At 35.9% G+C, this 57,671-nt stretch carries 46 protein-coding genes and 1 riboswitch (2 of these 47 running past the window's edge); of the genes, 28 read left to right on the top strand and 18 right to left on the bottom strand.

All coding sequences use genetic code 11. The features are described from left to right. The 4 genes from dnaK to BC781_RS10385 form a co-directional block, all read left to right on the top strand. Positions 1 to 1,744, top strand: partial view of a molecular chaperone DnaK gene (dnaK, locus tag BC781_RS10400; RefSeq protein ID WP_109617297.1) — the 3' portion only. It extends 188 nt beyond the left edge of the window; the window shows 1,744 of its 1,932 coding nt (coding positions 189–1,932); its start codon lies beyond the left edge, outside the window; it ends in the stop codon at positions 1,742 to 1,744. Positions 1,745 to 2,116: 372 nt separating this feature from the next. Further along, a complete protein-coding gene (locus BC781_RS10395) occupies positions 2,117 to 4,699 on the top strand; it encodes a TonB-dependent receptor (RefSeq protein WP_109617294.1) in 2,583 nt (860 codons plus the stop codon). 33 nt (positions 4,700 to 4,732) lie between these two features. After that, a complete protein-coding gene (locus tag BC781_RS10390; protein WP_146201668.1) occupies positions 4,733 to 5,881 on the top strand; it encodes a hypothetical protein in 1,149 nt (382 codons plus the stop codon). 302 nt (positions 5,882 to 6,183) lie between these two features. Further along, positions 6,184 to 8,325, top strand: a complete 2,142-nt coding sequence (locus BC781_RS10385; protein WP_109617290.1) for an endonuclease/exonuclease/phosphatase family protein — start codon at positions 6,184 to 6,186, stop codon at positions 8,323 to 8,325. 59 nt (positions 8,326 to 8,384) lie between these two features. Here BC781_RS10385 and BC781_RS10380 read toward each other — a convergent pair whose 3' ends face one another. The 3 genes from BC781_RS10380 to BC781_RS10370 all read right to left on the bottom strand — a co-directional run bounded on the left by BC781_RS10380 (position 8,385) and on the right by BC781_RS10370 (position 11,819). After that, on the bottom strand, positions 8,385 to 9,779 hold the full coding sequence (locus BC781_RS10380; RefSeq protein WP_211323721.1) for a hypothetical protein: 1,395 nt from the start codon (positions 9,777 to 9,779) through the stop codon (positions 8,385 to 8,387). Between the two features lie 246 nt (positions 9,780 to 10,025). Further along, entirely contained in the window at positions 10,026 to 11,348 is a 1,323-nt protein-coding gene (locus BC781_RS10375) for an alpha/beta hydrolase (protein WP_109617285.1), read from the bottom strand. Positions 11,349 to 11,423: 75 nt separating this feature from the next. After that, complete coding sequence (locus BC781_RS10370; protein ID WP_109617283.1) at positions 11,424 to 11,819, bottom strand: hypothetical protein; 396 nt, start codon at positions 11,817 to 11,819, stop codon at positions 11,424 to 11,426. Between the two features lie 499 nt (positions 11,820 to 12,318). Here BC781_RS10370 and BC781_RS10365 point away from each other — a divergent pair, with 499 nt between their 5' ends. The 10 genes from BC781_RS10365 to BC781_RS10320 all read left to right on the top strand — a co-directional run bounded on the left by BC781_RS10365 (position 12,319) and on the right by BC781_RS10320 (position 24,912). Then, a complete protein-coding gene (locus BC781_RS10365; RefSeq protein ID WP_109617281.1) occupies positions 12,319 to 15,096 on the top strand; it encodes a bifunctional aconitate hydratase 2/2-methylisocitrate dehydratase in 2,778 nt (925 codons plus the stop codon). A gap of 260 nt (positions 15,097 to 15,356) precedes the next feature. After that, the gene (locus BC781_RS10360; RefSeq protein ID WP_109617279.1) at positions 15,357 to 15,788 is read left to right on the top strand and encodes an RrF2 family transcriptional regulator; all 432 of its coding nucleotides are present in this window, start codon (positions 15,357 to 15,359) and stop codon (positions 15,786 to 15,788) included. Positions 15,789 to 16,203: 415 nt separating this feature from the next. Then, positions 16,204 to 16,803 (top strand): cytochrome c nitrite reductase small subunit, encoded by a 600-nt coding sequence (nrfH, locus tag BC781_RS10355; RefSeq protein WP_109617276.1) that lies wholly within the window; start codon positions 16,204 to 16,206, stop codon positions 16,801 to 16,803. A gap of 34 nt (positions 16,804 to 16,837) precedes the next feature. Further along, positions 16,838 to 18,358 carry an ammonia-forming cytochrome c nitrite reductase gene (nrfA, locus tag BC781_RS10350; protein WP_109617274.1) on the top strand — a complete coding sequence of 507 codons (1,521 nt, stop codon included), beginning with the start codon at positions 16,838 to 16,840 and terminating at the stop codon, positions 18,356 to 18,358. 94 nt (positions 18,359 to 18,452) lie between these two features. Continuing rightward, positions 18,453 to 19,712, top strand: a complete 1,260-nt coding sequence (locus BC781_RS10345) for an alginate export family protein (RefSeq protein ID WP_109617272.1) — start codon at positions 18,453 to 18,455, stop codon at positions 19,710 to 19,712. 72 nt (positions 19,713 to 19,784) lie between these two features. Then, a complete protein-coding gene (locus BC781_RS10340; RefSeq protein ID WP_109617270.1) occupies positions 19,785 to 21,056 on the top strand; it encodes a cytochrome c biogenesis protein ResB in 1,272 nt (423 codons plus the stop codon). 6 nt (positions 21,057 to 21,062) lie between these two features. Next, positions 21,063 to 21,860, top strand: a complete 798-nt coding sequence (gene ccsA / locus BC781_RS10335; RefSeq protein ID WP_109617268.1) for a cytochrome c biogenesis protein CcsA — start codon at positions 21,063 to 21,065, stop codon at positions 21,858 to 21,860. Positions 21,861 to 21,896: 36 nt separating this feature from the next. Beyond that, complete coding sequence (locus BC781_RS10330) at positions 21,897 to 22,178, top strand: hypothetical protein (protein ID WP_109617266.1); 282 nt, start codon at positions 21,897 to 21,899, stop codon at positions 22,176 to 22,178. 253 nt (positions 22,179 to 22,431) lie between these two features. Continuing rightward, positions 22,432 to 23,457, top strand: coding sequence for an energy transducer TonB (locus tag BC781_RS10325; protein WP_245935607.1), 1,026 nt, complete (start codon positions 22,432 to 22,434; stop codon positions 23,455 to 23,457). Between the two features lie 438 nt (positions 23,458 to 23,895). Beyond that, on the top strand, positions 23,896 to 24,912 hold the full coding sequence (locus tag BC781_RS10320) for an energy transducer TonB (protein WP_245935606.1): 1,017 nt from the start codon (positions 23,896 to 23,898) through the stop codon (positions 24,910 to 24,912). 93 nt (positions 24,913 to 25,005) lie between these two features. Here BC781_RS10320 and BC781_RS10315 read toward each other — a convergent pair whose 3' ends face one another. Next, positions 25,006 to 25,665, bottom strand: a complete 660-nt coding sequence (locus BC781_RS10315) for a hypothetical protein (protein WP_109617264.1) — start codon at positions 25,663 to 25,665, stop codon at positions 25,006 to 25,008. Between the two features lie 347 nt (positions 25,666 to 26,012). On the opposite strand from BC781_RS10315, the gene BC781_RS10310 reads away from it, so the two are divergent. From BC781_RS10310 to BC781_RS10300, 3 genes are all read left to right on the top strand, one after another. Further along, on the top strand, positions 26,013 to 27,881 hold the full coding sequence (locus tag BC781_RS10310) for a M23 family metallopeptidase (RefSeq protein ID WP_109617262.1): 1,869 nt from the start codon (positions 26,013 to 26,015) through the stop codon (positions 27,879 to 27,881). 250 nt (positions 27,882 to 28,131) lie between these two features. Further along, positions 28,132 to 29,514, top strand: a complete 1,383-nt coding sequence (locus BC781_RS10305; protein ID WP_109617260.1) for a sugar MFS transporter — start codon at positions 28,132 to 28,134, stop codon at positions 29,512 to 29,514. Between the two features lie 112 nt (positions 29,515 to 29,626). Next, a complete protein-coding gene (locus BC781_RS10300; RefSeq protein WP_109617257.1) occupies positions 29,627 to 29,986 on the top strand; it encodes a YkvA family protein in 360 nt (119 codons plus the stop codon). 6 nt (positions 29,987 to 29,992) lie between these two features. Here BC781_RS10300 and BC781_RS10295 read toward each other — a convergent pair whose 3' ends face one another. After that, a complete protein-coding gene (locus BC781_RS10295; protein ID WP_109617255.1) occupies positions 29,993 to 30,793 on the bottom strand; it encodes an SDR family NAD(P)-dependent oxidoreductase in 801 nt (266 codons plus the stop codon). A gap of 110 nt (positions 30,794 to 30,903) precedes the next feature. After that, entirely contained in the window at positions 30,904 to 31,776 is an 873-nt protein-coding gene (locus BC781_RS10290) for a B12-binding domain-containing radical SAM protein (RefSeq protein WP_109617253.1), read from the bottom strand. A 192-nt stretch (positions 31,777 to 31,968) separates the two neighbouring features. On the opposite strand from BC781_RS10290, the gene BC781_RS10285 reads away from it, so the two are divergent. After that, positions 31,969 to 32,817, top strand: coding sequence for an AraC family transcriptional regulator (locus tag BC781_RS10285; protein WP_109617251.1), 849 nt, complete (start codon positions 31,969 to 31,971; stop codon positions 32,815 to 32,817). A 262-nt stretch (positions 32,818 to 33,079) separates the two neighbouring features. On the opposite strand, the gene BC781_RS10280 is transcribed toward BC781_RS10285, so the two are convergent. The 5 genes from BC781_RS10280 to BC781_RS10260 all read right to left on the bottom strand — a co-directional run bounded on the left by BC781_RS10280 (position 33,080) and on the right by BC781_RS10260 (position 37,817). Then, on the bottom strand, positions 33,080 to 33,724 hold the full coding sequence (locus BC781_RS10280; protein WP_109617249.1) for a Dph6-related ATP pyrophosphatase: 645 nt from the start codon (positions 33,722 to 33,724) through the stop codon (positions 33,080 to 33,082). Next, complete coding sequence (locus BC781_RS10275) at positions 33,724 to 34,467, bottom strand: Dph6-related ATP pyrophosphatase (RefSeq protein WP_109617247.1); 744 nt, start codon at positions 34,465 to 34,467, stop codon at positions 33,724 to 33,726. Before BC781_RS10275 ends, BC781_RS10280 begins: the two co-directional genes overlap by 1 nt. Before the next feature lie 5 nt (positions 34,468 to 34,472). Further along, on the bottom strand, positions 34,473 to 34,976 hold the full coding sequence (locus BC781_RS10270) for a bifunctional adenosylcobinamide kinase/adenosylcobinamide-phosphate guanylyltransferase (RefSeq protein WP_109617245.1): 504 nt from the start codon (positions 34,974 to 34,976) through the stop codon (positions 34,473 to 34,475). Next, complete coding sequence (locus BC781_RS10265) at positions 34,973 to 35,569, bottom strand: DUF6580 family putative transport protein (RefSeq protein WP_109617243.1); 597 nt, start codon at positions 35,567 to 35,569, stop codon at positions 34,973 to 34,975. Before BC781_RS10265 ends, BC781_RS10270 begins: the two co-directional genes overlap by 4 nt. Positions 35,570 to 35,642: 73 nt before the next feature. Next, positions 35,643 to 37,817: a TonB-dependent receptor plug domain-containing protein gene (locus BC781_RS10260; protein WP_109617242.1), complete on the bottom strand. Its 2,175-nt coding sequence runs from the start codon at positions 37,815 to 37,817 to the stop codon at positions 35,643 to 35,645. A gap of 122 nt (positions 37,818 to 37,939) precedes the next feature. Beyond that, positions 37,940 to 38,137, bottom strand: a riboswitch (cobalamin riboswitch). Positions 38,138 to 38,315: 178 nt separating this feature from the next. Between BC781_RS10260 and BC781_RS10255 the strand changes: the two genes are divergently transcribed. Next, a complete protein-coding gene (locus BC781_RS10255) occupies positions 38,316 to 38,822 on the top strand; it encodes a TlpA family protein disulfide reductase (protein ID WP_109617240.1) in 507 nt (168 codons plus the stop codon). A gap of 18 nt (positions 38,823 to 38,840) precedes the next feature. Continuing rightward, the gene (locus BC781_RS10250) at positions 38,841 to 39,518 is read left to right on the top strand and encodes a thioredoxin family protein (protein ID WP_109617238.1); all 678 of its coding nucleotides are present in this window, start codon (positions 38,841 to 38,843) and stop codon (positions 39,516 to 39,518) included. 134 nt (positions 39,519 to 39,652) lie between these two features. On the opposite strand, the gene BC781_RS10245 is transcribed toward BC781_RS10250, so the two are convergent. Continuing rightward, positions 39,653 to 40,966: an anaerobic sulfatase maturase gene (locus BC781_RS10245; protein WP_109617236.1), complete on the bottom strand. Its 1,314-nt coding sequence runs from the start codon at positions 40,964 to 40,966 to the stop codon at positions 39,653 to 39,655. A gap of 225 nt (positions 40,967 to 41,191) precedes the next feature. Beyond that, entirely contained in the window at positions 41,192 to 42,556 is a 1,365-nt protein-coding gene (locus tag BC781_RS10240; protein WP_109617234.1) for an NAD-dependent succinate-semialdehyde dehydrogenase, read from the bottom strand. A 415-nt stretch (positions 42,557 to 42,971) separates the two neighbouring features. Between BC781_RS10240 and BC781_RS10235 the strand changes: the two genes are divergently transcribed. Next, positions 42,972 to 44,417 (top strand): nicotinate-nucleotide adenylyltransferase, encoded by a 1,446-nt coding sequence (locus BC781_RS10235; protein WP_109617232.1) that lies wholly within the window; start codon positions 42,972 to 42,974, stop codon positions 44,415 to 44,417. A 73-nt stretch (positions 44,418 to 44,490) separates the two neighbouring features. On the opposite strand, the gene BC781_RS10230 is transcribed toward BC781_RS10235, so the two are convergent. From BC781_RS10230 to BC781_RS10220, 3 genes are all read right to left on the bottom strand, one after another. Then, on the bottom strand, positions 44,491 to 45,759 hold the full coding sequence (locus BC781_RS10230; RefSeq protein ID WP_109617230.1) for a DUF937 domain-containing protein: 1,269 nt from the start codon (positions 45,757 to 45,759) through the stop codon (positions 44,491 to 44,493). Positions 45,760 to 45,996: 237 nt separating this feature from the next. Continuing rightward, positions 45,997 to 46,944 (bottom strand): bifunctional methionine sulfoxide reductase B/A protein, encoded by a 948-nt coding sequence (locus BC781_RS10225; protein WP_109617998.1) that lies wholly within the window; start codon positions 46,942 to 46,944, stop codon positions 45,997 to 45,999. 107 nt (positions 46,945 to 47,051) lie between these two features. Then, the gene (locus tag BC781_RS10220) at positions 47,052 to 47,648 is read right to left on the bottom strand and encodes a precorrin-2 dehydrogenase/sirohydrochlorin ferrochelatase family protein (RefSeq protein WP_109617228.1); all 597 of its coding nucleotides are present in this window, start codon (positions 47,646 to 47,648) and stop codon (positions 47,052 to 47,054) included. Positions 47,649 to 47,698: 50 nt separating this feature from the next. Here BC781_RS10220 and BC781_RS10215 point away from each other — a divergent pair, with 50 nt between their 5' ends. The 7 genes from BC781_RS10215 to BC781_RS10185 all read left to right on the top strand — a co-directional run bounded on the left by BC781_RS10215 (position 47,699) and on the right by BC781_RS10185 (position 56,022). Continuing rightward, positions 47,699 to 48,157 carry a GreA/GreB family elongation factor gene (locus BC781_RS10215; protein ID WP_109617227.1) on the top strand — a complete coding sequence of 153 codons (459 nt, stop codon included), beginning with the start codon at positions 47,699 to 47,701 and terminating at the stop codon, positions 48,155 to 48,157. Between the two features lie 229 nt (positions 48,158 to 48,386). Further along, on the top strand, positions 48,387 to 49,718 hold the full coding sequence (locus tag BC781_RS10210; RefSeq protein ID WP_109617225.1) for a sensor histidine kinase: 1,332 nt from the start codon (positions 48,387 to 48,389) through the stop codon (positions 49,716 to 49,718). A 12-nt stretch (positions 49,719 to 49,730) separates the two neighbouring features. After that, positions 49,731 to 51,080, top strand: a complete 1,350-nt coding sequence (locus BC781_RS10205) for a sensor histidine kinase (RefSeq protein WP_109617223.1) — start codon at positions 49,731 to 49,733, stop codon at positions 51,078 to 51,080. A 17-nt stretch (positions 51,081 to 51,097) separates the two neighbouring features. After that, positions 51,098 to 52,462 (top strand): sensor histidine kinase, encoded by a 1,365-nt coding sequence (locus tag BC781_RS10200; RefSeq protein ID WP_109617221.1) that lies wholly within the window; start codon positions 51,098 to 51,100, stop codon positions 52,460 to 52,462. Beyond that, positions 52,459 to 53,826: a sensor histidine kinase gene (locus BC781_RS10195; RefSeq protein ID WP_109617218.1), complete on the top strand. Its 1,368-nt coding sequence runs from the start codon at positions 52,459 to 52,461 to the stop codon at positions 53,824 to 53,826. Before BC781_RS10200 ends, BC781_RS10195 begins: the two co-directional genes overlap by 4 nt. After that, positions 53,813 to 55,132 (top strand): sensor histidine kinase, encoded by a 1,320-nt coding sequence (locus BC781_RS10190; RefSeq protein WP_109617216.1) that lies wholly within the window; start codon positions 53,813 to 53,815, stop codon positions 55,130 to 55,132. Before BC781_RS10195 ends, BC781_RS10190 begins: the two co-directional genes overlap by 14 nt. A gap of 59 nt (positions 55,133 to 55,191) precedes the next feature. Further along, entirely contained in the window at positions 55,192 to 56,022 is an 831-nt protein-coding gene (locus BC781_RS10185; RefSeq protein ID WP_109617214.1) for an aminotransferase class IV, read from the top strand. Between the two features lie 21 nt (positions 56,023 to 56,043). On the opposite strand, the gene BC781_RS10180 is transcribed toward BC781_RS10185, so the two are convergent. Together BC781_RS10180 and BC781_RS10175 are read right to left on the bottom strand one after the other, a co-directional pair. Further along, the gene (locus BC781_RS10180) at positions 56,044 to 56,748 is read right to left on the bottom strand and encodes a SanA/YdcF family protein (RefSeq protein ID WP_109617212.1); all 705 of its coding nucleotides are present in this window, start codon (positions 56,746 to 56,748) and stop codon (positions 56,044 to 56,046) included. A gap of 160 nt (positions 56,749 to 56,908) precedes the next feature. Continuing rightward, positions 56,909 to 57,671 carry the 3' portion of an endonuclease/exonuclease/phosphatase family protein gene (locus tag BC781_RS10175; RefSeq protein WP_109617210.1) on the bottom strand. Its footprint extends 296 nt past the window's final position, so the window shows 763 of its 1,059 coding nt (coding positions 297–1,059); its start codon lies beyond the right edge, outside the window; it ends in the stop codon at positions 56,909 to 56,911.

Genomic DNA, 57,671 nt, shown 5'->3' with positions numbered 1-57,671 from the left:
AAAAACGGTTGCTTCAGTAAAACGTTTTATGGGTAAAAAATATTCTGAAGCAAACAACGAGATTGGACAAGTTGCTTATGGCGTTGAAGCAGGTCCAAACGATACTCCACGTGTAAAGATTGACGACAAATTATATACTCCACAAGAGATTTCTGCAATCATTCTTCAAAAAATGAAGAAAACTGCTGAAGACTACTTGGGAACTGAAGTTACAGAAGCAGTAGTAACTGTACCAGCTTACTTTAACGATGCTGAAAGACAAGCAACAAAAGAAGCAGGTGAGATTGCTGGTTTGACAGTAAAACGTATCATCAACGAGCCAACAGCAGCAGCTTTGGCATACGGAATGGATAAAGCGGATTCTGACAAGAAAATCGCAGTATTTGACCTTGGTGGTGGTACTTTCGATATTTCAGTATTGGAATTAGGTGATGGTGTATTTGAAGTACTTTCTACAAATGGTGATACTCACCTTGGTGGAGATGACTTCGATAAAGTAATCATCGACTGGTTGGCAGAGGAGTTCCAAAAAGACTTCCCAACAATCGACCTAAGAAAAGACCCAATGGCATTGCAACGTTTGAAAGAAGCAGCTGAAAAAGCTAAAATTGAGCTTTCTTCAGGTTCTAATGCTGAAATCAACTTGCCTTATATTATGCCAGTTGACGGTGTGCCTCAACACTTAGTAAAATCACTTTCAAGAGCAATGTTCGAGCAACTATCTGACTCATTGATCAGAAGATCAATGGAGCCATGTAGAAAAGCCTTGAGCGATGCAGGTCTTTCTGCTTCAGATATCGATGAAGTAATCTTGGTAGGTGGTTCTACTCGTATCCCTAAAGTACAAGAGGAAGTAGAGAAGTTCTTCGGTAAGAAGCCTTCTAAAGGTGTTAACCCTGATGAAGTAGTTGCAATTGGTGCTTCTATCCAAGGTGGTGTATTGACAGGTGAAGTAAAAGACGTATTGCTTCTTGATGTTACTCCACTTTCATTGGGTATCGAAACAATGGGTGGTGTATTCACTAAATTGATCGAGGCAAACACTACAATTCCTTCGAAGAAGTCACAAACATTCTCAACTGCAGCTGATAACCAGCCTTCAGTAGAGATTCACGTTCTTCAAGGTGAGCGTCCGATGGCTAACGATAACAAAACAATTGGTCGTTTCCACTTAGATGGAATTCCACCAGCACCAAGAGGTGTGCCTCAAATTGAAGTAACGTTCGATATTGATGCTAACGGTATTTTGCATGTACTTGCTAAAGACAAAGCAACAAACAAAGAGCAAAAAATCCGTATCGAAGCTTCTTCAGGTTTGACTGACGAGGAAATCGAGAAAATGAAGCAAGAAGCGAAAGCTAACGAAGAGGCTGATAAAACAGCTAAAGAAAGAGTTGAGAAAATCAACGAAGCTGATGCTTTGATTTTCCAAACAGAGAAGCAATTGAAAGAATTTGGTGACAAACTTTCAGAAGGTAACAAAACAGCTATTGAGTCTGCTTTGAACGAATTGAAAGAAGCACACAAATCTCAAGATCTTGCTAAAATTGATACTGCTATGGAATCATTGAATGCAGCATGGCAAGCAGCTTCTCAAGAGATGTACCAAGCTAGTGGTGCTGAAGGTGCTCCTGGTGCTGATCCAAATGCAGCAGCAGGTGGTGCAGGTGCTAATGGCGCAGGTGCTTCTTCTGACAAAGATGATGATGTAACTGATGTAGATTTTGAAGAGGTGAAAAACTAATTCGAATTTTCATAAAGTTTACTTATAAAAGTAATAAGCAGCTAGTATGTATATACTAGCTGCTTTTTTTATTGTATTATTTCTGTTTTTTCGCAGAATAGTTAATTCAGTTAACAAAAAATTTATATTCATTAATACTTTTTAGATTTTACTATTGACGTAAAACTGTTACTGCATAACATTGAATACACTTGTTTTTTTGTGCTTGAATAGATTGTTTGAGATGAGGTTTAGTGTCAATCTTATTGTTTTTTGTTGTTTTACTATTGGTGAGTAAGTGTTATTGAATCAGCGTTAAAGGCTGTTTAGTTTTGCAATGTTTTCAAATGAAATTCAATTTATTCTTAAAGACTAAATAACTTTTTCTAACTGATGAAAAGATTTATCACACTTTTTCTAATCTTTTTGACGCATAATCTATTTGCGCAAAATGCAAGTATCACAGGCTTGGTATTGGAAGAAGGAACTGGCGAAGCAATTATTGGTGCTTCAGTAGTAATTAAAGGAACTACAATTGGAGCGTCAACAGATCTTGAAGGAAGATTTACGCTTCAAACTAGTCAATCTGGACAGATAACAATTCAAATTTCTTCTGTGGGAATGACAAAACAGGAGAAGACTGTAAGTGTTAATCCTGCAGAATTAAGTAAAATAGATTTAGGGGAGATTTATTTGAAGACTGATGTCATTGGTCTAGCAGAGGTAGAAGTACTCGCATCTGTAGCAATTGATCGTAAAACACCAGTTGCTGTTTCTACTATTAAACCAGAGTTGATTGAAGAAAAACTTGGTACTCAAGAGTTTCCTGAAATCTTAAAATCTACTCCTGGTATCTACGCTACCAAATCTGGTGGTGGATGGGGTGATGCACGTGTGAACATTCGTGGTTTCAACTCAGAAAATGTAGCTGTAATGATTAATGGTGTACCAGTAAACGATATGGAAAATGGTCGTGTATACTGGTCAAACTGGGCTGGTCTTTCAGATGTAACTCGTACTATGCAAGTACAAAGAGGACTTGGAGCAGCTAAAGTAGCTGTACCTTCTATTGGTGGTACAATTAACATCCTAACAAAAACTACGGATGCTGAGCAAGGAGGAAAGGTATTCTACGGTGTTGGTAATAATGGATATCAGAAAAAAGCATTTACAGCTTCTACAGGATTAAATGAGAATGGCTGGGCAATGACTGTATCAGGATCTCACACTACTGGTGATGGATACATCGATGCTACGGCTTTTGAAGGATGGTCATACTTTGTAAATATCTCTAAGAGAATCAATATGAACCACCAATTGTCATTTACTGCTTTTGGTGCGCCTCAAGAGCATGATCAAAGATCAACTCAACAATCAATTTCTGTTTTTGAAGATCCAAACTTTGGAACGAGATATAACTCAGACTGGGGATACAAGAATGGTGAAGAGTTTAGCTTAAGAAGAAATTTTTATCATAAGCCTCAAATTTCATTGAATCACTACTGGACTGTTTCAGACAGAACAGATATTTCAACATCAGCTTATGTATCTTTTGCACAAGGTGGTGGTACAGGAGCATTTGGATCAGGAAGTAGTAAATTCTACTCAGATGAGTACAAGATCAATGGACAAATTGACTTTGATAAAATTGTTCAAGAAAATATTGCAAATGGAGCAAAAGGTTCTGATGCTGTCATTAGAGCTTCAAGAAATAACCACAATTGGTATGGAATCCTTTCATCTTTAAATACTGAACTAGCATCAAACTTGACAATCACAGGAGGTCTTGATTTGAGATATTATAAAGGTGAGCACTACAGAGAAGTTGTTGATCTATTAGGTGGTCAGTATGTAGCAGATGATAACGATATCAATAACCCAACAAAACTTGCTAAAGTAGGTGATATTATTGACTACAATAACGATGGTGAAGTAAGCTGGTTAGGACTATTCGGACAAGCTGAGTATGAGTTGGATGCATTATCTGCATTTTTTGCAGCATCAGTATCTCAAACAGGATATAGAAGAACTGATTACTTCAGATATGAAGATTCAGATCCTATTCAACAGTCTGACTGGGTTCAATACTTAGGTTATATGGCAAAAGGTGGTGCAAACTACAACTTGACTGAAAATCATAATGTATTTATGAACTTAGGTTATTTTGAAAAAGCGCCAATTTTTGATGTTGCATTCTCTGGATTCCAAAATAACGCGTTTGTTGATGCTGAGAATGAAAAGATCTTTTCAGCTGAATTAGGTTATGGTTTCAAGTCACCATACTTGAATGCAAATGTGAATGTTTATAGAACGCATTGGATGGATAAAGCTCAAGCTGAGAGAATCCAATCTCAAGAAATTGATGAGTTTGTAAATATCACTGGTGTAAATGCAATTCACCAAGGGGTTGAATTAGAATTGACTGCTAAGCCAGTTCAAAAAATGAACGTAACTGGTATGGTATCTCTTGGTGATTGGAGATGGGGAAATAACATCGAGAACAGAGAAGTTATTTTATCTAATGGAGAATCAGCAGGATTTGTAAACATCTTTAGAGAGGGTACTAGAGTGGGTAATGCTGCTCAAACAACAGCTGCCTTAGGTGTGAGCTATGAATTGATGAAAGGATTTAAAGTAGGATTTGATTACAACTACTTTGGTCAAAACTACGCTGACTTTGATGTCGCAGCAAACTTGACTTCAAATCCACTATCTGAGGCTGAATTAGCGGAGAAAAGAGCTGAAGGTACTGCAGAAGCTTGGCAAATGCCAGATGTAAACTTGTTCGACTTGAGTATGAGCTACAAGTTTAAAATTGGTGGATTAGATGCGAAACTTTTAGGAAAGGTAAATAACCTGTTCGATACAGAGTATGTTGCTGATGCTCAAAACGGTTCTGGAAATGACTGGCAATCGGCAAGAGTATACTATGGTTTCGGAAGAACTTGGTCTACTTCTCTTTCTATCAGATTCTAATCTAAATTGTAACCTTTTATAAATTCAGAAATAATGAAAACTAAATATATAAGCCTAGTTGCTTTCTTCGCGATGTCCGCATTATTTGGATGTGATCCAATGGAGGATATTAAAGATGAACTAGATATTCAATCTGAGGAAAATACTAAAGCAACTGAGTATAAATATGCTCGTGATTTAGCTCCTGATTCTTATACACTTACTGATGAAGATTATGCATTATCTTCTAATGAAAATGTTCAAAAATATAAGAACTTTTCTTCTTCAGCTTTACCAGAAGAGTTTTTGCCAGAGATCTTAAATAAAAGATTCTATGGTAATGCAGATCAAGAATTGTCTGTTACTTATGACTTCTATTCATCAGTATCTAAAGACAAGGAGAATGCTTATGAGTTAAGCCCTGATGATTATTCAAGAATGGGTGAGTCATATTCAAACTTTAGCTCTATTGATGAGGCTGAGTTTAAACTGCCTGTTTTCTTGACGGATAAAGCTGCGTATGAAGACTGGTGGGAAACTGGTTCTGAGCAAACAGTAATGTACACAGTATACGGTAACAGAGATGTTCGTTTCTTCAGTGTAACAGCTGAAGGAGAAACAGAATTGTTAGATTACGCTCCAAGTGATACAGTAACATTTACAGACGAGATGTATGATCTTTTACCAGTGTCTGAAAAGTATAACAACTTCTCTAATTTGGACGATGCTCACGAAGGTATTTCTTCTCTAGTATTGGATCATGGTTATGCGGCTGGAAATTATGCTTGTATCGTCTTTACTAATGATTATTACTTTGTAGCTCGTTTTGATGGACAAGCTTGGGGGGAGGCAACTTCAGTAGGTGCTGTTACAGAAGTTTTGAGTTTCATTGAAAATAAAGAAGACTTTACTGCAAGTACTTGGGAGGCTGATAACGCAATCAAGTTAACTTTGGGAAGTGCTGATTACGATCTTTCTGATGCTACATCTCAATATCAAAACTTTGATACTAGAGCAAACGATGTATCTCCTAAGAATGAGGCAGAGCTTGTTGAAATGATTGGTTATATCTTGGATACTAATTATGACGCAACAGACGATCAGCCATACATTGTTACTTATGCTTACTACAACGGTTCTAACGGAATTGATAAAATCCGTGTGATCAGAGTAGGTGGAGTTTGGCAAGAAGATGTAAAATAAAAGCCTTTTAAAATCCTTCAATGGAGACCTCTTCATTGAAGGATTAGAAGCAACAATAGATTACACATTAAGTCCAAATACAACCTGAAGATAGGAATGTATTATTGCTTAATGATTTAAGCAGGGCGAGCTGAGTAAGGAGATTTTTTGAGTGTTGTTCACTCATTATATAGGTGTTAGTAGATAGGTATCTCCCCAAAAGCTAGCCCTGCTCAATAATTTTTATTCGCAGCAGATTAAGAATTGAATTATCTAAGTGCCAGTAATTTTTACTGGCATTTTTTATCTAAACCAGTACGACAATGAAGAAGCTATTACACTTTTATATTCCATTTTTATTATTCATTACTTCGATTTCATGTATTCAAGCGAGTACTCCAGTGTCTTACACACTCGTTGAGGCTGATTACGAAATGGTAGGTGACGGATATTATGATAACTTTTCTTTTAATTCAGAATTAGATAGTATCTGGGTTCGTCAGAAAATCGCTTTTATTTTAGATGCTCGTTTTGACTCTGCTCAAGATGGTGATCGAGTAGAAGTATCTTACAAATATTATGAGGGAGGAGTAAAGCAAAAGAATGAGATTTTCCAGTATTCGGATACCGAATGGACATCTGAACAAGGATCACATGAAATTCCGATGCTAGGGGAAGGTGAAGATGTGGGTGTAAAAGTCGTGACTTGGAATGTTGAATGGTTAGGTGCTGAAGATAAGTCTAGAAGCACTGATTCTAAAGAGTGGCAGTTGAGAGCTACAGCTTCCCAAATCTTGAGAATGGATGCGGATATTTATGCGCTTCAAGAAGTAGTTGTAGATGGTATTAGAGGAGATAATTTACAACTTTTATTAGATCGTTTGAATGATAAAAGTGAAATTCAATGGGCAGGATTTTATAGTGCAAGACATTCATTTAGCTGGAAAGGTGATGATGAGGATTTTCCTGCGCAGAAAACAGCCTTTGTTTATAAAACTGAAAATGTTAGCCTAAAAAAGAGTTATAACCTATTTGAAGAAAACTTTATTTCAGATTCTGAATATGAACTGCCAAACTATGATGGGAGTGGACATTCTTTCATGTCATCAGGAAGGCTGCCTTTAGTCATGGAGGCCGATGTGACAGTTGACGGTGTTACCAAAGAATTGGTCTTGGTAAATCTACATTTCAAATGTTGTAGTAATGGAACTGAGCGAAGACAAGCTGATGCAAATTACCTATACAATAAACTTCAAGAAAAATACCCAACAAATAATGTAATTATACTAGGTGATTATAATAATGCTACCTACAATGGCGCTGAAGGACCAAAGAGATGGGGATGGTATGAGGAGCAAGCGTATTTTTATGCTGGAGGACAAAATGATGGAATTGACCATTTCTCAATTTCTGATGAACTTTTAGACGAGTTTGTGAGTGTAGAATCACCTTATTTTACAGAAAGTGAAGTTGGAAATATATCTGATCATGACCCGCAATTGTTGCTACTTTCTATGAATGAAACAGTTCAAAAGATTGGATATTTTTCTTCTTCTACTAAAGCTGGAAATGAAACGGAGGAAACAGAAGTAGCATATGTCGTACGACTTCATTCTGTACAGGATGAGAATGTATCAGTCCCTTTAGAAATTACAGGTGAAGGACTAGCAGACGCTGATTATACACTTTCGAAAGAAAGTTTTGAAATCACACAAGGAGTTTTGTCAGATACGATTTTCTTGACAATTCAAAGAGATGATGAGGTAGAAGGAACTGAAAAATGGACTGCTTCAGTGAGTAGTGAAGATGTATTATTTTACGGTGAAAACTCACAAGTCTTAACCGTTGAAGATTTACCTCAGATAAAAGTAAGCCTTTCATCTTTAGAATTAGAAGAAGGGAAGGATGATCAATTAAAATTATTGTTGGAATCTACTCAATATGTTCGAACAGAGATTGGTTTTACATTTGAAATTCCATTTAAAGAAGATTTTGGTTTGAGTTTGAGTCAAGATTCTGTCTTCATCAAAAAGAATAATAAAAAAGCAGAAGTGATCATTACTCTCACTGATGATAATGAAATAGAAGAAGAGGCAACTGCTGAAATTACTGTGAGAGCAATAAGTGATCTTCAATACATGGAAGGAGACTTGACTTTCGAGCTTGTGCTAAAGGATAATGATAAAGAAGAAGATAAAATAACAGGAATTGATTTAAGAGATGCTGATGAGTTTACTTTTTCAATCTCAAATAATCAGCTTTTTGTCGAATCTTTATCAAAAACAAGAGGGCTGATGAATGTAGTTTTATACTACCTCAATGCTCAGAAGGTATTAGAAAGAGAATTGGATTTAGCTCCAAAACAAAGGGTTCTAGTTTCTGAAAAAGAACTTCAGAATGACCAAGTTTATATCATAAAATATGAGCTAAATGGAGAAGTAAGAAGCCTAAAAATAAAGGCATAAAATAAAATTGAGGAAGATGAGTAAAGTGCTGCACGCCGTTTGGTGTGTCAGCACTTTTTTTATGTGGTTAGTAAGTTTTCTTTTTCTTTAGGGAAAAGAAGGTAGTCAAAAAGATATTCATATGGGAAAAGTTCTACGATTGAATAGCCATTTGGCATTTCTCTCTCGAACTGTTCTTGCATAAATAGAAGACTATCTTTGTCTGATTTTTTACGTTGGAAGTATTTGATTACATAGCGTAAAAAAACTAAACTCCTTTGGTCGGAGCTTTGCTTAAGGTAACGCTGTATATACATTTTTAAACTATTACCATCCAACTCTTCCTCTGTGAAAATACTTCTTACCAAATAAGATATGATGGTTAACTGAAGGTTGTAGCCTCTTTTATCTTTATTGTTTGGCTTGCAATTTTCAGTAAGCTGATCAATGTTAATTGCATTTTGAATTTCTTCATCAGAAAATTCAAGATCAGAAAATATGTGTAGATAAGTTTTTCTTAACCCCCATGCACTTTGATCTTTAGGACTAAGCATACTGAAATGGTCTGTTGCATAAACCTCATTAAGTACTTCTAGCGCCTTCTCATAGTCACCTGTTTTGAGTAGCAGTTCAAAGTGTAGGTCTTGAACTTCATATTTATTAAATGCATCATAATCGGTAAGTTCAAGGCATTGTTCTAATAATAAAAATGCATTAGAAATATCTCCCTTCATCAAACTGCATCTTAAGCTAAACAGGTAATAGATCAATTGATGTTCTGGAATTGCCATGAAATGGTTTTCCTCAAAAATGGTCTTGATATTCTTAAGGTGTTGCTCTAAAGCATCAATATCTGTTTGGTGATAGGCTGCATAAACATTGATACTCTCGTAGTAATACGTACAGTGAATTGAAGATTTTACTTCACAGCTTTTCTTAATGGATTTTGTAAAAGACATGGCTTGTGAGGCCAACTCAAAAGAATACCCTTTATTCCATTTATTCATAGCCTGAAGCAATTCCAAATGACGAAGGTATTTTTGCTCACAGTTATGTTTGTGTTGATAATGTTCAACTTTTTCTTGTGCCTGTTCTAACTGTGAAACCTCTCCTTGTATGGAATAAATTCGGGTTAAGCATTGGTAGCAGTCTAAAAGAATATTGTTTAGTTCAAACTTCTCAGCTTTCCGAATAACTCTCCATAATACCTTTTCTGCATTGTGGTATATATTGTTATTTAGGAGCAATTTGACGACGACAATCTCTTGTTGACATTCGAATGAAATATTGGTGTATAATTCGGTGTCAAATTCGATAGGCGTAGAGGTCAGAATAAATCGAGTTAATCTTTTATTGAGATTCTTCTTGAGCATTAAATAACGCTTATCACTCTTATCAGTATCATAAATTAATTTGGCGGCTTCTTCATCTGTTTTTATGGTATTGTCTAAAATCCCTTTAAAAAGTAAGTACATTTTTGATCCTTTTGGGACAAAGGGATCAATAGTTTTAGTCTTCGACTGTTGGTAAAGGTAGACCAACTCGTTTAGTTGATTCATCAGAGTTTAAGAATTGAATTGTATTCTGATTATAGTGATGTCAGGTTATAGTAATATGAAAATTTAAACAATAAATTATAAAATTGCCAAATATTTAATATTTACGATAAAAAAAAGAGCTTGAAATTACTTCAAGCTCTTTGAGTTTAATTGGTATTCTGTTTACCTATTTATTATCCAATCGCTGATGTCATCTATTACATATTGAGCAACTTCTCCTTTTATTTTATACTCTTCTGGGTAACTTATTCCTTCCCCTTCCATAAGGAGATGGTTGAGTTTTGGGTATGATTTAAATTTAACGTTTTCGCCATCTTGTAATTGATTTTTCCAAATGGAATAATCTTCCATAGTGACTTGATAGTCTCTCTCTCCTTGAAGGATCAGAATAGGTAGTTTAAGCTTTTTTGCTGTTTCCACTTGATCGTATTTAACTAAGTATTTCCAATAACTAGAGGAAAGTCCCAAAGGAAGTTGCTGACGAGTAAATTCGTTATCATCTAGCTTTTCCAGATTTGCAATTTGCTTTTTCAAGTCTTTGACAAAAATTTGTTCTCCTTCATCTATTGTGCCATCAGCTCCTAAAATATGCTCATATTGTTCAACGAGTAAATCTTGAAGTGGTCTAGCATTTCCTGCAAGCATTACTATTCCCGATACTTTATCTGTAGATGTTGCAATTTTAGGCGCAGCCATAGCCCCTAAACTATGACCAACTACATAAACTTGATTTGGATCAATTGATTGGTTGGATTTTGCTAATTCTACTGCAGATAAAGCATCTTCAATGGTTTCTTCTTCAAGAGTTAATTCATCAAGCTTTAGCTTTGGACTACTGCCATAAACTTTAGTTCTTTTATCGTACCTCAGCGTTGCAATCCCATGTTGAGCGAAGCCGTATGCCAAATCTTTGAAGACGGTATTCTGACCAATGGTTTCATCCATATCATTCGGACCAGAGCCATGAACCAAAATTACAACGGGCACTTTACTTTGCTTTTTGGGCAAACTAAGAATTCCTCTAAGCGAAAATTCACCTGTTTTAACTTCAATTTCTTGTTCACTGAAAGTTTCGTTGTTGACAAGTTCAAGCTCTTTTTTAGTATGAGGAACAAAGAATAAGCCTTGTATTTTATTTTCATTATCGAATGCCAGTTTCAGGTCTAAAGTAGCATTTTCAAAAAATAAGGGTTCAAATGTAGAAGTGAAATCACCTTCTTTTTTATCCCAAATGTCTCCTCTATTTTTTAGTTTTCCCACTTGCATTTGTAATTGTTGTGCTACCATTCCTAGTTTTTCGGCAGGCATTTGGGCTAAAATAGTTGGCGAAAAGTCTTCGGTCGCTTTCTCGAAATTCTGATTGAAATAAGCGTCTGAAAAAGCTTTGGCTTTCTGTAGGTGAATATCTTGTGAAAAGGCGCTGTTTCCAAGTCCAAATGTAAAGGCAATAAGCATTACTAATTTTAGGGTTTTTATTGAGTTCATGATAAAAAATTTGAATACATATTTAGAAGTTTATCTAAATATCTAATATTTGAACCAAACAAAAAAACGAATTCCCTATTTTTCAATATGCATTTCTTTCTGATTTATAAATAATAAGTGGAGTTTTTGATTTGAGATTGAGTCAGAGTCAAAGTTTAGAAGTAAAGTATTGGGTAAAATGATGGTCCAAGTACCTTTTTCTTTCACTTCATTGCTGTCTTTTAGGTATTGGTAGGCTGTAAACTCGTTAGCTTCCAATATTTCTATAGCATTCAAATAATGAGCCTTTCTGTAAGAATAAGGTCGAGGTTGGTAAATCGTATAACTTTGTGAATTAGGAGAAGGTGTTTCTACCCAATGATTATATAACAGGTTTTCAGTTTGAGGTTGATTTAGATAAACGAAGTCTGTTTTACAAGAATAGAGAGTTGATACGAGAATGAGAGTGATGAGAAATAAAATGTCTTTCATTGGATAAAAGGGGATTTTAAAAGTATAAACCTTTTAAAACAAAAGAACTCATCTCGAATCGAGTGAGCTCTCATTGTAACAATTAAACCAAATAATCCTTAAATATCCTGCTTAATATCTTGATAGGTGAATTAAGCTATAAATCTAATGTAGAGAAGATATCCTAGAGATGCTGTTGTATTAGGTGAACGCAATCTTATTTTCGATAAGTGAATTAAAAGGCGAGATAAACATTGGCTATGAAGAGATGAAACGGGTAGTAGAAATAAATAGAATTATAACAATTCTCAATTAAATCCTGTTATATAAGGTGGAATAAGAATAATAGGATAGATTTAGAGGCTATCACATTTGAAGATTTATCAAGAAAAATTATTTAGAATTATTCTTTTTTTTGAAAATCAATACTGAAATGTTAATATTTTTATATAAATAGCGAAAATAATAGAGATTTAATTGATTAACTATCAAGAACAGCATATACAACCATAAGCTTTTTATGAACACTTATAACGATTACATCAAGGAGATCGAAGAGCGTAAAGCACAAGGTCTTCACCCGAAGCCGATCGATGGAGCAGAATTACTTAGCGAGATTATAGCGCAGATCAAAGATTCAGCAAACGAACACCGTAAAGATTCTCTCAATTTCTTTATTTACAATACCTTACCTGGTACTACAAGTGCTGCTGGTGTAAAGGCAAAATTCTTAAAAGAAATTATTCTTGGTGAGTCTGTTGTAGAAGAGATCACTCCTACGTTCGCTTTTGAATTGTTGTCACACATGAAAGGTGGACCTTCTATTGAGGTTCTACTTGATTTGGCTTTAGGAACTGATGCCGCAATAGCAGCAGAGGCAGCTAAAGTATTGAAAACTCAAGTATTCCTTTACGATGCAGATACAAATCGTTTAAAAGAAGCATACGAAGCTGGAAATACAGTAGCAAAAGACTTATTAGAAAGTTATGCTAAGGCAGAGTTCTTCACTGAACTTCCAGAAGTAGATGAAGAAATCAAAATTGTTACGTTTATAGCTGGTGAGGGAGATATCTCTACAGATTTACTTTCGCCAGGTGCAGATGCTCACTCAAGATCAGACCGTGAACTACACGGACAATGTATCTTTGAGCACAACAAAGAAATGCAACAAGCACTTTCTGACTTGAAAGCACAACACCCAGACAAGCGTGTGATGTTGATCGCTGAGAAAGGTACAATGGGTGTGGGATCATCAAGAATGTCAGGTGTAAATAACGTGGCATTATGGACAGGTATTCAAGCAAGTCCTTATGTGCCGTTTATTAATATTGCTCCAATCATTGCGGGTACAAACGGTATTTCTCCAATCTTCTTGACTACAGTAGGTGTAACAGGAGGTATTGGGATTGACCTTAAAAACTGGGTGAAGAAAAAAGATGCTGAAGGGAACACAGTTCTTGACGAAGCAGGCGAGCCAGTTTTAGAACAAGCTTATTCAGTTGAAACAGGTACTGTTTTAACCATCAATACAAAAGAGAAAAAACTATACAACGGAGATAAAGAGTTGATGGACATTTCAGCTTCATTGACACCACAAAAAGTGGAGTTCATTAAAGCTGGAGGTTCTTACGCTGTTGTATTTGGTAAGAAACTTCAAACTTTTGCTGCCGAAACATTGGGCGTTGAAGCTCCTGTAGTTTTTGCTCCTTCAAAAGAGATTTCTCATGAAGGTCAAGGTTTGACGGCTGTAGAAAAGATCTTCAACAGAAATGTTGTAGGTGCTACTCCAGGTAAAACACTACATACAGGTTCTGATGTTCGTGTAAAAGTTGACATTGTAGGTTCTCAAGATACTACAGGTCTGATGACTGCTCAAGAATTGGAGTCAATGGCTGCTACAGTTATTTCTCCAGTGGTAGATGGTGCTTACCAATCAGGATGTCACACAGCTTCAGTTTGGGATTCAAAAGCGCAAGCGAACATTCCTAAGTTGATGAAGTTCATGAACGACTTCGGTTTGATCACTGCTCGTGACCCTAAACATGTGTATCATTCAATGACTGACGTTATTCATAAAGTATTGAATGACATTACGGTAAGTGATTGGGATATCACGATTGGAGGTGACTCTCACACAAGAATGTCTAAAGGTGTTGCCTTTGGTGCTGACTCTGGTACAGTTGCTTTGGCACTTGCTACAGGTGAAGCTACAATGCCAATTCCTGAGTCTGTGAAAGTTACTTTCAAAGGAAGTATGAAGCCTTACATGGATTTCCGTGATGTAGTTCATGCCACGCAACAACAAATGTTGAAGCAATTTGGTGGAGACAATGTATTCCAAGGTAGAGTTATCGAGGTACACATTGGAACACTAACGGCTGACCAAGCATTTACATTCACTGACTGGACTGCAGAAATGAAAGCGAAAGCTTCTATCTGTATTTCAGAAGATGAGACACTAATCGAATCTTTAGAGATTGCTAAGTCTAGAATCCAGATCATGATTGAGAAGGGAATGGACAACGAAAAGCAAGTTCTTCAAGGATTAGTTGATAAAGCGAACAAGAGAATTGAAGAGATCAAGACAGGTGCTAAACCTGCATTGACTCCAGATGCTGACGCAAAATACTATGCTGAAGTTGAGGTAGATCTAGATCAAATTGTTGAGCCAATGATCGCCGATCCAGATGTTTATAACGAAGATGTTTCTAAGCGTTATACACACGATACAATCAGACCTCTTTCTTACTACGGTGGAGACAGAAAAGTTGATTTAGGATTCGTAGGATCTTGTATGGTTCATAAAGGAGATATGAAGATTCTTGCTCAAATGTTGAAAAACATTGAAGCACAACAAGGAAAAGTAGAGTTTAAAGCTCCGCTAGTAGTTGCTCCTCCGACTTATAATATCGTAGATGAGTTGAAAGAAGAAGGCGATTGGGAAGTATTGCAAAAATACTCAGGTTTCGAATTTGATGATGATGCACCTAAAAATGCAGCTCGTACGAAATACGAAAACATGTTGTATCTAGAGCGTCCTGGTTGTAACCTTTGTATGGGTAACCAAGAAAAAGCTGAACCAGGTGACACTGTGATGGCTACTTCTACGCGTCTATTCCAAGGTAGAGTTGTAAAAGATTCATCTGAGAAAAAAGGAGAGTCTTTACTTTCATCTACTCCAGTAGTAGTGCTTTCTACAATCTTGGGTAGAACTCCTAACCTAGAAGAGTATGAAGCAGCAGTTGAAGGTATTAACTTGACTAAGTTTAAGCCGTCAAGCAAATTGCTAATGAAGTAATCATTTCGATGAGCTAAAATATATTTGAAGCCCGAATCACTCGATTCGGGCTTCTTTCTTTTTTGTGACATATGTCATATTAATGTAAATGAAATATGGATAATCAATCATACTTAACAAATGATGAGCAACATCTTTAGAAAAACTAAAAGTCTGTAACTTTTCAAAAAAATAATTCTATCAATTTTATATTGTAACTTTATAGTTCAGTATTAACTATTCTATTGGGGTAAAGCCTATCATTTAACCTTACAAGCGTGATGTTATCTAAGACTTGCACATATGCCATCAGGGCTATGATATATGTGTGCATTGAGAGTATTCAAAATCATAAAGTAGGGGTGAAAGCAATTGCAGAAGAAATTCAAAGTCCTGAAGCCTTTACTGGGAAAATACTCCAAAATTTAAGCAGACGGGGGTTGATCAATTCGACCAAAGGACCGAAGGGGGGATTTTATTTAGACGAGTCTCAACAGCAAGTAAAACTTTTAGAGATTGTAACTTCATTGGAAGGAGATCATATTTTAACCAGTTGTGGTCTGGGCTTTGATTTTTGCTCAGATGAACATCCTTGTCCATTGCATTCTCACTTTAAAACTATCAAAGAAGATTATATCCGAATGTTAAATACGACTTCTATTTCAGACCTTAGTCAAGGAATTGGTACTGGAGCGTCTTATTTGCATTTATAAGCTGTGTGAAACGAATACTTTAGAAAAGTATCGAAATAATATATCACCTCTTTTAACTTTATCTATCAACTTTTTCAAAACATTTATTTATAATCTAACCACCACAGATTTACATTAAATGTTTTAATTGTTAGAAAGAATTAACATTTATGGAGCGAAAAATATACAATGTGTAAGTTGTTAAACTTCGATTGTATAGCTGGGATTCTATGTCCTTAACTAAAGTAATGTTCTGTAAATCAAGTGTTAATAAGCGTAGTTGTTACGTCTTTATTTTTTTTCAATCCTCTCAATTATTTACCCGTGACTTTTGTCATTGAAGACTGGTGATGGAAGTTGCGGTTTATTTGGCTCTCATTATTAACATTTGTCTAATAAAAGATAATCGCATCTTTTAATCGCTAATCGAAAAGTTATGAGCCGAATAATTTTATTTTTCATTCCACCTCCGAGATGGAGGCTGCCAGTAATCTTAGCGTTAGGGTGTATTGCAGGTTTAGGAGGCTACACCTTCTATATCTCTAGAGCTTGGTCTTATATCTCAGATGATCCGAAAGCGTGTATCAACTGTCACCTAATGGCTCCAGAGTATGCTACTTGGCAACATAGTTCGCACAAAAATGCAGCTACATGTAACGACTGTCACGTTCCGCAAGACAATGTATTTTCTAAATACTTCTTCAAGGCAAAAGATGGTCTCTATCACTCTTCTATGTTTACACTGGGTTTAGAACCACAGGTGATTCGCATGCATGAAGCAGGTCAAGATGTTGTTCAAGCCAATTGCCAACGCTGCCATACACATCAGAACGAGGCTGTTTCTACAATGGGAGTTGATGTAGCCAAAAGAGCACATGGCGAAGGAAAACTATGTTGGGAGTGCCACAGAGAAGTTCCTCACGGTCGTGTAAAAAGTAAATCGTCAACGCCTGCAGGAGTGAGTGCTCCTTTATTGGATAGCCCGACTCCAAAATGGTTAAAGGCTGCTATGAAGCCATCAACATCAAACGAATAGCAGTGATTTCCTACCAGACTAAACACATTAAAAAATGAAGAACTTAAACGAATCTATCACAAAAAAGCCTATCCTAGGTTGGCTTTTATTTTTCCTAACGCTAGGAGGCGTCTTTGCTTTGGGAATGTTAGCCTCTTCTGTTTCTGAAAAAAGAGTAGAAGCAGCTTTGGCTGGAAATATTCACAAGCATGAAATCAATTCTTTAGAACCAAGGAATGAAAAATGGGGTGCAAATTACCCAAGAGAATATGAAACGTATTACGAGACTTTAGATACTACTTTCCGTTCAAAATACGGTGGAGGTGCTATGGTTGATATGTTGGAAGAAGACCCTCGTATGGTTATTCTTTGGGCAGGGTACGGATTCTCTAAAGACTATAACCAAGGGCGTGGACACACTTACGCTGTAGAAGATATTCATAATACATTGAGAACAGGTGGACCAGAGCACGAGCATGACGGACCAATGCCTGCTACTTGTTGGACATGTAAATCTCCAGATGTTCCAAGATTGATGAACGAGCTTGGTGTTGAGGAGTATTATAAAGGAAAATGGGCAAGACACGGTGAAGAAATCGTAAACCCTATTGGTTGTGCCGATTGTCATGATGAGAAGACAATGGCATTGAAAATCACTCGTCCTGCTTTGGTTGAAGCATTTGAACGTCAAGGAAAAGACATTTCAAAAGCTTCACATAACGAAATGCGTTCATTGGTTTGTGCGCAGTGTCACGTTGAGTACTACTTCGATAAAAACCTTCCAGGTAAAGAAGGAACTCCATACCTGACTTTCCCTTGGGACAACGGCACGTCTGTCGAAGATATGGAAGCATACTTCGATGAAAGAGAGTTTTCGGATTGGACACATAAATTGAGCCGTACACCAATGATCAAAACACAACACCCAGACTACGAACTTCACCTTACAGGTATTCATGGTCAGAAAGGTGTTTCTTGTGCAGACTGTCACATGCCTTACAAAACAGAAGGTGGTCAGAAGTTCACAGACCACAAAATTCAATCTCCACTTAACAACGTTGCAAACTCTTGTCAAGTTTGTCACAGAGATTCAGAAGGAGACTTGATCAAGCAAGTTTATGAGCGTCAAGACAAGATCAAAGAAACAAGAGATGAGTTAGAAATTCTTTTGGTTCGTGCACACATTGAGGCTAAAAAAGCTTGGGATTTAGGTGCTTCTGAAGCTCAAATGAAAGCTATCCTTAAAGACATTCGTCACGCACAATGGAGATGGGATTTCTCGGCTGCTTCTCACGGCGGTTCATTCCACGCACCAGTTGAGGTAGGTAGAATTGTAAGCACAGGTTTGGTAAAAGCTGCTGATGCTCGTCTGAAATTGTCTAGACTTCTGATCAAACTAGGATTTGATGGAGAAGTACCTTACCCAGATATCTCTACAAAAGAAAAAGCACAAGAGTACATCGGACTTCCAATGGAAAAACTAATCAAAGAAAAAGAAGACTTCAAGAAGAACCTTCTTCCAAAATGGTTAGAGGCTGCAAAAGAGAGAGAAAGTAAATACGACGATCAAAATTAAAAGCTAATCAATCACGTTAGCGCATCAACATATTCACAATCAAATAAAGCTGGCAGTTTAATCAGCTGCCAGTCTTTTCAAGACTTTTTATATTATGAAGAAGATACTAGCGGTACTTCTAATTTTTGTATCGACAGCAACTTTTGCACAGGAATTTAAACTTTCAGGAGATTTCCGTGCTCGTTACGAATACAGAGATGGTTTCAAAGCTCCAGTAAGTTCAGATCATGTCCCTGCAAGCTTCATTTCTCAGCGTGCAAGAATCAATATGAACTATCTGAACAAAGAACAAAACCTGCGTTTCGGTTTCTCTATGCAAGACGTAAGAACTTGGGGTGATGAATCTCAATTGGTAGATGACAATCAATTGGGAGTACATGAAGCATGGGGAGAAATTCTGTTTACAGATAAATTCTCTTTGAAAATCGGACGTCAAGAATTGGTGTATGACGACTCTCGTATTTTGGGTAACGTAGATTGGGCAATGCAAGGACGTAGCCATGATTTGGCATTGTTCAAATACGAAGGAGATTTTAAATTTCATGCAGGAGCAGCGTACAATGCAGACGGTGAAACTTTAGGGAGAGAAATCTACAATACCAACTACAAAGCAATGCAGTTTGCTTGGTTCAATAAAAGCTTCAGTGATCTAAACGTAAGTGTTTTATTCTTGAATAACGGTATTGAGTATAGTGAAGTTGAAGTAGACCCTACTGCTGCAGATTTAGGAATTGCTTATAGCCAGACTATCGGTACAAGATTGACTTATAGCAAAGATGGTTTTGCTGCAAATGCGGCTTATTACTACCAAGGTGGTAAAGATGGAGCTAACAATGAGTTGAATGCTTACTATGTAGCTGGAGAAGCTTCTTATAAAGTAGGGAAGTTTAAAGTATTGGCTGGTACTGAGGTAATGTCAGGTACAGACCAAGATGCTACTGATGGTGTAAATAGATCATTCAATCCATTTTATGGTACAAACCACAAATTCAACGGTTTGATGGATTACTTTTATGTAGGTAATCATGCCAACAATGTAGGGTTAGGTGACTATTATGTAGGGACAGCATATAATAGTGGTGCATTTACGACAGGTGTGAGAGCACATTTCTTTAGTGCAATGGCAAACCTTGTGCAAGAAGGTGAAGTACTAGATTCAAATTTAGGTACGGAACTAGACTTTACAGCTTCATACAAATTCTCAGATGCGATTACTTTCCAAGCTGGTTATTCTGTGATGAATGCATCAGATGAAATGCTTGCATTGAAAGCTACGCCAGAGGCTAGTAGTACAAATCATTGGGGATGGGCAATGGTCGTGATTAAACCTAGTTTACTCCACATCAAAAAATAAAATAAAAGTGGCTCTTCTTCATATATGGAGAAGAGTCACAATTCAGAGTTATCCAAACAAAAAATCTAGACTATGAACGCAGTAAAAAACAGGCTAGGTGAAGATCAAATACGAAAAGAAAAAGTAGTCAAACCCCTTTGGGCATTTCCATGGGAATATAGAGAGTCATTTTTAATTGCTTTCGGATTAGTAGTGACAGGATTGTTATTACAAATATCAATAGGAAAAGAAGTCGAAGCTTTCAAATATCCGTTTAATGTGATATTGATGGGAGGTTTTGCAGTTCTGACAATATTGATTCATATTTTATTTAAAACTAACCCAATTATCAAGTGGTTACGTTCGGTACCCGCTTCTATTAGCTCAATTGTAGCACTGCTTGTGTTGGTTTCGATTATGGGAACAATTCCTCAAGCCAACTTTACACAAGGAGTGGAAAAAGATATTTTTGGCTTTTCGCACATGACGACTAGCTGGACTTTTCTGATTACAATGTTGTTTTTCCTCACAACACTAGGGTTTACAACTGTCAATAGAATTTTCCCTTTCCGATTTAAGAATGTCGGATTTATTCTTAACCACTTAGGTTTATGGATTGCTGTTGTAGCAGGAACTATGGGAGCAGGCGATTTACAGCGTTTGAGCATGGATCTTTACGAAGGTCAACCTGAGTGGAGGGCTTACAATGAAAAAGGGCAAATTGTAGAAATGCCAATTGCCTTCAAGTTGAATAATTTCTTGATGGAAGAGTTTACTCCAAAACTAGCCATTGTGAACAACGAAGAAGGTAAACTTGTAGAAGGTCAAAATAGTATGGTCATTATTGAAAAAGGAAATCAATATGAGCATGCTGGTTGGGAAATTAAAGTAGAAGACTATTTATACGAGTCAGTAAGAGTTTCTGTAGGAAATTACCAACCTGTAAATGAAGAAGGAGCTGCACCTGCGGCAAAAGTAAGTGTGACAAACCTTTCAACAGGAGAAAAAGTAGAAGGTTGGGTAAGTTGTGGAAGTTTCAGAAGACAATATGAAGCTATGCGATTGAATAACGATTTCTCTCTCGTGATGACAACTCCAGAGCCTAAGAAATATGCTTCTGATGTCACAGTCTTTACTCATGAAGGAACTCAGTCAGAAGAAAGAATAGAGGTCAATTATCCTTTAGAAGTTGATGGATGGAATGTCTATCAGTTAAGCTACGACAGCAATTATGGACGTTGGTCTAAATTAAGTGTCGTTGAGCTTGTAAGAGATCCATGGCTACCTGTTGTATACATCGGAATCTTTATGATGCTTTTCGGAGCTGTCGAAATTATGTGGACTGGTTATCAAGAGAAAAAATAGTAGGTTATGAACAACTGGGTAGATTTTCCAATATATGCAGGTGTTGCATTTGCCTGCTGGTTAGTAGCAGTAACAGTACAACTGTCTGCTTCGCCAAAAAAAGATATAATTATTCAATTAGGAAGTTGGTTAGGAGTTGCCGTAATGGGCTTATTTATTGGGCTCCTTTGGAATCATCTTGATCGACCGCCTATGCGTACTTTGGGAGAAACGAGACTTTTGTATTCTTTCTTTTTACCGTTGGTGGGGTTATTTACTTATTACAGATGGGGTTATAAGTGGTTGTTGAATTATGCTTTGGGGATGTCCGTGTTATTTTTAGGGATTAACTGGATGAGTCCTGAAAACTTCAACAAGACACTAATGCCAGCGCTTCAGAGTCCTTGGTTTGTGCCTCACGTAATTGTTTATATCTTTTCTTATGCAGTATTGGCTGCTTCTTCTTTAGTAGCTTGTTATGGACTGTATCAATATTATTACAAGAAATTTGACTATAACAATCTTAAATTAGCCAATAACCTTGTTTATCTAGGTTTCGGATTTTTAACTTTGGGATTATTATTTGGTGCACTTTGGGCAAAAGAAGCTTGGGGACATTATTGGACTTGGGATCCTAAAGAAACATGGGCATTCCTCACTTGGATGGCATATTTGGTGTATATGCATTTAAGGTACAGACACCCAGAGCAAGTAAAAGCACCTTTATGGTCTTTAGCACTAGCATTTTTAGTATTAATGATCTGTTGGTTTGGCGTAAATTACTTGCCGTCAGCTCAACAAAGTGTACATACTTATACTCAATAATCATAACACATAAGCAACTATTGAATTTTCATATAAATGACGATTTCAAACCATGCAGTCCATCAATTATTGGTGAAGGAATTTGAGGAGGAAAGCATCAATAAAGTGGAGGAAAGATTAAAAGAAAAGTTGGCGGAAATTCAGAGAAGACAACTTTTCAAATATAAAAAAGAACTTAGCCAAGAAGCTTTTGATTTAGCAATACAAAGTAGCGAAGCTTTTACAAATAGAATTTTTGACGAATTGATTTATGAAATAAAAAGTAGTGCAAATCCTTTTCAAGTGATTAAGGATTTGGAAACTGTTTTTGATTTATAAATCACATAAGACTCTCTTCCTTAGGTAAGAGAGTCTTTTTGTTTAAGTATCTCGTTATATAATATTATTTAATAGGTGATTTACATCAATTAGTATGAGTGATAATAATATTAAATTCTCAATATTTTGTCATCAAAACGAATAAGTGTTTAAAGTACCTTTGGGTATCCAAAAAGAAAAAAGATCTCTTTTATAGAGGTCAGGTAAAGGAAGCTAACTAAATCAGAATTATTACCAAAAACACGAATACGTTATGACTATTATAACTCAACTTTATGAATGGCTAAACAATCCAGTTGTTCCAATTGCGAATCTTTTACTCATTTATTTTTTCGCAATTCGTAAAATGGTGAAAGGAACGTTCTTTAATGATGAAGTACGTCGCGTAACTAAAAAAATTATCAAAATCATATTTCTGACAGGAATACTCGGAGGGTTCTCTTATATGAGTATTGAGAATAATACCAATATAGTGTTGTTTAACCTTATTGTATTGTTCTGTGACGGTATCTGGTTTGCTATTGCGGCAGGGAAATTTACCATGGATATGGGCTCTGAAGAGTCGTATGAGAAGCACCACGGGCAGAAAAATAATGTATTAAAGAAGAAGTTTTCTTCAGTAGACTTTAAAAGCTATAGAAATATAATTACAAGTATGGGTTGGCTAATGAGCCTCTCAGTTATACTTGTTGCGATGGAGTATCCTTCTTATGAAGAGAGTGATCTAATGGAGCTTACAAGTGATAGAATTGTAGAAAGTGATGCCGATGTAATTCCTCCTCCAACACAACACGCTGAACCTCCGAAGCCAAAGGTTACCGTTCCAGAAATTGTAGAAGTTCCTGATGAAGAGGTGATTGAGCAAGAGATAGAAATCGAAATGCCTGACTTCGAAGAAGACTTTATGGTTGAAGAAGTGGAAATTGTAGAGCCTTTAGAAGTAGAGGAAGAAGAGGTTGAAGAAATCTTTGAAGTAGTAGAAGAACCTGCAGTGCCTAAAGGTGGTATGAGAGCCTTTTTAGGTTGGATTGCTAAAAATATTGCTTACCCAACTCAAGCAAGAAGAATGGGTGTTGAAGGTAAAGTATATGTTCATTTTGTAGTAGATAAAACAGGTGCACTTACAGATGTTAGGATTGCGAGAGGTATTGGTGCCGGTTGTGATGAAGAAGCAATCAGAGTTGTGAAAAAAGCCCCAAAATGGACTCCAGGACGTCAAAGAGGTAAAGCAGTGAAGCAACGTATTATTCTTCCTGTAAACTTCATGATGGCCAAATAAGACTTGTGTAATGTAATGATGAGGTTCGCTGTATTCATTTCCAGTGAGCCTCTTATTTGTTCGCAAAAAGTTTATACAATTCAGAATGGTATTCTGATCAGCTCAAATTCTATAATCAATTGTTAATATTTGGTATCAGTTTATTCAAATGGGTACCTGTTCACATTGTCGCTTTGCATCAATTTGTAGGATTTTTACTTTTGTATGTTGATGTAGAAGTGTCGATAAGACAAAGAAATTTTGAACTTTGTTTTCTAGGATCATGCTGAGAATTTGTATTGAAATTCTATGTGGTGCTATGTAACTTTGCCCACATTCAGCTAAAAAAATGACCGAAAAGCATTTCTAAGAATCTTTACGGATTTAATTCGTTTAGATAATATAGGTAAGTATATCGGATGTGTTGTATTATATAGTTCTTTCTAAAAAGTATAAACTATGATTATTAAGTTTTATGAGGCATTGGATACTCTTGGTATCCCTCTCATTAACTTCATCCTTTTGATAGTTTTTATCGGCTTCCAAGCTAAAGACGGTAAACTGACAGAAGGAGGGGCTATGAGTGTATCAAAAAGAATTGCTGGTTATTTGGTTGGTTTAGCTTTGCTAGGTGCTTTTATGTATCTAAAGGCTACTCAAGGAACTTCTTTGCAGTTATTTAACCTAATTCTTGTATTTGTAGATTTCATGATCTTCTCTATTTTCATCGGTCAAATGATTATGAAGACTGGTGGTGAAGAAGAGCTTGAAAAGCACCAAAATGAAGGTTCTTCAGATGTATTAGAGAAGAAATATTCTTCTGCTGACCTAAGCACTTACGGATTCTTGTTCGCAGGTCTTGGTTGGGCTTTGAGTATTGGAGTTGTTCTTGGAGCAATGGAGTACCCAAGCTTTGAAGAGCAAGTATTGATGGACCTTGGTGATCTTGATGTAGAAGCTGAAGAGCAAATTGAAGTTCCTCAGACTTTCGTGAAGCCACCACCACCACCAAAAATTACTGTACCTGCTATCGTAGAGGTTCCAGATGAAACTGAAATTGAGGAAGAAATCGAGATTGAAATCCCAGAATTCGACCAAGAAATGGAAGTTGAGGAATTCGTAGAGCCAGAAATGGAAGATATGGAGGAAGAAGTGGTTGAAGAGATCTTTGAGATCGTAGAAGACCCTGCTGCTCCTGCTGGAGGTATTCCTGCCTTCTTGGGTTGGGTTGGTAAAAATATCAAGTACCCTGCTCAAGCTCGTCGTATGGGTGTTGAAGGAAAAGTTTATGTTCAGTTCGTTGTGGACAAAGACGGTTCTTTGACAAATGTACAAGTAGTAAGAGGTATTGGAGCTGGTTGTGATGAAGAGGCTGTTCGTGTAATTCAAAAAGCGAAACCTTGGAAACCAGGTAAACAAAGAGGTAGACCAGTTAAGCAGAGAATTATCTTGCCTATCAACTTTAAACTTGGATAATCAATTCGATTATAAATATAAAGCCTAGCAGAAATGCTAGGCTTTTTTGTTTTGTGGGTTAAACGGAGTTTTTGGGGTGTAACTAGAAAGTTTTTAGCAGACCTCAGTTGCTTTCTTTAGCACTCGAGGGTAATTCCTAATTTCATCAGGATGATCTCTAAGTGTCATTCTGTAGAAAATACCATTGTCATCCAAGATACGAGCAATATTCATCGCTAATGGATAATCAATATCGTAATGTTTTGTTGATCTGATTAAATTATCTATCGTCTTTAACTGAATGGTAGAAGGGTAGATTTGTACTTCCTTAAGGTTTTCAATTTTTACTTTCGGACTACCAGATATTTTTAGAATACCATTTTTGACTCTAACAAATCCTTCAGGTAAATCAGGAATGAAGTAATTCATTAAGTATAAAAGTGATATTATATAATTGATCAAGACAAAGCCTTGTAGACCTTCAAAATAATGCATTGTAACAGCGAAAGAAAAGAGAGAAAAGGTCTCGAAATAAGGGACCATAATTCGTTCTCTTCTATATATCGGTAATTTCTGTTCATTCTTTACAAAGCCTTTCCTAAACCTTATTTTATCATAAATCATATAGCCTAGTGCAAATAGGTAGCTTAATGATAAAATATATATAAAGTAGAAATAAGCAGAGTCTGTATGTCTTAAGAACGGTACAGGAAGATAAAAACTGATGTAACCCAAGGTTAATAATCCCTGTTGAACCGCTGAAGAAATTCTCATTGGCTTGAGTTTAAAAAGCTGTGAAATATATAGGTTGAAGTCAAATATAATAAAAAGAATTTCTTATAAAAGTGGTTTTTTGCTATTTCATTTGATTAATTTTCAGATAGTTATATTTATAGGAGTATTCAAAGATGTAACTATATTATTAGAATGTTTCAAGAAGTGTTTTCTCTTTTACCCTCTGATTTTTTATTTACAAAGACATGATTTTCCTACCTCTTCATTTGATCTAACAAAAATCTTATTTTTCTCCTCTTAAGCTTTATTATCTTTGTGAGTGATCAATAATCCTTAAAAATTGATTCTTTAGGAGTACTTAAGCCATAAACGAAGAAATCTTTAAAATGCGAGCATTAATCTTATTATCATTTATCCTTTCACTTTTTCATATTCAATCTGCAAATGCACAAGCAGCTTTAGAGGATGAGAGTAAATATCTTTTCCCAATGTACCCCGGACAGCGACATTATTTTTCGGGTACTTTGGCTGAATTGCGTGCTAGTCATTTTCATGGAGGTTTAGATATTAAAACGGGAGGTAAAATAGGTTGGCCAGTATTAGCTGCAGAAGAAGGATATCTTTCAAGAATCAGAGTTTCGCCTGTAGGGTATGGCCAAGCAGTATATTTGATACATCCAAATGGAGAGACTACTGTATATGCTCATTTAGATAAATTCATTCCAGAGTTGGCGGAATTTGTACTGGAAGAACAATACAAGCAAAAGAAGTTTGCTGTAGATATTGCTTTGCCAAAAGATAAATACCTTTTTGAAAAAGGGGAAAAAATAGCTTACTCAGGAAATACAGGGTCTTCTGGAGGTCCTCATCTTCATTTTGAGGTGAGAGATTCGTTAGAACGTCCGATGAATCCTGTGAAATATAATTTCAAGGAAGTAGTAGATAATACTCCCCCTACACCAATTCGATTAGTTGTAAAACCACTAGATATTCAAGCAAGGGTAGAAGGTGCTTATGGTAGAGAAGATTATTTGGCAACTCCTACGGGAAAAGGAAAATATAAAGTACCAACAGTTAAAGCATTTGGTACTGTTGGTTTAGAATTACAAGCATACGATAAAGCTGAAGGAGCTTATAATAAATATGGTCTCAATAAAATAGAGGTATTGGTAGATGGGGAAATGGTTTATCAACACGTTTTGGAATATATTCCTTTTGATGACAACCGTTATATCCATGCTTTTACAGATTATAATTCGTGGGATAAGTATAGAAGAAAGATTCAAAAGCTATATCATGACCCATCTAATAAACTGCAGATTTATCCTTCAAAAGAATTGAATGGTCAAATCAAATTAGAAAAAGGACATACTTATAAGACTGAAATAAGAATGTATGATAGTTTTGGGAATATGAGTGTCTTGAAAGCTGATCTCTTAGGCGATGTTACTGATGTGAAATCTTCGAGTAAACAAAGTCATATTAGCTATGTGTTAGACCGAAATATTCTCAAGATTAAAGGACCAAAAGCTGAAAAAGCAGAAATAGGAATGCAGTTCTATAGTGATGAAGCTTTAGAAGCTTATGAAGATGGTGAAAACTCAGTATTCTTATGGGATATGAGAAACGGCTTACCTTCTTATATCAAAATTGGTGATGAAGCATTAAATACTTATTTCACTCAAATGATACCTGCTGGAGTAGAGTATAATTACTATGGTACTTTTGCAGATTTCCATTCCAGTGAAAAAACTTTATTTGATACCCTTTATCTGACTGAAGAGAAAGTCGGAGAGGTATATAAAATAGGTAAATCAAATCAGGTTTTATTGAAATCAATGGCCATTACATTAACGGATCTAGATTCTGCCGATGTGACACCTCACACCTCTGTTTATAAGCAAGGACGAAGAGGAACTTGGAGTTTTGTCGGAGGTAAATGGGATGGAGAAACCATGACATTCCATACACGAGAGTTGGGGAAGTTCCGTTTACAGGAAGATCGAGAAGCACCAACTGTAAAATATATAGGCAGACCAAATGGAGAATTGGCATTGAGAGTGGAGGATGATATTTCTGGCATTAGAAGCTACGAAGCAACTTTAAATGGAGAATGGATTTTGGTGAAATTTGATCCTAAAAGAGATCGAATGGAGACCGAAAGAAAAGATAAAAGCATTCCTTTGAAAGGAAAGTTTGTCTTGAAGGTTGTTGACGGGCAAGGTAATGAGAAAGTTTATGAAAGAACGCTTTAAATAAGACAGTTCTTTATAAGATACTATAAAGCGACTTCTGAGTAATCGGAAGTCGCTTTTTTTATATTCTGAACATCAAGAATTCCGAGTCGTTCATCAGTCAATTCTCGTCAAACATCGATTTATTTTATCTTCTTTATGAGAATCTATTATTTTTAATCTTAAGGCAGCGAAGTTTTGTATTTATTTTTTGAGACTGAATATGATAGGCTGTTGATTTTTCGTCTTTAAAAACCAATAACTAATAATTATGGCAATAGCGAGTAGCACTGTTGAAACTAGACAGGTAAAGGAAAGCCCAGAAGGAACTAATTATAGAGTGCCATTGACCCTTATGGTTATTCTATTTTTTATGGTTGGCTTTATTACAGTATTAAATGATGTCTTGATACCGAGTTTGAAAAACGTATTTTCTCTGAATACTTGGCAAGCCATGCTCATTCAGTTCTGTTTTTTTGGAGCGTATGGGGTTATGTCAATACCGTCGGGATTAATCATTAAGAAAATAGGATACAAGAAAGGATTAGCATTAGCACTGACTATTATTGGTATCGGTTTGTTATTGTTTGTTCCTGCTTCTATTACGGTAGTTTACAGCTTCTTTCTATTCGCCTTATTTACCGTAGCAAGTGGTTTGGCTTTACTTCAAGTAGCAATCAACCCCTATATTATTGCTTTAGGGCCTGAGAAAACTGGTGCATCTCGTTTGAATTTGGGAGGTGCAATGAATTCTACCGCAACTACGATAGGTCCAATCATTGGTGGTGCATTTATTTTGAAAGAACTGAGTTTAGCAGATTTTCAATCGCTGCATCCAACTTTAGAACAAGCGAAAGAAGCCTTGAAAATGGCACAAGCAGCCGCCGTTCAAGGGCCATACATTGCTTTGGCACTAGTTACTATTGGTATTGGAGTTGTTTTGTTCTTTTTGAATTTACCTCAAATTTCATCAGAAGAAGAGTCAAAAGAAAAAGCAGAAGGAAGTGTACTTGCATTTAGAAACCTACTTTATGGTGCGGGAGCGATCTTTTTCTATGTAGGTGTAGAAGTTGCGATTGGTTCTATTTTGATCTTGTATTTGGCTGAAGAGTATATGGGCGGAATCAGTGAAAAATTAGCTTCTTCGCTTTTGGCTTATTATTGGGGTAGTGCTATGATCGGTCGTTTTGCGGGTAGTTATCTAGGTCAAAGATTCCAAGCACAGAAGATGTTGAGAGTAGTCACTTTGGTGGCTATAGCATTTGTAGCATTGAGTTTTTCTTCATTTGCCTTAGAAAATTGGGTTAGTATACCTGCTATGGTTATGGAAACCACAGGTGGATTCTCAATTCACTTTGAACAAACAACAATTCCTTATGCTGGTCTTTTCTTGATTCTTTGTGGATTGTGTAATTCGGTGATGTGGCCATGTATTTTCCCTCTAGGAATTTCTGGTTTGGGCAAACATACTTCATTAGGTTCAGGAATTATGTGTACCATGATTTGTGGTGGTGCATTTATTCCATTGGCTCAAGGATGGTTAGAAGGTGAAATTGGTTATACATGGAGTTTCATTCTTCCATTGGCTTGTTATTTCTATATCCTTTTCTTTGCAATTGAAGGATATAAGCCGATCAAGTTGAAGCGTAGCTAAAGATTAGCCATATATAAAAAATATAAGACTGTTAGCGTGAAACCTAATTAGGTGGAAAAGAGTATTTATCAGTAAATACTTTCTCCTAAAACGCTAACAGTCTTATTCTTTTATGGAAGAAAAACAACAGAAAAAATTAGCTCGAAGATTAGATAAAAAGATTTCTGCCAATGTTCAGAAACTAGGTTCTAAACTCGTTTATCAGTTGCTGAAAATGTACTATGCCGCAATTGATAAGGATACGCCCGTTTGGGCAAAAAGTATCATTTTTTCTGCTTTAGTCTATTTTGTTCTTCCTTTAGATATGATTCCCGATTTTATACCAGTCACAGGTTTTACCGATGATATTTCTGCTTTAGGTTTAGCCTTGGTACAAGTAGGTTCTCAGATCAGTGATGAACATAAATCTTTGGCTAAAAAACGAACTGAAGCTTGGTTTGGCTCCTCAGAAGTTCTCGAAATTGAGGAATAAATTTGCTTACATCCCTAATAAACTATCAGTCACTTCAAGAAGGGCTTTGTTCTTTGCTTCATCATAAGCATCTGGATGTGCCGTTCCATAAATTCCACGATCATTGTCAAAATATTTCCCACTCATTGAGCTGTGTTTTTCTCCAACAGCCAAGTCATGAAGAATATCAGCTCCTTTATCTGCCGAAGACCAAAACTGTCCGTAGGCTTCTTTTACCATATTTGTATTTAACAATGAGCCAGGATTCACAGGAATAATAATGATATCTTTTTCCTTTTTTGCCATATCAAAACTCCACATTGTGAGTGCAAGTTTGCTCTGAGCGTAAGTTTCTCCTTCCGATTTCGAGCTTTTTCCTTCCAATACATTTAATGATACAGGTGATTGCGCCGCAGAACTTAAATTCACAATTCTTGGAGTCTCTCCTTTACGGATAATTGGTAAAAGGGACGTGGTCAGTAAATAAGGTGCAAGATAGTTGACTACAAATCGCATATCTAAACCATCTTTGTTTGTGGGTTTAGGGCTTTTATAAACACCAGCATTGTTGATAAGTACATCCAATTTTGTGAGTTTACTCGAAACTTCATCAGCCAACTTTTTAACCGTATCCAAATCTGACAAGTCTGCTGTAAATCCATCAATGCTCTCATTGTTTGTCAAGTCTTTAATCTCTGAAATGACAGCTTCAAGTTTTTGCGGATTTCTTCCGTGTAGGTACACTTCATGCCCTTCTTTAGCAAGTTTGATTGCAGTCAGTTTTCCAATTCCGTCTGTACTTCCTGTGATGAATATGGTTTTCTTCATGATTTTAGTCGTCTTTCAAGATTTAAGAAAAGGGTCTATCCAGTGAAATTAGTATTCAATGATAGACCCAATATATGTGTTACAAAGTTTCAGCCGAAAATAATTCCCTTTTACCAAGCATATGTATTGTGTACTTTTTGTTTGGTGATTGGGTTTGTTTCGATTTCATGATTAATTCTATTGAGGAAAGAGGCTTTCAAGTCTGGAAAATATCCTCGCATAGGAGCAATATTATTTCCGTGATCGCCCCAATACACCGTCTCAAAATTCATGTTTTCAAGAAGATATTTTTCTTCATGAAGAATTTGTAGAGGTGTTGCACGTACAAACTCACCACTTTCCACTTGTTGTTCAAGTTTCGTGTTGGGCTGAATAGCCAAAGCCATTGGTGCAATTTCTTCGGGTTGAAGGATGTTCAATAGTTTAACCGTTTCCTCGATATGTTCTTTCGAACGTTCTTTTCCTCCCATTCCGAAGATAAAAGATGCCAATACTCTGATACCCGCAGCTTTCGCATTAGCCATTCCTTCCACGGCCTCTTCAGGAGTCATGCCTTTTTCAATTCTTTCAAGGGTTTCTCTATCTCCAGATTCCAAACCGATGTAAGCCATGTCCAATCCAGCTTCTTTCAGAAGTTTAAGATCTTCTACAGATTTGCGCTTAAGGTCGTTGAAACTGCTGTAAAGAGAAATTTTCTTACACTCAGGGAAAGTCTCTTTGATTTTGTTGAGCACTTTCAGAAGTGTAGCTGTTTTCAATACCATTACGTTTCCATCAATCAAGAAGATTGAAGGCACATAAGGATAGTATTTTCTTGCTTGTTCGATATCCGCAAATATGTCTTCTACTTTTCTGACACGGAATCGTTTGTCTGAGAACATGTCACAAAATGTACATGTATTGTGCGAACAGCCTAAAGTTACTTGGATCAATAAGCTGTTAGCCTCTATCCAAGGGCGGTATACTTTTCCCTCGTAATTCATCTTTTTCTCCTTCTTTTAATTTTTTGACAATACAAAGGTCGAGAATTTCAATACTGATGTTGTTGTATGAATATTGGTTAGTGTTGTATACAAAAGGGTAGTTTTTGTTGTTTTAAAGTTGTTAAGACTGTTTTGTATGTGTGAAATACTTGTTTTTGTAATTTTGAGAATGAAATATCCAATATTTATACAATGAAGACTGAGTCTGTTCAAAGATTATTTGAAATTCATGTTGAAGAGCTTTCAACTTGGGAGAAAAGACCGCACAAACACAATTTCTTTGAGATCGTGTTTGTAGAAAAAGGGTCGGGCTATCAGTGTATCAATGAACATGAGTTTCAATATCAGGAAGGAAATATATTTTTGCTTCCTCCATTAGATTGTCACTCATTTAAAATAGAAGAGACCTCTCGTTTCTACTTTATCCGATTTACAGATCATTACTTTCAGAAAAATGGACTCACCGATTATTCTGCTTGGTTTGATCGGATTACTTATATCATCGCCAACTACAATAAAGTGCCGGGCGATATCATTTCTTCGGAAAGAGAGCGAAGCTTCATCATTCAGAATATAAAATCCATTTATCAAGAATATTTGATTTCAGATACGTATTCTGAAGAAATTATCTCGGGAATAATGGTGGCTATTCTCAATATTTTGGCAAGGTGTATTGAGAAAAAATATGTGGATAAAGCCAATGAAATGGATAGTCGTTTTGGTGAAATTCTCCGATTTATCAATACAAATATTCTTGATTATGAGAAATTGAGAATCCCATATTTGGCAGATAAGTTTGGCATCTCGAAGACTTATTTCTCAGAGTATTTCAAGAAACAGGCAGGGCTTAGTTTGGCTGACTATATTCTGAAATCCAAACTCAGAATTGTAGAAACAAAAGTTTTACATACCGATTTGTCACTGAAGGAAGTCGCTTACCAACTCAATTTTACGGATAGTAGTCACCTTTCTCGTTCTTTCAAAAAAGTATATGGAATGACGATTAAGGAGTTTAAAAATGAGAATAGATGTGTGGCTTAATGAAGTGAGGACTTATCGAAATTGCTACTACTATTCTTAGAGCTACTCTAAGAATTCATAAATGAAGGGAGAGACGGACGCAGTTTTTTAGACTCGACATTTTAGTGAATTTTTCGAGTCTGAAGACTCTTGCTTTCATCTATCAAACCTTAGATAACTTCGTAAACTCTAAGGATAGTCTCACTTATTTTTTTGTTCGAGTACTTAAAAAGAAAAAGTCTTCAGATTTAAATAATGGTATATTCAAATCTGAAGAACCGTTTTATTTTTCCCACTGTAAAAAGCAATAATCTTGATGCTGTACTTTGGTATATTCTGGTAATTCTACGGGTTTTGAAAATAGAGGGCAATCTACCACTACGGTATGATATTCTCCATTTTCACCACAAGCGTCTATTCCCATTTCTTCCAACTCAGCCACTAATTCTTTTGTGATTTCTCTGCCTAAGAATTTTTCGCCCATCGTCGTATTACAAGAGGTGATGATGGCTTTTATTCCGCTATCAATCATTTGGAAGACCAATTCTTTACGGCTTTGTTGCCATAACGGTAAAAGGGCTTCTAGCGATGCGGCATTACAAACTTTTTCTTCCCATTCTCTGTGTGGCTCTAGGTCAATATCACCAAACACGACAGCGTTTACATCATGTTCAGCTTTTAGTTCTTGAAGCGTTTTGATGTAATTTTTTTCATATTCTGCCCAAGAGGCTGGAACTGCTTTAAGTGGTTTGTTGATAGCTGAAGCTTGCTGATTGAGGAGATAAGGTGTCAGACCATGCGAACGAGAAATTTTACCATTTTCATTCATCATGTTTAGAAGTACTTTTAGTTCGTGCCCTTCTTTAACTGCTTGCATAAGAGCGAAACAACTGTCTTTTCCTCCACTCCAAGAACTAATTAATTCCATTATTCAACGGGGATAATATCACAAAAATAAAAACCTGATTTTTTATCGTTTTTCGGATGAGATTTGTCGTGAGAACTGTAGCCTGCATCGTCTTCTTTTTCGGGAGCTTTGTATTCTCTGAAAGTCACATCACCCAACTCATATTTCAATGGATTTTTGAAGATTGGTCCATCTACGATACAAGTGTGGAATTCTCCGTTTTCACCACAAGGGTCAACATTTTTAGGAAGGTCTTTCAAAAAGTCTTTATCAATGACTCTGCCTGCAAATTCTTTGTCCAACAATTCTGAGTTGATACAAGCAACTACAGTTTTAAAACCAAGATCGATGAACTCATGAACAAGCTCTGTTGTATCTCTTTTCCATAGCGGATAATGTCCTGTCATTCCTGTTTGAGCCAGTTTTTCATCTCTGTACGCCTTTAGGTCTTCCAAGAAAATATCTCCGAAAATACTATGTGTCACTCCTTCTTTCTGAAGTTCTGTCATTACCTCTTTCATGGTGTTGTCATACACTTCCATAGAAGACATTTCTGGCAGTCTGATTTCTTTGATAGGTAATCCGATAGCTTCGCCTTGTGCTCTAAGGATTGAGGTACGAACACCATGCATTGAAATACGATCATACTTATCACTAACCGTAGTCATGAGGGCTTGAACATCGTATTTTTTCTCTTCTAAAATGTAGTGTAATGCTAAGGCACTGTCTTTTCCTCCGCTCCAGTTAAATATAGATTTTATCATTTTCTTTACTTCAATTTCATTGGTAAACCCGAAACCATAAAGATAGCCTTATCTGCTCGTTTTGCTATAAATTGATTCATCCATCCTTGTAATTCAGTGAATTTTCTTCCCACTTCTGTTTGTGCATGAATTCCCATTCCTATTTCGTTGGAAATAATGATGATATTGGCTTTTTGAGCAAATAGTTTCTCTAGCTCAATTTTTCCTTTTTCTAGACTTTCTTCCACATTATTCTTTGTGTCCAAATACCAATTGGTTAGCCAAAGTGTCACACAATCTACGACTACAGTTTTACCTTCGAGCTTCAAATTACCTAAGTATTTTTCTTCTTCAATACTCGTCCAACGTTCGTCCCGTTCGGCTACGTGTCGTTGAATTCTTTTCTCGAAATCACCATCCCAATGTCTTGCTGTAGCCACATAAAATGGGGTGTCAGCTAAGGATAAAGCTAAATTTTGAGCATAGCTACTTTTTCCCGAACGTTCACCTCCTGTGATGTAGTAGATCATGATCTAGAGAGCTTTAAAACAGGGAATTGTCTTTGAGCTAATTCAAAACTGCCAAATAAGATGGCTCCAAAAATGAAGTTACCCATGAGCATGCTTTTCATAAAAGGAATGGCTAGTGTATAGCATTTGATAAGTCCTTGAATATCTCTTGTGTAAGGAAGTCCTGTGGTTACGTCTGTTCCACCTCCGAGCCAAACGCCAAAGTCGACAACAATCCAATGGGTTAAGGCTGCTGCAATTGCAGAAATAATGACACTTTTAAAACTCACTTTTTGGATGCATTTCCCGATTAAGACCATCAAGAAAAAGCCTCCGTAAGTCCAGTACCAACCGCCGTAAAGTAAGCCATTACTATATTCTGCATAATAGGTTGTCATCATGACTACATCGCTGACAAATAACGTGAGGATAGGGAAAAGGTATGCTTTCCATTGTTGTTGAAAATAAGCTCCTCCGAAAAGTGCCATTGCTCCAATTGGAGTGAAGTTGGCTAAAATACCAGCGTCTTTGCCATTAAAAGTAATTCTCCATATGCCTACAAATAGAATGATACAGAGTAAAACAAGAAAGCGGATATTGATTTGTTTTTTCATGATTTTATGTGTCTTTGGTGTAAAAAAAATGTAGAACAACTCCAAAGGAATTGCCCTACATAGGGGTTATATATTAAAAAGAATAATTAAGTCTGAGATAGAACGATCGGCCTCTAGTGGTGTAGCCATAGATCTCCTGATAATCTACATCGAACAAATTGTCAACGCGTAATGTAGCGTTCAATCCATCCATGATATTATAGTTTGCTGTGAATCCTGTAAGTGTATAGCTATCAACTTCATTTTGACCCAATGCACCCCAAGGGCCAAGACTATTGTCGTAGAAAATGTCATTTCTTCTACCAACGTGTCTGATATCTGCAGATAATCTTAGTTTTTGGATTGGGATATATGTTAGACTTGCATTGAATGTATTCGATCTTCTAACTAAGCCGTTTACTTCAACTTCTTTGGTGAGGAAGTCACCTGTTGAGTAAAGTTGAACATAATAGTCATTGGTAAAATCAGAGTAGCTAGGGTCGTATTTCAAGTCTCCTTCTGTATAACTGAAATTCCCGGTAAGAAGAAGTTGATTTGATAACTGAGATCTTAGTGTTACTTCAATACCTTTATTAGTTTGCTCACCAGCGTTTATGTATGTATCCCCTCTGCTGTCATTTCTCATCCAGTCATTGCCTAGCTCTTCTATAGGAATTTCTTTATCCCACAAATACACATACTCAATAAGGTTGTCAACAACGGTTTGATATGCAGAGATTGTAATTTCTGTACTTTTACCTATTTGCTGTTTCACACCAAGTTCAAAAGAAGTAGAAGTTTCAGGTTCTAGATCAAGATTACCCCTTGTGACTTCCGAAATGAAGTTTTGATTTGGAGAGTAAAGACGATATAATGCCGGAGCATTGAAACCTGCTCCGTAAGAAGCGTAGACTAATGTTTTATTGATTTTATACGAAGGATTGATTTCGTAAGTGAAGTTATTTCCAAAAGTGCTATGGTCATTTAATCGACCACCTAGAGCTAAATTGAAACCTTTAAGAGAGTTGGAAACTAATCCTCCGTTTAAGGTAGTGTGTAAAAAGGCACTGTTAATAGTCGCTTCAATCCCTAATGAATCCAAGTTACTTTCAGATTTATAATCCCAAGCAGAGCTATAATAATATGTTCTACTCGTCATCGTTTCTTTGTAGTTCGATAAACCTGCAATAAGTGAGATGAAATCACTTTGATATCTTAACTGAAGTTCATTATTCAGAACACTTCCTTCATATTCACTACTTGAAAATGTTCCATCTGTATTGCCTTCTGTATCTACAACTGATGAATCATCAAGTGCAAGACGTGACATATCTGTATAGCCACCAACAAAGTTTAAGTTTAGTTTTTCACTAAATCTGTATGCCAATTGGTAGTTGATCAAATCTCTTTTGAAATCTACAGTGTAGTTATCATCATCTCTGTAAGCACCGTCGTCAATGTCGGAGATTTGATCTGTTTTCTTATAAGAAATGAAAGCATCCCATTTATTGTCTTGATAACCTACTTTACCAATGACATCCAATTTGTCGAAGTTGTCTTGATCTCTGTTTTTGAAAATATCCGCTTTCACGGTATCTACAGTGGCGTCAAGTCCTTTTACATTCGTATTGTAAAGTTCGGCAGTAGCATAAAAGCCATTACCTAAAGAGTAGTTTAACGCAATATTTTCAGTAAACTGACTTGTAGACTCCCCAAAAGTACCTGCTTCGGCACTCACATTACCACTTAATCCTTTCTTTCCACCTCTTTTGGTAATTATATTGATTGAACCACCAATCGCTGAAGAACCATAAAGTGTGGAGTGCGATCCTCTCACAATCTCGATACGTTCGATATTGGCTAAAGAAAGCTCTGCTAAGTTTATTCCATTATCGACTGAAGAAGGGTCTGTAATTCTTACCCCATCAATAAAAATACTTGTATGCTCTGAGTTTGCGCCTCTCAGATACATGCTTTGCAATGAACCAGGATTTTGCCCTGTTCCGACGATGTAAATACCTTCTTGCTGAGAAAGTAATTCTGCGGCATTATTATAAATCGAATTCTGAATATCGCTGCTATTGAGCACTGTTATGCTTCGTCCTATTTCATTTGGGGCTTGCAAAATTTTTGAAGCAGAGATTACAACTTCATTCAGTTGTTTGGTTTGGAGTGAATCACTGTCTTGAGCAAAACTGGATAATGTAGTTGCTCCTAGTGCTAAGAATGATAAGGACAGTTTTTTTGTCCAATTGGTTTTAGTGTTCATAGTATTTGCGTGAATAATTTAACTATGAACTTTCTGGTAAGTGTATACAGGAAGGAAATAAGAGCAAAAGAAAATCTGCCCCAAAATTCATGTTCCTCATTGCTTTTTACCCGAAAGCTCTGATTAGAAAAATGATTTTGGCAGGTCTTCTGACTTACTCTACTTTAGGACTCCTTCCCATTCTGTTTAGAACAGTGGATTGTTGTCTAAAGCTTATGTTAGAGCTTACAGCTGCGGGAACAGTTCCAGATTTACACTGGATTCCCTTTTAAAATGAGGACTTGTGAAAAGGACTCATTACCATAATCGTTGCAAGTTTAAGCAACTTTTTGGGAATAATGAGAATGAAAATATTATTTAATTAAGAGATTATTGTCATCTTATAATTGGTAAATGCTGTTAAATGTGTGTGTTGTCAGTTCTAAATCCTCAACATATTTGATTATAAATAGTTAAAAAAGTGGTATTATTCGGTAGAAAAAATCAGATACTATAAGTATGAAAAAAGGATTGTATCAGTTTGTAGTTTTATGTTTCTCAGTATTACTCTTGGGAGCATGTCAGAGCGAGCAAAGCAAAGAGGTTAAAGAAGTAAAAGTATTCTCAAAGTTTGAAGACCTTGAAGCATATTATCAGCCAAAAAATGATAAAGTGAAGGTGATTAACTTCTGGGCTACTTGGTGCAAGCCCTGTATTAAAGAATTGCCACATTTCAATGCATTGGTAGACACACATGCCGATGATGTAGACCTACTTTTAGTAAGTCTTGATTTTGCCGATCAGATTGATAATAAGTTACTTCCATTTATGGAAAGGAAAGGGATAAAAGCAGAAGTTGTGTTGTTGGATGATCCTGCCATGAACAAATGGATCAATGAGGTTTCTGAAGAGTGGACAGGGGGTATTCCTGCAACTTTGATTTTGAAAGGAGATCAGCAGTATTTCTTTGAAAAAGAATTCTCAAAAGAAGAATTAGAACAAACACTTAGTGAGATTATTCAATAAATTTTTTCCTACACAAAAATGAAAAAGTATCTAATGTTGGTTTTGGCTGTGAGTTTCTTTGCAGCTTGCCAAGCTCCGAAAACAGAGGAAGCTAAAGAAGAGAAGAAAGAAGAAAAGACTGTAGCCATGTCAACCGAAGCTCCAGCAGCAGAAGGTTACAAAATTGGTGATGTAGCTACTGATTTCAGCCTAAAAAACATTGATGATAAAATGGTTTCTTTGGCTGATTATCCTGATACAAAAGGATTTGTAGTGATTTTTACTTGTAATCACTGTCCTTATGCTAAGGCTTACGAAGATAGAATTGTAGCTTTTGACAAAGCTTACAAGGAGAAAGGTTATCCAGTAATTGCGATCAACCCGAATGACCCAACGGTACAAGAGGCAGACTCTTTTGAGTTGATGAAAGTAAGAGCTGAAGAAAAAGGATTCACTTTCCCATATTTGATGGATGAAGGACAAAAGATTTATCCGCAGTATGGAGCAAAGAAAACGCCTCACGTTTATGTATTGCAAAAAGAGGATAAGGGCTTAGTTGTGAAATACATCGGAGCAATTGATGATAACTTTAAAGATGCTAGTAAAGTAACAGAAAAGTATCTTGAAAATGCAGTAAATGCATTGTTGGAAGGTAAAGAAGTAGAGGTAGAAACTACTAAAGCAATTGGTTGTTCAATCAAGACAGCTAAAGCTTAAAAGCTATTTCAAACTTATAAAATAGAAGCCATCTCAATTAGGGGTGGCTTCTATTTTTTTAAATAAATAATCCCCCCAAACAAAGTCTGAGGGGATTCATAACAAATGCTAAACAAACAACTATAATAAATATCTTAAATGCTTTTTTTCAGCTTCTTTTTCTCTCGTTTCAACTCTGCTTCACGCAGTTTGATTAATTCCATAATTTCTGCCGGAGCTCTTCTCAATTTGAGTAGTTCTCTCATGGTATGCATGTATGGCGTGATGTGTTTGTAGAATGCTTTGTAACCTCCGCACAAATAGGCAATGTTCTCACCGTCTTTGGTCTTGTTCCAACGGTGTTTTGGACAAAGACCGTTACAAACTTGCAGATAATCACAGTTTCTACATTGCGATGAAAGACTATCTTGTTTCTTATTACCGAATTGTCTTTGAACATGAGATGTTGCCATCTCGGTAAAGCTTTTATCTCTAATGTTTCCTAGTTTAAACTGAGGGTAAACATAGTGATCGCAGGTATAAACATCTCCATTGTGTTCTAAGGCTACGCCATCTCCACAAGTTTTGGCATGAACACAGGCAGATGGATTTTTTCCGACCCAACCTTCTAGCGCTATGTCAAACTGTTGAACAAAGATTTTTCCTACATCCTGACGAACCCATTCATCAAAGATTTTATTGAGGAAGTTACCCCATTCTTCAGGTTTTATACTTTCTTCTGTTACTTGTGTTTCACCTGCATAATCATCAGCTACTTGTTTAAGAAGAGCTTTTTCATCTGTTGCATGACGATCTTGAACAGGAAGAAACTGGTGCCATTCGCTTCCAATATGTTTGAGGAAACGGTAAACACGCAAAGGGTGCTTTACATTTTTACTATGAACTACTGTAAGTGTATTGAAGCGTACATTATATTTTTTCAATAGTTCAATAGACTTCATGATACGATCCCATGAGCCTTTTTCCCCTTTATTTACGCGATAACAATCATGTAAATCTTCAGGGCCATCAATAGAAACTCCCACCAAGAAATCGTGTTTAGCTAAAAACTTAGCCCACTCTTCATCGATTAAAGTTGCATTGGTTTGGATGGTATTTTCGATTTTTCGACCATCCGAATATTGTTCTTGTAGCTCAATAGCTTTTTCATAATAGTCAATTCCGAGTAGGGTAGGTTCTCCACCTTGCCACGTAAACTGAACTACTGGATTTTCTATGGGTTGAGAAGAAATATATTCTTTGATATATCTTTCCAAAATCGCACTAGGCATTTTGAAATGCTTTGGCGTTGATTTTTTGTCTTCGTAGATGTTTTCTTTTTCTAGGTAATAACAATAGGTACACTTTAGGTTACAAACAGGGCCTATTGGTTTTGCCATCACATGAAAATGGGCTTTACTCTGATTTATTTCTTTTTCTGCAGTGAGAAAATCAAATGTTTGAGTCATGTGCGTTTGTTCGTTTAGGTTCAAGGTTGTTTTGTTTATTTTTCAAATGTCCACTTTATAGTGTGTGATCTGTATTCTGAAAGACGAAAAAAATATCCCAAAAGACGAAAAAGACTTAAGAAGTAATAATGTTTAAAATTTATTATCTTTTATAGAGTAACGTTATAAAAAAACAGCTCTGAAAATTTGATTTCAGAGCTGTTTGTATTTTTAGTGAAATAAGAATTACAAGTCTTTTGGAACGAAGATACGTTTGATATTTACAAACTCCTTAATTCCTTCTTCAGCCAATTCTCGTCCATAACCCGAACGTTTTACTCCTCCAAAAGGAAATCTAGGGTCAGATTTTACGAGATTATTAATAAATACATTTCCCGTTTCTATATTTTGAGCAAAGAACATGGCTGTTTGTTTGTCTGAAGTCCAAACAGAAGCACCAAGCCCATATTCACTAGCATTCGCAATTTGGAGCGCTCTTTCTTTGGTGTCAAATTGAGCGACACACATCAGAGGACCAAATGTTTCTTCTCTGAAGACGGTCATGTTATCTTTCACATTTGAAAGCAATGTAGGTTCAAAACTAGTCCCATCTCTTCTTCCTCCAATTTCAAGTTTTGCTCCCTCTTCCAGACTTTCTTCCAATTGTCTTTCTAGGTTTTCGGCCAAATCTATACGTGCAAGACAGCTAAAGTTAGTATCAGCTAAAAGAGGATTTCCAACTTTCAATTTTTCAATAATTGCTTTTGCCTTTCTCACAAATTCATCATAAACTTCTTGGGCTACCAAAAATCTTTTGGCATTTATACAAGCCTGTCCTGCATTTGACATTCGAGATTGAACAGCCACTTTTACTGCTGTATCAATATTTGCATCAGCCATTACAATGAAAGGGTCACTCCCTCCAAGTTCTAGAACAGATCGTTTTATATTTTTACCTGCAAGCATAGCTACAGAGGCTCCAGCTTTTTCACTACCAGTAAGTGCAACACCTTGTACGTGGTCGTGCTCCATGATTGTTTCAACTTCTTCTACATCAACGATCAAAGACTGAAAGACGCCCTTTTCAAAGCCAGCTTCTTCAAATAATTGTTCAATCATTTGAGCACAGCCAAATACATTTGGTGCGTGTTTTAGCAGTACTACGTTTCCTGCCATTAGAGCCGGGCTTGAAAATCTGAAAACTTGCCAGAATGGAAAATTCCAAGGCATGATTGCAAGTATACCGCCAATGGCATCGTAGTGAATATAGTTGAACCCAAGTTCATTCGTTACCTCTTTTGCTTGTAGAAATGATGCAGCATTCTCTGCATAAAATCTACATACAAGAGCACATTTGAGAATTTCAGCTTCGGCTTCCTCTCTTAGCTTTCCCATTTCTAAACTTATGAGTTCGGCTAGTTGCTCCTTGCGCTCCTCAAGAATAGATGCTAAGTTTTGAAACAATTCAGCTTTTTGTGAGAAGCTTTTACGCTTCCAAAGCGGAAATGCGGTTTCACTGTCTGCCAGTTTTTCTAATAGCTGTACTTCATCTAGTTTATCATATTCGGCTATTTTTTCTCCAGTGAAAGGATTTATACTCTCAAACTTCATAAATGTTAGTCGTTAATGCTGAACTGTTATAATGTTATATTTCGCCGTGTTGCTGTAAAATTTCTACAAATTTATTCTTGAAATCTTATAAAAGAATAGGTTCACAGATAAACTGTGAATTATCATATTTGTTTAACTAACATTTTCATATTTGAAAGAAGTTTTTTTTATGAGAATATCACAGACTGTGCGGAAGCATTGATAATGTTTCTGATAACACGGTGTCTTGTCGAAATATTTTCATTTGAGCTTAACTCTATGGATAAAACACAATCTATAAAAGTTTGGTTACCTATGTAGTTTTGCGGGATTTTTGCGATACTATCTATGCAGTAGAAGTATTGTTTTATTAATAAGATTTCGACTACTTTACTGTCGTACAGATCCCAAATTCGAAAGTTTTACCGTATTGCACATGGACTTCAAAAGGTTGTCAACCAAAGATAAGGCACTTAAAATAAACCTTGATAACACAATTTATGGCTCATTGGCCGAAATCGGAGCGGGGCAGGAAGTTGCTGCCAACTTTTTTAAGGCAGGAGGAGCTTCGGGAACGATTGCGAAAACAATGTCAGCCTATGCAATGGCATTTTCGGATGCCATCTATGGTCCTGAAAAAAGCGGACGCTATGTTTGTCAAAGCCGATTGGAAAAAATGCTTCACAGAGAGTATTCGCTCTTGGAAAAGCGTCTTCCAGAAAAAGCAGCAAACACTAGATTTTTTGCTTTTGCCGATACTATAGAAGCACTAAACTACAACAGAACAAATGAAGGACATGGTTGGCTCGGTTTGAAGTTTCAACTCACGCCACAAAGCGAACCAAACCTCTGTGTGATTCACGTAAAATTGAAGGATAATGACCCTATCATTCAACAGCAAACAATCGGTATTATAGGTGTCAACCTTATTTATGCTTGTTTCTATCACTCAAATGATCCTGAAGAACTGATGCTTTCTTTCATGGATGAGCTGAATAAGCATAAACTTCAAGTAGACTTCTTCTCACTTACAGGTCCTGACTTTAAAATTGATAACCGTCTTTTCAGTTTGAAACTTGTGAAGCATGGTTTGTCAAAAGCGACAATGTTCGGCCCTGATGGTAATTTAATGATGCCAGCAGATGTACTTTATAAAAAGAACATTTTGGTATTGAGAGGGCGTTTCAGACCAATCACACATATCAATCTTGATATGATGGAGCGAAGCTTGGAGCAGTTTAAACAAGAGCCAGACGTTGATCCAGATAATATCATCACTATTGCGGAGCTGACACTGAATAACCTCAGAGTTAAAAATCAAGATATTGATGAGCAAGATTTCCTTGACAGAGTCGATTTATTGACTTCGATGGGACACACCGTACTGATTTCTAATTATCAAGAATATTATAGATTGACCAATTACCTTTCAAGATTTACGAGAGGTCGTAAGATTGGGGTTACAATTGGTGTTTATAACCTTGAATACATTTTTAACGAAGAGTATTACAAGAATCTGAAAGGTGGAATCTTAGAGGCATTCGGTTATCTGTTCGGTAGAAATGTGAAGATGTTTGTTTATCCATCATACAGAAGAACAGTTGAAGGTACAGACAATTCGTTAATCCTAACAGGCGATGACATTGCTTTGTCTCCTCATCTGAAAAACCTCTTCCAAACGATGAAGGATATGAACAAGATTGAGAATTTGGAAGGCTGTAACACTGAACACCTTCATATTATCTCAGATGAAATCATTGCGAAAATTCAGAATAATGAAGAAGGTTGGGAAGAGATGATTCCTGATGTTATTGTGAAGCAGATCAAAGAAAAATGTCTGTTCCAATACCCTAAGCCAAAACCAATAATGAATCTAGAATAGGTATTCAAAGAATATAAAAAAAGGATCTTTCTTAGCGGAAAGATCCTTTTTTAGTTTTGGATTTTACTACTCTTTACTTTTTCAATCTAATGACACAGAATGTATCAGATTGTGAAGTTTCTTTACCAACACTGATATTATCTTCGCTTACTCCTTGTTTGATCAGTCCAAGTTTTACATCATTTGCCATACTTGTATTCCCGATCACTTCTGCTTCAATATCTGGGTAAGACTTCAGAATAGAAGCAATATTACTGAGCTGCTTGCTATCTGGTCTTAATACATCGCCACTAACTTTGAACGCCATATCCTTCAAATTAGGATTGTAGTCGTTGATGAAGTTTAGCATTTGGCTTTCAACACTAGATTCTCCGATAAGCATGTCAGTACCGTCTTTCAACTCAATTTCTACCAGATTTTTAGCAGACTGACCACCCCTTGTTTTAAATTCATCTTCAGAGAAATCTGTTGTAGGAGATGGGCTATTGAGGAAGGTTGTCCATACGAAAATACCTAAAATTGCCACTCCAGATGCAGCGAGGGTCTTTTGAAGGAAACCATTTTCTTTCTGACGTTTTCTACTGCTACTACTGGTAGATCTTGGTGCATTACGAATGCCGAATTCAGGAGGAACACCATCAATATTGATGTCATTCTGAACTTCCTGTTCCATTTCTTGCTCTACAGCTTTCACATGATCTGGAAGTTCTTCTTCCGTACTTGTCATGATTTGCTGTGCTTCATCTAATTCTGAATCGATATCTTCCTCAAGTTCATCGACAATATTTTCATCTATTACTTCAGAACTAGAGTATAATGACATTCCTTGAGGAACGAGATCTTTGACGAAGTCTTTTTGTCCGAGAAGGAGTGTTTTCAAACCAGTGGCATCTAATCCATTGTTTGAAATTTCCTTTCCTAAGCTCCCTAAAATAAGAGGTGTTATTAAATTGAGAATGCTTCCTGCAGAACCACTAGATAGACCTGTTCGCTCAGTAATCAGATTGATGACACTTTCTATATTTCCTCCAAAAAGATTTGATACCAATGATTTTCCTGAGCTAAGAATACTTTGTAAACCATCTGAATTACCAGAGGTAAGTGCACTAGTTAGGTCTGAAATCGTACTTTCACCTAAGTTATTTCCTTGAATTTGGTCTAGAATTTCTTTTGCCCCATAGCCTTCTGAGGCCTTGTTAGCGAGGGCAGATACAATAGAAGGGCTAACGTCTTCAATAGCTTGTTGAACTTGTCCTTGATCACTCCCGATCTGTGAGGCAACCAATCCAGAAAACTGATCACCAACTTGTTCTCTTAAAACATCTAAAAGGTTAAAAGCCATAGCTATGTAATTTTAAGATTAGATAAGCTTGAATTATAAGGAGAACAAGTGCGGTTTTAAAAAAATTTATTTTGGATTTGAATTCTAGTCCAAATGGGGAAAAAAGACGAAAAAGGGTTTCTTTCTAAGAATAAATAGAAAGTTTATGGAGAATGAAAATGGTGAAAATGGGTAATAAAAAAAGGATAACTATAACTTTAGCTATCCTTATTTCTTACTGAATTTCTAATTCAGACCTTAAAACTTTTCTTCGTATTTGTGACAGTAAGGAGTGCCCCCTGTGCCTTCATAATAATCTTGATGATAGTTCTCTGCAGGCCAGAATTTATCGAACTCTGAAACTTCAGTGACTACATCATAACCTTTGGCTTTCAATTGAGCAATGAGCGTGACTGCAGTGTCCTTTTCTTGTTCTGTTTGGTAGAATATTGCCGAACGATACTGTGTCCCGATATCTGGCCCTTGACGGTTAAGTTGCGTCGGGTCATGTGTTTCGAAGAAGAGTTTTGCAAGCATTTCATAGCTAATCAAATTTGGATCGTATTCAATTTTGATGGCTTCCGCATGTCCTGTATTCCCCGAACAAACTTCTTTGTAGCTCGGGTTATCGGTTGTTCCGCCTGTGTAGCCTACAGTGGTCGATTTTACTCCTTTTACTCTTGATAAGTAGTATTCAGTACCCCAAAAGCAGCCCGATGCAAAAATGGCTTCTTTTGTTGTTTCCGCTGCTTTGGCAGGGATAAAGTTCATTGATACTGAATTGACACAGTGTCTTACGTTTTTGTCAGTAAGTCTTTCACCTTCAAAAACATGCCCTAGGTGTGCGCCACAAGAATTACAGAGAATCTCGGTTCTTCTACCATCTGCATCTGTTTCTCTACGTACTGCACCTTCAATTTCATCGTCAAAGCTTGGCCATCCACAATGAGAAGCAAACTTATCCTCTGATTTGTAAAGTGGTGTATCACAACGTTTACAGGTGTAGACTCCTGTTTCAAAATGCTCGTTGAAACGCCCTGTGAATGGACGTTCCGTCCCTTTGTTCACAATTACATATTCTTCAAAGGGAGTTAGTTTGTTGAATTCTTTTTGACTCATGGCTTTCGAATCATTTTTAGTGCTTGTATTCTGTGAACAGCCTATGACAGGAAGCAACAACATGAGAAAAAATATTATTTTTTGCATAGCAGTTGATTTTTGGTGCTTTTGCTTAGGCATACGTCATATTCAGTGAATTGATATTCAGTCTAAGTAGCTTTGGCGTTATTTATTATTATTTAACGAAGTGTGAATTACTCTTTATCTTTATTTTTGAGTTTCAAACTCGCAGTCAATTCATTTAATTCTTTCACCTTGTGTTCAAAATCTCCTCTAAGCTGATTACGGAAGTACTCCAAATGATCTAATAATTCATTGGTTTCATGCGGTAATCCTTCTTCCAAGATTTCTCTCAAACGTTTGGCAAAAGTTGGCGACTTTCCATTTGTAGAAATACCTACTTTCAAGTTACCTCTAGTAACCACAGAACCTAAGTAGAAATCACATAGGTCAGGTGTATCTGCTACATTGATGATTTTGTCATACTTTTTGGCTACCTCATAAATTTCAAGGTTTGTAGCCCTATCGTTTGTAGCTGCCAAAATGATCTGAGCTTCTTGAATATCTTTTTCTTCCCAAGCCCTTTCTTCAACCTCAATAGCTACTTTTTTTTCAGCAATAAGATCGGTAACATCGGTGCTTACTTCTTTAGAAACTATTTTGATATTTGGATTGGGGCTGTTTTTGAGAATGAAAAAAAGTTTTTCATGACCGACAACTCCAGCTCCAATGATTAACATTTTGAGACGGTCTAATTTTAGAAAAACTGGGTATAAAGGATTCTGTTCCATGAAATAAACTGTAACTTTGTAATCAATTAATTGGATTACATAAATATAAGATGGATTCGACAGCTATTAAACAAGAAATACTAGAGAAGTGTTTAGAGATTCATGAGCAACGTATCGCTCATGCACAGCAAGCAATGGAAAGTGCACAGGCTTCAGCCAATGCAGAAGAACGTAGTACTGCTGGAGATAAGCACGATACGAGCCGTGCGATGAGTCATATCACGAGGGAGTTGAATGCAGAGCAGTTGAATGAGTTGTTGGAAACAAAAAAAGACTTATTACAGCTTAATATTCAAGATGAACAGACAATCATCAGAAAAGGAGCTATAGTTAAGACTTCTCATGGAAATTTCTTTATAGCTATTCATGTTGGACCTGTAGAGTTTGAGGGGGATACTTATTTTGTGATTTCACCAAAAGCTCCAATCGCGAAAGTTTTGTTAGGGAAATCGGTAGGAGAATCTTTTGATTTTAATAAACAGAATTTTACTATAAACGAAGTCTTTTAATAGCATTTTTAGATGCTAGATCTAAATATTGTTACATTCTTTGTGATGGAAAATGTAGGAAAGCAGCTTGAGAAATCAGGCTGCTTTTTTTATTTCTTTTTCTATAAACAGAATAGGTTTGCACTGTAGAAGGAGAATGTTGTAAGTCTAGAGTTTTCGAATAGCAAATTTTACTTCAAATAGCTGAGATTTGGTACATTAACTATATCTGACTATTCAAAAAGTTTATATGTTACTCAAAAAAATAGCAATTCAACTTATTGGTGATTCTCAAACATTGACGCTCGCTCAGAGAATGTTGAATGGTGTCTTTTTTGGGGCTATGGTTGGAGATTTAATTGCTGTCATTTTTTTATCAATTGGAGATTTGTCCTCTAGTTTTATAAACCTTCTTTCATTTTATGTCTTTCTATCTTTAGTTGGGTATATCTGTACTCGAGTGTATCAGAAGTTTGTGATAGGACTATTTTTATATGTTCTGATGCAAGTATCAATACTTCTTTTTGAGTGGAAAGATAATAGTGGTGTAAGCGGGACGTTAACTTTGTCATTCGTTACATTTTTAATTTTGGATTATCACCTTTTTCCTAGAAAATATTCCAATCATGTACTGTTAGTTGGTGGCTTACTTTTTATGCTATTTGTTTTTTTAGAACTAACATTTCCTGAGGTCATTGTTTACAGTAATATTTCAAAATATACACACATCGTTCATTGGCTTATCATGATAATATTCAGCTTATCAGTACTCATTTTATTCCGAAATGAATATGATAAAGCTCAAATATTATTGACTAAACAGAAGGAAGAATTGAAAGAGGCTTATTTGAAAGAGAAGGAATTGAATGGTTTAAAGAATCAGTTTATTTCCATGGTTTCACATCAGTTCAGAACCCCAATGACTGTTATTCATAGTTCTACAGAATTGATTGAGTTACACACTGCTCAAAAGTTATCCATAAATGATAAGGAGAAAGTCAATAAGCAGTTTCACAGGATTTATGATTCGATAGATGGCATAACGACTATGATGGAACGTGTGCTAGCTTTTGGAGAAGTAGAGTCGAATAAAATAAACTTTAGACCAACGAAAGAAGATTTGGTGGGGCTTTTAGAACAGTTGATTTTAAGGTATCCCTTAAGCTCGGATATTCATAAACAAGCGCTAATTGTTAAGGGAGATCCTATTCAAGTCAACATTGATAAAAACCTAATAGAACATAGTGTTTCAAACCTTATTTCAAATGCAATAAAGTATGATACGCAGAGTCGCTTTCCACAAATCATTATAAACTTCCAAGATGAACATCTGGAATTATCTGTGATAGATAAAGGGATAGGCATTCCTGAAGATGATCAGGAAAAGTTATTTACCCCTTTCCATAGAGCTAAAAATGTAGGGACATATAAAGGAACAGGTATTGGTTTGGCTGTGGTAAAGCATTTCATAGAGCTACATGGTGGGAAAATCTTAATTAGGAGTAAGGTGAATGAAGGGAGTGAGTTTACCATCAAATTACCCTATAGATCGTCCATAGAATCAAAGAAAGTTGAAGCTTAAGAATCAGTTATCTTGCTAAAAAACATAAAGCACATATCATTTTCGAAAGAGTCAATTTTCGGAGGTTTAAATGATTTACCCTTAGAACAGAGAGTTCTAAATGGAATACTCATACTAAGTGGTTCTGGAAATATAATGACGCCATTAGTCCTACCAGAAGGAGGGATGTCAAGCACTTTTAGTTTGGCGCTGTATGTCACTGGAACCATCTGTGTTTTAGGATATATTGCTTCAAGGTTCTGGGATAAATTTTTACTAGCCTTGATACTCTTGACAGGAGTTCAGATCAGTATTATAACTCTTGCTTGGTTTGAGAACGGAGGCTTGAGAGGGGTTGTGCCTATATGCTTTATCGTGGTTTTGATGATGAATGTACAATTTTATCCATCTCACTATATTCGTCATCTGATTGTCGGTGCTATCGTCTTATTTCTGGCTTATGTGATTCTTGAACTTCATTTTACGCATTTACTATACGGAAGGGAAGTAACAACAGCGTTACTCATTTTTAATTTTGGAATGATGATCACGTTTTCATTTTCAATTTTACTTCTGTTTAAGTCTCAGTATAAAAAGTGGGAGAAAGAAACTTTAGAAAAGGAGAAGAAACTTGCGCTAGCACTTGAAAAAGAAAAAGAACTGAATGCTATAAAGAATCAATTCATCTCAATAGTTTCTCATCAGTTTAGAACACCAATGACCATTATTCAGAGTTCAGCCCAGCTTATTGCTTTACAAACAGCGAAGAAACTAAAAGAAGAAGATAAGAATCGTTTAGATAAACAGTTTAATCAAATTTATGATGCTATAGATTTGGTAACGAGTATGATGGAACGAATTTTGGATCAAGGAAAAATAGAATCAGGGCAGGTACAGTTCAAGCCATCATCTCAAGACCTTGTTCAGACGTTAAATAAAATAATAGGTAAATATCAATCAAAAGGTAAGTACCAAGACCTAAAACTTAAAGTACTAGGTACATCTCAAAATATTTTATTTGACCAGAATCTAATGGAGCATAGCATTGATAACTTGATTTCTAATGCTATTAAATATGACCCTCAGCACAGAACACCCGATGTTTCTATTGATTTTCAAGAAGAACAAGTCATTATAGCTATAAAAGATAGAGGTATCGGAATCCCGAAAGAAGAACAGGAAAAGCTGTTTTCACCCTTTTTTAGGGCAAATAATGTATCTAATATCAAAGGAACGGGTGTCGGGTTATCTGTGGTGAAGCGTTTTGTAGAATTACATCAAGGAACAATTAGCGTAGAAAGCGAAGAAAATGAGGGGAGTTGTTTCTACATAAATTTACCCTTAAAACCCATTAAGAAACTACCAATTTCTCAATCAAGCTAGAACCCAAAGTATATAAAGTGATTCTTAAGAAACTCATATCATTCAAAAAATTATCTATTGTAGGTGAAGTACATAAATTCTCTTTAGAACAACGTGTACTTCATGGAATTTTATTAATTGGAGGTATTGGTACTTTGGGAAGTGCTTTTGGTATGAATGAGGAAGACCTACCAAAAGCTTTTCAATATGCCATGTTTCTTAATGGAATAGCCAGTGCTTTAGGGTATTTTTTATCTCGATTTTATGGCAAATACTATATTGCATTGTTAGCTTTTACTTTTTCAGAGGTAGTGATGTTGTTTAGTGATTGGTTTCAGAATGGCGGGTTGAGAGAGATGTTACCTATTTCCTACATCGTCGTTTTGGTCATTAGCTTACAGTGTTTTCCCAAGCGTTTCTACCTTCATATCATCATAGGGGCAATCTTCATTTTTTTATCATTCTTGTTTTTAGAATTTAATTTCTCTCACCTCAGAAGTACCACAGAAGTAAGTATCTCTTTAAGAGTGGTACATTGGATCATGATGACGATTTTCACTTCTTTTATCTTGATTCTGTTTAGAACACAGTATGAAAAGTGGGAAATCGCACTAAAAGAAAAAGATGAAAAATTAGCAAAAGCATTGGCGAAAGAAAAAGAGTTGAATACGCTTAAAAGTCAATTTATATCTATGGTTTCGCATCAGTTTAGAACACCTCTGACTGCGATTACAAGTTCAACTGAATTGATTGAATTATATACGGCAAATAAGTTAGCTGAAAGAGAAAAGGGGAAAGTCGATAAACAGTTCAATCGGATACATGAATCCATTAAAAATGTGACTACAATGATGGAAAGGGTATTGGCTTTTGGACAGGTTGAATCTGATGGTGTACAGTTTAAACCTGTGGAAACAGACTTGGTAAAATTGTTGGAAGGTTTGATTGAAAAGTACCCTCTTGAGTACCAATCAGAAATAAAGAAACTTAAAGTAGTAGGAGAGCCTAAACAGTTGTTGTTAGACAAAAATTTAATTGATCATAGTATTTCAAACTTGATTTCGAATGCCATTAAGTATGACCCTCAGAAGAGGTTTCCTGAAATTATTCTTGATTTTAAGAAGGAACATGTACTGATTTCAGTAACAGATGAAGGTTTAGGTATTCCTAAAGAGGCTCAAGAGAAGCTTTTTTTACCATTTTATAGAGCACAGAATGTCGCAAATATTAAAGGAACAGGTATTGGACTTTCTGTGGTGAAACAATTTATTGAAATGCACGGAGGTAGAATTTTTGTAGAAAGTGAAGAGTATAAAGGTTGTCGTTTTAATATTTTTCTGCCTTATCAATTAGTACCTCATAAGAATACCTCAGAATACCATCAAGATTCGTCTACTGTTTGATTAAGTCATTATTCATATCGCTCAAAAAAATATCGATTGTTGGTGAAGTCGATAAATACCCTTTAGAACAAAGAGTTTTAAATGGTATTTCATTGATTGGGGGTATTGCGACTATTCTCAGCGGGTTTTTGATTGATAAATTGATACTACCAGCACCATTATATTATACTTTACTTTTTGTCGGAGTACTTATTTCAAGTGCGTTTTATTTATCAAGGTTTCAGAATAGATTTTTAACTGCTTTATTAGTTTTTACAGCATCACTAACAACTTTATTGTTTGTGGATTGGTATCTGAATGGAGGAGTGGAAGGAATTCTGTTGACCTCATTTATCGTCCATTTAGTAGTTTTTATCCAATGTTTTCCTAGAAAGTACTATTCTCAACTTATTATAGGAGAAATCTTAATTATAAGTTGCTTCATTTTTTTAGAATTTAATTTCTCACATATAAGAATCTCAGATGTCGTACCTAAAGAGCTACGAATTGTCCATTGGGTGATGATGTCTTTTTTTACAACTTCAATCTTGATTCTATTTAAAAATCAATATAAAAAGTGGGAAGAGAGATTATTGGAAAAGGAAAAAGCCCTTGCAAATGCTCTAGAGAAAGAACAAGTGCAAAATAAAGTAAAAGAAGAGTTTATATCCATGATTTCGCATCAATTCAGAACACCTTTGACTGTGATTAGGAGTTCTACCGAATTGTTAGAATTAAGCGCTTCAGCAGTAAAATCTGAGTTTGAAGAAAAAAGAAGTAGAAAGCAGTTTTCTAATGTCTACAGTGCCATTGATTCTTTAACCAACATGATGGAAGGAGTGATTTTTTATAATCGGATAAAGAATAAAGAAATTGAGTTTTTCCCAACTAAAATAAATGCAGTTTCTTTTATCTCTTCAACCATCAAAAATTACCCTTTAAAAAACGCGCTTTCTCTTGAGAATTTTAAGGTTGAAGGAACTCCGTGTGAGGTTTCAATTGACCCAAATCTGATGGAAGTTTGTATCTCAAATCTATTATCAAATGCACTTAAATTTAGTGAGCCTCTTCCTGTTATCGCGATCACCATCATTTTTAAAGAAGACAATTTAAATATTATTATTTCTGATAATGGAATTGGAATACCCCAAAATGAATCTAGTCGAATATTTGATCCATTTTTTAGGGCTTCAAATGCTAAGAATATAAAAGGAACAGGTATTGGTCTAACGATAACCCAATTATTGATTGAATTGCATAAAGGAAAAATTACAATAGAGAGTAAGGAAAATGAAGGGACAAAAGTTGTAGTCTCGCTTCCAACAACAGATTTACCTAATCTCAATTTTACCACTCTAACCCAAAGTTCAAATGAAAAGAATTAATGTATTTAGTTTCATAATAGGAACTTATGAAGAAAAAGAGTTGGAGTTTAAGATGATGAGTGGGATTCTTTTCTTTGTTTCATTAGCTAATGCACTTACTTATTTTTTAGTACCTGTTGATCAGATCAGTGAAATTTTCCGAAGTCTGATGCCTTTACAAGCATTACTATCTGGAATAGGTTATGTTTTGTCTAGGTTCTATAAAAAATATACACCATCACTTTTTATTCTAACTTTTGTAGAAGCACTTTCGATATTTTTTGATTGGAAGGAGAATGGAGGAATAAAAGGTACTTTACCTCTTACTTTCGTGACTGCTTTTTTAGTGGACATGCATCTTTATAGCCGAAAGCAATACCCATTTTTTTTAACGGGTAGTTTATTTTATTTAGGCTTATTTATCTACTTAGAAGTGAATTACTCACATTGGTTAGCACCTTCTAAAATTGATGTGGTTTCTGCGACCATTCATTGGGTACAAATGCTTCTGTTTACATCTACGGTTGTCTTTTTATTCAAAAGGAATGAAGAAAGGAGACAAAATGTATTACTGAAAAAAGAGAAAGAACTACAAGTCGCTTTGGATAAAGAAAGAGAGCTGAATAAACTGAAAAATAAGTTTGTAGCTATGGTTTCTCATCAGTTTAGAACCCCAATGACTATTATCCACAGTTCTTCTGAGATTGTAGATATTACAGTCAAAAAATATCTACCAGAGAATGTAAAAGAGAGAACCGATAAGCAGTTTCAAAAGATTTATGTTGCCATTTCTCGGATTACGAAGATGATGGAGAAGGTTCTTAATTTCGGGAAAATGGAAACCCAGCAAATCAAATTCTCACCAATTAAGTCAGACCCAATAACTTTTTTAACAGAGGTGATAGAGTCTTATCCAGTAGAAGATCGAGTGCAAAAAGTCCCTCTTCAAATAAAAGGAACATATCGTGAATTAGCTTTTGATCCATCTCTTATCGAGCAGTGCATTATCAACTTGCTAAACAATGCTTTGAAGTTTGATCCAGAACGCAGGTTTCCTTTAGTAATTTGTGATTTTAGAGAGAAAGAGTTCGCACTCCATGTTCAGGATAAAGGGATCGGAATACCATCTTCTGAAATTAATAATCTTTTTTCTCCGTTTTTTAGAGCAAACAATGCCAAGAACCATTCTGGAACAGGAATAGGGTTGGCATTGGTAAAGCATTTTACAGACTTGCATGATGGTATTGTGTCGGTTGATAGTAAAGAAGGGCAAGGCACCACTTTTACAATTGCTTTACCATACGAACAAATACATCTTCAAAACTAAGAAAGTAAAATATGATACTTTTTTAGCATATTGAGAATACGAACAAAAATGAGATTTCTATGAAATATATACTAAATGGTAAGCTGACTTCAAAAGAAAATGCAACAGTCTCTGTACGAGATTTAGCTTTAATGAGAGGATATGGAATCTTTGATTATTTCAGATGCATTGGCCTAAAGCCACTTTTTATAGAAGATCATTTAGACCGATTTTTCAATTCAGCGGCAACACTCCGAATACCGATGCCATTCTCAAAAGAAGAGGTTCATCAACAGGTTTTAAAATTGATTGAAGAAAACCAAGTAATGGATAGTACTTTTCGTTTAATCTTGACAGGAGGTTACACCGAAGAGTCTTATGAAATTGGCGAACCAAGTCTAATTATTTATAATGAACCTGCGATTGAGTGGAATATGCAAGCCTATGAAAAAGGCTTGAAATTACTGACACTTGAATATAGAAGAGATATCCCAGAAGTGAAGACTATTAATTATCTGATGGGAATTTATCAGAAAGTAAGATTAGCTGAGGCAGGTGCCGCAGATGTATTATTTCATATGAATGGGAAACTGTCTGAGCTTACTCGTAGTAATTTCTACATTGTAGATCAGAACAATGTGATAAAGACGGCTAAGGATGATGTATTATTAGGGATTACTAGAAAGCACATCAAAAAAATGGTAGAAGGAAAATATCAGTTTGAAGAAACAGACTTATACCTTGACGATTTAAAGAGTGCCAAAGAAGTCTTTATTTCTGGTTCAGGAAAGAAAATTGTACCTATCAGACAGGTAGAAGAACAAGTCTTTAATAATGGAAAAGTAGGCGAGGTTACAAAAGACTTAATTGAAATGTTTGAGGATTATTCTGAAGCCTTTGTGAGAGATTAAAGACTAGGTTTCTAAATTGAATTAAAATTTTACAGCTATTTCATTAGTAGGAATAGCTGACTTGTCTTGTTCTCTTTGTTCCCCAATATAAATTCGATCCCCTAGAAATTTAGGTTCTACTTCAAAATAAACATCAAGGAGTGCTTTAACTCGGGCAAATACTTCTCGAACTTGGACTTTGACACCTCTTTGAGCCGAAACATCTTTTGCATTATATCCATATGCTTGAATACCCGATTGGCGGGAAAGGTAAATAGCTCTCTTATTGTGGAATGGTTGAGATATCACAATAAAGCTATCTTGTCCGAAAATTTCTTTACAACGAATGACAGAATCGAGTGTGCGAAAACCAGCATAATCCATGTAAATCACATCTTCTGGAATTCCGTTTTTGACTAATGCCTGGTACATGTCTCGTGGTTCGTTGTAATAATGGGTGCGATTGTCCCCACTTACGATAAGGTATTTGACTTTTTTCTCTTGAAATAACTTGGTCGCGGCTTCAATACGATTAGTGAAATATGGATTTGAGCTACCGTTAGCTAGTTTTTTACTGGTACCCAAAATCAGCCCAACCTCTTGTTTCGGTAGAGCATCTACATCTTTGTAGATAAACGGGGCTGCCTTAAACTCAATTGTGAAGTAGCTAAATGTAATTACTCCAACAATAAGTACAAGTACACTAATAGTTGATATTAATATTTTCCTAGACCAAAGTTTGTTCATTTTATGTAATCATTACGGGCTTATCCTATGTAAGAAAACGATTAAAATGAATTAAGTTCTCTAAACATTGAAATATTATAATTAATTAGGTTTATCCACAAATTAGACACTGATGCCCTCAAATATAGAAAGCATCAGTGAATGATTAAAATGAGAAATATTACTTCGTTGATTTATAAACTGAACTTTTGTCAAATTGTTGGGCATTTGCCTCTTCATTTTTGAAGGCAAGCTTTACACTGATTGGCAGGTGATCAGATACTTCTCCAAACTCATAAAGAACTTTCCATTCCAATTGCTTAAAATGAGCTTTAGTAAAGAAAATATAGTCTAATTGTTCTTTTGGTTGGTCTGAAGGGTAAGTCATCATTTCTTGTTTTCCTAAAAGTTCTGATGGACAAGAAGAGCCTATTTCATTGTCTTTTAAGAAGATTTGAATGGCAGCTTCATCAGCGGATTCAGAGACTGGATGAGAGTTAAAATCACCGACTAAGATGACAGGAAATTCTTTTGCATATTTTTTAAACTGCTCATAAATAAACTGCGTCTGTTTTACGCGAGTTGGTTTGTCAAAAGCTTCTGTATGAATATTCATGAAAATAACTTCCTGTCCATTCAATGCTATTTTACTGATTTGTAAAAGTCGATCTAAATAAATGGCATTGTAATAAAATGGTGCGGAAGCTACTTTTTCTAAAACTACTCTTTCGTGAGACAGAATAGGGAATTTACTCAATATAGATTGCCCTGAAATAATTTTACCAAAATGTACTGTGACCGGGAGGTAAGGATAAGGCACATAGGTTTTATCCCAATTGACAGCTTGAGCAGCGTATTTCAGTCCGCTAGCATGAGCCATCTGATCAAGCTGGTCTACTTCGTAAGAACGTTTACTACCATAGTCAATTTCTTGAAATCCTATA

This window comes from Sediminitomix flava (assembly GCF_003149185.1).
In the GTDB taxonomy this organism is placed as follows: domain Bacteria; phylum Bacteroidota; class Bacteroidia; order Cytophagales; family Flammeovirgaceae; genus Sediminitomix; species Sediminitomix flava.
This window is presented reverse-complemented; position numbering and strand designations above follow the sequence as displayed.

Coding starts and splice junctions, on each gene's coding strand:
- BC781_RS10360 (WP_109617279.1), top strand. CDS start 15,357: ATGTTATCTAAGACTTGCACATATGCCATCAGGGCTATGATATATGTG.
- BC781_RS10245 (WP_109617236.1), bottom strand. CDS start 40,966: ATGACTCAAACATTTGATTTTCTCACTGCAGAAAAAGAAATAAATCAG.
- BC781_RS10340 (WP_109617270.1), top strand. CDS start 19,785: ATGAACGCAGTAAAAAACAGGCTAGGTGAAGATCAAATACGAAAAGAA.
- BC781_RS10325 (WP_245935607.1), top strand. CDS start 22,432: ATGACTATTATAACTCAACTTTATGAATGGCTAAACAATCCAGTTGTT.
- BC781_RS10300 (WP_109617257.1), top strand. CDS start 29,627: ATGGAAGAAAAACAACAGAAAAAATTAGCTCGAAGATTAGATAAAAAG.
- BC781_RS10370 (WP_109617283.1), bottom strand. CDS start 11,819: ATGAAAGACATTTTATTTCTCATCACTCTCATTCTCGTATCAACTCTC.
- BC781_RS10250 (WP_109617238.1), top strand. CDS start 38,841: ATGAAAAAGTATCTAATGTTGGTTTTGGCTGTGAGTTTCTTTGCAGCT.
- BC781_RS10395 (WP_109617294.1), top strand. CDS start 2,117: ATGAAAAGATTTATCACACTTTTTCTAATCTTTTTGACGCATAATCTA.
- BC781_RS10225 (WP_109617998.1), bottom strand. CDS start 46,944: ATGCAAAAAATAATATTTTTTCTCATGTTGTTGCTTCCTGTCATAGGC.
- BC781_RS10270 (WP_109617245.1), bottom strand. CDS start 34,976: ATGATCTACTACATCACAGGAGGTGAACGTTCGGGAAAAAGTAGCTAT.
- BC781_RS10375 (WP_109617285.1), bottom strand. CDS start 11,348: ATGAACTCAATAAAAACCCTAAAATTAGTAATGCTTATTGCCTTTACA.
- BC781_RS10190 (WP_109617216.1), top strand. CDS start 53,813: ATGAAAAGAATTAATGTATTTAGTTTCATAATAGGAACTTATGAAGAA.
- BC781_RS10280 (WP_109617249.1), bottom strand. CDS start 33,724: ATGGAATTAATTAGTTCTTGGAGTGGAGGAAAAGACAGTTGTTTCGCT.
- BC781_RS10295 (WP_109617255.1), bottom strand. CDS start 30,793: ATGAAGAAAACCATATTCATCACAGGAAGTACAGACGGAATTGGAAAA.
- BC781_RS10275 (WP_109617247.1), bottom strand. CDS start 34,467: ATGATAAAATCTATATTTAACTGGAGCGGAGGAAAAGACAGTGCCTTA.
- BC781_RS10230 (WP_109617230.1), bottom strand. CDS start 45,759: ATGGCTTTTAACCTTTTAGATGTTTTAAGAGAACAAGTTGGTGATCAG.
- BC781_RS10185 (WP_109617214.1), top strand. CDS start 55,192: ATGAAATATATACTAAATGGTAAGCTGACTTCAAAAGAAAATGCAACA.
- BC781_RS10345 (WP_109617272.1), top strand. CDS start 18,453: ATGAAGAAGATACTAGCGGTACTTCTAATTTTTGTATCGACAGCAACT.
- ccsA (WP_109617268.1), top strand. CDS start 21,063: ATGAACAACTGGGTAGATTTTCCAATATATGCAGGTGTTGCATTTGCC.
- BC781_RS10235 (WP_109617232.1), top strand. CDS start 42,972: ATGGACTTCAAAAGGTTGTCAACCAAAGATAAGGCACTTAAAATAAAC.
- BC781_RS10210 (WP_109617225.1), top strand. CDS start 48,387: ATGTTACTCAAAAAAATAGCAATTCAACTTATTGGTGATTCTCAAACA.
- BC781_RS10305 (WP_109617260.1), top strand. CDS start 28,132: ATGGCAATAGCGAGTAGCACTGTTGAAACTAGACAGGTAAAGGAAAGC.
- BC781_RS10260 (WP_109617242.1), bottom strand. CDS start 37,817: ATGAACACTAAAACCAATTGGACAAAAAAACTGTCCTTATCATTCTTA.
- BC781_RS10290 (WP_109617253.1), bottom strand. CDS start 31,776: ATGAATTACGAGGGAAAAGTATACCGCCCTTGGATAGAGGCTAACAGC.
- BC781_RS10255 (WP_109617240.1), top strand. CDS start 38,316: ATGAAAAAAGGATTGTATCAGTTTGTAGTTTTATGTTTCTCAGTATTA.
- BC781_RS10315 (WP_109617264.1), bottom strand. CDS start 25,665: ATGAGAATTTCTTCAGCGGTTCAACAGGGATTATTAACCTTGGGTTAC.
- BC781_RS10380 (WP_211323721.1), bottom strand. CDS start 9,779: ATGTACTTACTTTTTAAAGGGATTTTAGACAATACCATAAAAACAGAT.
- BC781_RS10215 (WP_109617227.1), top strand. CDS start 47,699: ATGGATTCGACAGCTATTAAACAAGAAATACTAGAGAAGTGTTTAGAG.
- BC781_RS10265 (WP_109617243.1), bottom strand. CDS start 35,569: ATGAAAAAACAAATCAATATCCGCTTTCTTGTTTTACTCTGTATCATT.
- BC781_RS10385 (WP_109617290.1), top strand. CDS start 6,184: ATGAAGAAGCTATTACACTTTTATATTCCATTTTTATTATTCATTACT.
- BC781_RS10180 (WP_109617212.1), bottom strand. CDS start 56,748: ATGAACAAACTTTGGTCTAGGAAAATATTAATATCAACTATTAGTGTA.
- nrfA (WP_109617274.1), top strand. CDS start 16,838: ATGAAGAACTTAAACGAATCTATCACAAAAAAGCCTATCCTAGGTTGG.
- BC781_RS10390 (WP_146201668.1), top strand. CDS start 4,733: ATGAAAACTAAATATATAAGCCTAGTTGCTTTCTTCGCGATGTCCGCA.
- BC781_RS10365 (WP_109617281.1), top strand. CDS start 12,319: ATGAACACTTATAACGATTACATCAAGGAGATCGAAGAGCGTAAAGCA.
- BC781_RS10310 (WP_109617262.1), top strand. CDS start 26,013: ATGCGAGCATTAATCTTATTATCATTTATCCTTTCACTTTTTCATATT.
- BC781_RS10220 (WP_109617228.1), bottom strand. CDS start 47,648: ATGGAACAGAATCCTTTATACCCAGTTTTTCTAAAATTAGACCGTCTC.
- nrfH (WP_109617276.1), top strand. CDS start 16,204: ATGAGCCGAATAATTTTATTTTTCATTCCACCTCCGAGATGGAGGCTG.
- BC781_RS10240 (WP_109617234.1), bottom strand. CDS start 42,556: ATGAAGTTTGAGAGTATAAATCCTTTCACTGGAGAAAAAATAGCCGAA.
- BC781_RS10330 (WP_109617266.1), top strand. CDS start 21,897: ATGACGATTTCAAACCATGCAGTCCATCAATTATTGGTGAAGGAATTT.
- BC781_RS10285 (WP_109617251.1), top strand. CDS start 31,969: ATGAAGACTGAGTCTGTTCAAAGATTATTTGAAATTCATGTTGAAGAG.
- BC781_RS10320 (WP_245935606.1), top strand. CDS start 23,896: ATGATTATTAAGTTTTATGAGGCATTGGATACTCTTGGTATCCCTCTC.